Here is a 57,671-nt window from a genome sequence, read left to right on the forward strand (position 1 = left end):
ATCGAGATATAAAACCCGAAAATATTATTAGAAGTAAAACCGGTCAATTATTTCTAATTGATTTTGGCGTTTCCAAAGAAACAAGTGGAACTATTTTAACTAGAGTGGGGACTGTTACAGGTACTCCTGGATACGCACCCCCGGAACAGTTTCGGGGTATGGTTTATCATAGTAGTGATCTCTATAGTTTAGCTGTTACCTGTGTCAGATTATTGACGGGACATTTTCAAGAAGCTGATGGTGCAGATAAATTATTTGATACCAGAAAAATGCAATGGCAATGGCAAAAGTATGTTTCTTTAAGTCAGGAATTAACAACGGTATTAGAAACCATGTTGCAAGATATTCCTACTCGTCGTTATGACTCAGCAGCAGAAGTTTTAGCCGCATTAGCAAATAAAAAAACAATAGTTATTCCTACACCCACAAACCCACCCAAACCACCAGCAAATATTAACGTAAATATCAATCCCCAATCATCATTTACCGAAGATTTAGGAAAAGGTATTAAATTAGAAATGATCGCCATACCGGGAGGAACTTTCTGGATGGGTTCACCGGCAAATGAAGCAGAAAGGGGTGATAATGAAAGTCCCCAACATCAAGTTACAGTTCCCAGCTTTTTTATGGGCAAATACCCCTTGACACAGGCACAATATCAAGCTATTATAGGGGATAATCCGTCTGGCTTCAAAGGCAATAACCGCCCAGTTGAAACTGTCAGTTGGGATGATGCGGTTACATTCTGTCAAAAGTTAAGTCAAAAGACAGGAAAAAACTACAGATTACCCAGTGAAGCAGAATGGGAGTATGCTTGTAGAGCAGGGACAAAAACGCCATTCTCTTTTGGTGACAACATCACCACGGATTTAGTAAACTACAATGGTAATTATCCCTATAAGTCCGCACCTAAAGGTAAATGTCGAGATCAAACTACAGATGTAGGAACTTTTCCCCCTAACGCTTTTGGTTTGTACGATATGCACGGGAATGTGTGGGAGTGGTGTGAAGATGACTGGCATGAAAATTATATAAACGCGCCTACAGACGGCAATGCTTGGAACAGTCGAAGCGGCAGTAATATAAAGTTAATTCGTGGCGGTTCTTGGCACTTCAATGCTTGGCTCTGTCGGGCTGCGGCTCGCGATAGGGGTTCGCGCGGCCTTCGTTACTACTACTGCGGTTTTCGGGTCGTGTCTTCGTTCAGGACTTTGTAGCCCTTTATACTCTTATTCTTTTACTCTCTGCCCTTCTGGTTATTATTGGTCAATCCTGATTCAGATTACCCAAAAACAACACCGCGATAAATTTCCGATATCGGTAAATCAACCCCAACAGACTCCAAAGAAATGGATTTTTCTAAATCATTAAAATCACTCAATAACCAACCTTGAGACTGTTTACTATATTTTTCTATAAAAATTTCATCCTGTTCAACTAATAAATATTCACAAAAACTGCTAATTGAACGATACATCCGAAACTTGCTTTGTCGGTCATAATCTGCGGTTGAAGGTGATAATACTTCTACAATTAAAATGGGATTTAAAACTTCATCATTGCGGTTGTCATTTAGTTGCGGTTGATCTGCAAAAACCATTACATCTGGATATACTCCGCGTTGATATTCAGGAATCCATAACCTCAAATCACTATTAATTGGCTCACATTTACTATCACGCAAAATAAACTTGAGAAATGCAAAAATATTGCCACCTATACGGCTATGGTTGAGTGATCCTCCTGACATGGGAACAATTTCTCCATCACGATATTCACTGCGTTTTTCAGCTTTTTCTTCAATGGCGCGATATTCATCTAAACTATAACGACGCTCAACAGTAGTAATCATTATCTTGTAACCAATTACATTGAAGTCATCATGATTCTAGCAAAACTGGATTATTGTTGAATCATTGACGTTATTATCAATCATAAATTATGATTTTTTAGCACTGACCAAAAATCTGGGATACAAGCCCCGTCCTTTTAGGACGGCTTTATGTTAAAATTTGGTTATAGTCGCCTTATGGCATTGGGAGACTTTAAACGGACATGGAGGGACGATAAGACCACTTGTGGCGTGTTCCAGTGAAGTGTCAAGAATCATCGCACCTTCAGGTCGGTGAGTATGTCAATAAAGATAGTTTGATTATTCATTAAGCTTAGATCCCCGACTTCTCAAAGAAGCCAGGGATATGAAAATCATCAACCACCATCAACAGCGTACTGAATAAGCAGAGATAAACGTTGACGCAATGTCTCCAGACCTAAACGCTGACTAGCAGAAATGAAAACCGCTAGGGGAAACTCTTCCCGCGCTAAAGCCAGGGTTTCACTACTAACCTGATCAATTTTATTAAAAGCCACTAAAGCAGGTCCCGGTGTAATGGGCATTTGCGCGAGTATGTCCCGAACTGAGCGAATATGACTTAACCAAGCAGGATGAGATAAATCTACTAAATGCAGTAAAGCATCCGCCTCTGTTACTTCCTCCAAAGTAGCGCGAAAGGCATCCATTAAAGACGCGGGTAATTCATGAATAAACCCTACAGTATCCGTCATTAAAGTTTCCTGGGGTGCGCCGGTTTCCGCGTGGGGAAGCATTAACCGCCGTGTGGTCGGGTCAAGGGTAGCAAATAATTGGTCAGCCGTATATACTTCCGAATTAGTGAGAGCATTAAGTAAAGTAGATTTACCAGCATTGGTATAACCAACTAAAGCCACAGAGGGAACTTCTCGGTGTTGTCGCCGTTGACGTAATCTACAACGATGTGCCTGTAATTGATTAACTTCCTGTTGTAGTCGAGAAATGCGTTTTTGAATAGCCCGACGTTCCGTTTCTAGCTTAGTTTCACCAGGTCCTCTAGTTCCAATACCACCTCCCAATCTGGACATGGCTTGACCCCTGCCAGCGAGTCGTGGCATCATATACTCTAACTGCGCTAATTCTACCTGTAATTTACCTGCACCAGATTGAGCGCGTTGGGCAAAAATATCTAAAATTAATTCCGTACGGTCAACTACTCTGACCCCAATTTGGGACTCTAAATTGCGGACTTGGGAAGGTGAAAGATCACGGTCAAATACTACCAAATTAGCACCTAGAGTTTGCACCGTGAGAGCAACTTCTTGGACTTTACCTTCACCGATAACTGTTTGGGGATGAATACGCGATCGCTTTTGTTGTAAAGTCTGTAATACATCACCCCCCGCCGTATCTACCAACCGTGCCAATTCTGCTATAATGTCCTCGAATTGTTGCGGGCTAGTATTATCCGTTAATACTCCTACAATTACCACCCGATCATGATCAGTGTCTACTTCCTGAGCTACATATTCCCGACGAAATTCCGCTTCTAGACTTTCCACCAATTCGAGAAAATCCTGGTCAGCCAAAGCATCTAAACTTAGAGGCGGTGATATGTGGGAATATATACTAGCATCAACCATGCTCATGTCAGAGGATTTAGTAGTCACTAACTGTCTATTATTAGCCACAAGATGGGCTAAATAAGCTTCTTTCACGTATCCAGTTGCACCACCACCACGCTTAGTAAATCCGCCCCCAGTAATATTTAAAACTACTAAAGCATCCAATCTTTGTAAAGCCATAGCCGTTAATGCTGACTCATTTGGTGGTTCTGACTTGAGATTAGTAGATAAACAGCGAATTCCGCTCAGACGTTCTGCACCGTAGCGAGGTATTTCCATGGGTGGGATTTGAGTTTGACGCGGAGTACCCACACCAACCCGAATTACTTGTCCACGACGGTTGATATAAGTACAAACAGGCTGATTAATTTCCGTACTAACTGCTGCAAGACGTTGTGCAAACTCAGATGTAGTAATACAATCCCCTGATATCCGCTGATGGTACAGCCGCTGGAGTTGTTTTAGCTGGCTGGACTTTAAACCTTGAATATTACCAAAAATAGTCTCTATAGGCGTTTAAGACCAGTTACCTGGTTCCCCCTGAATCCTGATACTGTCTATTTTACAACAGAAATTGGTCAGTTGACAGGTGACAGTTGACAGTTGACAGTTGACAGGTGACAGTTGACAGTTGACAGTTGACAGTTGACAGTTGACAGTTGTTAGTTGTTAGTGGACAGTTGTTAGTTGTTAGTGGACAGTTGTTAGTTGTTATTGGACAGTAAATAGGTGATAGTAGACAGTAGACAGGTGATAGTAGACAGTTGTTAGTTGTTAGTTGTCATTAGTTAATTTTATTCTTCCTTCTTTCCTTCTTTCCTTCTAACTCCTAACTCGGTGACTCCTTTAATAAATAGCTGGACTATGGGGCGATTATAGATTTATAATTAATGATTGTGAGTTTTTTCAGAAAACAGAAAAGTAATGAACGCCCAAGAGATTATTCGCTCAATTGAAGCGGAACAATTGAAATCTGATTTACCTGATATCTATGTCGGTGACACAGTGAAAGTCGGAGTCAAAATCAAAGAAGGTACTAAATACCGCGTCCAACCCTACGAAGGCGTAGTTATAGCCATGCGGAATGGTGGTATTAACGAAACCATTACAGTTCGCAAAGTTTTCCAAGGTGTGGGTGTAGAACGGGTATTTTTACTCCATTCTCCCCGCATTGAGAGCATTAAAGTATTACGTCGTGGTAAAGTTAGACGTGCTAAACTTTACTATTTACGCGCCCTAGTCGGTAAAGCAACCCGCATTAAACAAAGATTCGACCGCGCCCTCTAATTCCATAGAGGGAATTAACAGACAAAACCCAAGCTGTGAGCGGCATTCGCCGCTAACTTGCCAAAAATAAAAAAATAAGTAACAATTTAGATGACAATTAAAGTCGAATTGTGCTAAACTAAAAAAAGTTGATCACAATGACCGGAAAGAGAAAAGCTTGTGCGCTCTTAGTTCAGTTGGTAGAACGCAGGTCTCCAAAACCTGATGTCGGGGGTTCAAGTCCTCCAGGGCGCGCTCAAAAAGAAAAATATTGCCCGAAGCAATAACGTCACTGCCAAAACAGCAGAAAACGTCAATTATTTCGGGTATAATTTTTTGAAAATATAGCTTTCCTATTGCCAGTCAATTGAGGTCAAAACTGTAAACCTTGAAAAAATGACAAGGTGAAGCTATTCAAGAAACGAGGGTATAACGACTGTGGCCAAAAAAAACGAAGCAGAAATACCAGCAACCGAAAATGGGTTTAGCTTAAACAATTTTTTCCAAGGAACAAAGGAAGAACTTGAAAAAGTAGTTTGGCCCAGTCGGAAACAGTTGGTGAGTGAATCAGTAGCTGTACTATTAATGGTTACACTCTCCGCCTCCTTGATATACTTGGTCGATGGATTGTTCAGTTGGGCAGCAAAACAGGTGTTCTGATGACTTCTGCAACAGACGAACCACGTAATTTAGAATTGCAGTCGGAGGAAGCACTGGGAACAGCGTCTAAAGAGTTACGCTGGTATGCGGTGCAAGTAGCTTCTGGCTGTGAGAAACGAGTCAAGACAAACTTAGAGCAACGTATCCAAACTTTTGATGTAGCTGATAAAATCATCCAAGTGGAAATTCCCCACACACCAACGGTGAAAATCCGTAAAGATGGTAAACGTCAGCCTTCAGAAGAAAAGGTTTTTCCTGGATATGTGTTAGTACGGATGGTAATGAGTGATGATACATGGCAAGTGGTAAGGAATACCACCCACGTCATTAACTTTGTGGGCGCGGAGCAGAAGCGTGGTAGCGGTAGAGGTCGTGGCCACGTGAAGCCAGTTCCCTTAAATCCTGCGGAAGTTGAACGCATATTCAAACAAGCCACGGAACAAGAACCAGTAGTCAAAATTGATATGGCTACAGGTGATAAGATAGTGGTGCTTTCTGGTCCATTTAAGGATTTTGAAGGCGAGGTAATTGAAGTTTCCCCAGAACGGAGTAAACTAAAAGCTCTACTCTCAATCTTTGGACGAGATACACCAGTAGAACTAGAATTTAATCAGGTTAAAAAACAGAGCTAAATACAAATGGCGAAGAAATTAGTAGCGGTCATTAAGTTGGCCCTGAATGCTGGGAAAGCCAACCCAGCACCGCCCGTTGGTCCTGCACTGGGTCAACATGGTGTTAATATCATGATGTTCTGCAAAGAGTACAACGCCAAAACAGCAGACCAAGCGGGAATGGTGATACCAGTAGAAATTTCTGTTTATGAAGACAGAAGTTTTACATTTGTACTCAAAACACCACCCGCATCAGTATTGATTCGGAAAGCGGCGAAAATTGAAAGAGGCTCAGATCAACCCAACAAAAAGAAAGTTGGTAGCATTAGTAGAAATCAATTACGGGAAATTGCTCAAACCAAACTTCCCGACCTCAACGCTAACGATATTGACGCAGCCATGAAAATCGTGGCAGGAACTGCGAAAAACATGGGCGTAACTATCACAGATTAATTAAGTGATTAAGTGATAAATCTTGAGTTTGTGCTTTTGAGTGAATAACTAATAGCCAAATCGAAAATCCCAAATCTAAAATCATATCGGGGGAGAAGCATAACTTCGAGATTACCCCAGGAGAAAAAAATGGCAAAAAAAGTATCACGCCGCTTGCGGGCGTTACTAGAAAAAGTAGAAGATAAGGATTATACACCCTTAGAAGCATTGGCTCTGTTAAAAGAAACAGCAACCGCTAAATTCGCCGAAGCTGCTGAGGCTCATATCCGTTTAGGAATTGATCCTAAGTACACAGACCAACAATTGCGGACAACAGTAGCACTACCTAAAGGTACGGGGCAAATAATCCGGGTAGCAGTGATCGCTAGAGGGGAAAAAGTCACAGAAGCGACTAATGCTGGTGCCGATATAGCTGGTTCAGAAGAACTGATTGAGCAGATTCAGAAGGGCTTCATGGACTTTGATAAGCTGATTGCGACACCAGATGTAATGCCACAGGTAGCAAAGCTTGGTAAATTGCTAGGTCCGCGTGGTTTGATGCCGTCACCCAAAGGTGGTACAGTAACCTTTGATATCGGTAGTGCGATCGCCGAATTTAAAGCTGGTAAATTAGAATATCGGGCTGATCGGACTGGGATTGTTCATGTTATGTTTGGTAAGGCTGGTTTTTCACCTGAAGATTTATTAATCAACCTGAAGGCATTACAAGAGTCCATTGACCGTAACCGTCCTTCAGGTGCTAAAGGTCGTTATTGGCGGTCATTGTATGTGTCCTCGACTATGGGGCCATCAATTGCCATTGATATCAGCGCCTTACGGGAATTAAAACTCACCGAAGCTGCATAATTTGGTAATTGGTAATGGGTAATGGGTAATTGGTGATAGATGAGTATAATCAGCAATGACTAATGACCAATAACTAATCCTAATAACCAAAATTAAATAGATAAAGCCGGAGACAGCAGGTGCTAATAGCTTAATATCCTGCCGAGGTTGTAATTTTAACTACCTAAAGTTTAAACAGTAAAACTGTGACAACGACAGTATTAAAAATACCACTTTGAAACCCTGGCTAAGATAGCTGGGGTTAACTGTTTTCGGCGGGTCAGCAAAAAGGTCATGGCTGATAAGTGACAGGTGACAGGAAATAGAGTAAAAACTAACAACTGACCACTGACAACTGACATTGGAGGTGAGATAAGTATGGGAAGAACGTTAGAAAACAAAAAAGAGATAGTAGCTGATCTCAAGGAAACCTTGAGTAAGTCAACTTTAGCACTTGTAATTGATTACCAGGGGCTAACAGTTGCCGAAATCACCAATTTGCGTCAGCAACTCCGTCCTAGTGGTGCTATATGTAAGGTGACAAAAAACACCTTTATGGGCATTGCCATTAAGGATCAGAAAGAATGGGAGCCAATGTCGGAATTGCTGAAAGGCTCTTCTGCATTTCTGCTAGTTAAAGAAGATTTATCCGCGATTAAAGCTTATCAAGCATTCCAAAAAGCCACCAAGAAAACAGAAATTCGCGGTGGTGTCATGGAAGGTCGTGTCCTGAGTGAAGCTGATGTTAAGGCTCTAGGAGACTTACCATCTAAAGAACAACTCATGGGTCAAATCGCTGGTGCTATCAACGCTGTGGCTACCAAGCTGGCTGTTGGTATCAACGAAGTTCCCAGTTCCTTGGCTCGCGCTTTGCAAGCTATCGCTGAAAAAGAAAATGGTGATAGTTCCGAAAGTGAGTCTTAGTGTGTATTAGCAAATACAGAACGCACTAATTAATCGTGGTGGTGCTTATCCACTAACAAATGACAACTGACAAATCAAAACAAATCAAAAATTATTTAGGAGTTACATCCATGTCTGCTGCAACCGAACAAATTTTAGAACAATTGAAAGCCCTCACCTTATTAGAAGCTTCTGAATTAGTCAAGCAAATCGAAGAAGCCTTTGGTGTGAGCGCTGCTGCTACTGGTGGTATGATGATGATGGCCCCTGGTGCTGCTGCTCCTGCTGAAGAAGTAGTAGAAAAGACCGAGTTTGATGCAATTTTGGATTCTGTACCTGCTGATAAGAAGATTGCTGTCTTGAAGATTGTCCGTGAAATCACAGGTTTAGGTCTGAAAGAAGCTAAAGAATTGGTAGAAGCTGCTCCTAAAGCTGTTAAGGAAGGTGTAGCTAAGGACGCTGCTGAGGATATCAAGAAGCGGATTGAAGAAGCTGGTGGTAAGGTAGTAATTAAGTAGTTGTTATCTGGTAATTGGTAATTGGTAATTGGTAATTAGTAATTGGTAATTGGTAAAAACTAATTATTACCCTTTACCTTTTGCCTTTTGCCTTTTTTTATCCCTTCAAGACTGATAATAAATATTGTGTCAGTGTAAAAGCATCAACTCCTAATTCTGTTCTTGCTTGTGCTGCTAAAATTCCTGCTTGAGAATGCCACCAAGTCGCACTTGCGACTACATCCTCCATGGTAAGTTCTGGGGGAGGAATTTGCGCTAATAGTCCACCTAACAGGCCAGTTAATACATCACCGCTGCCTCCACGGGCTAAGGCCGGGGTGCTTTCGGGATTTATCCAAACACCACCTTGAGGATGAGATATAGCCGTTCTTGCCCCTTTGAGCAGGACTACAGCCCCACTTTCTTGGGCTGCTGTTTGTACTGCTTTGACTCTATTTGTGTAATCAATATGGGGAAATAAACGCTTAAATTCTCCCGTGTGGGGTGTAATTACAGTGCCTGATTTTCGTGATTTTAATAGGGGAATAGTTCCTAATTGTGCGAGAATATTTAAAGCATCAGCATCGAGAATTAGAGGACATTCACATTCAATTATTTCGGGAAGAATAGAAATATTATCTGTAGTTAAACCCGGTCCGCAAGCAATTGTAGTAAATGAATTTAAGTCTATAAGGTGCGTTACGCTATCGCTAACACACCCTACTAATGGTAAATTAGCAATTGCTCCTTTTTCTGTTTCAGGACAACCGATAATTAACGCTTCTGGTAAATGGGAAACTAACGACATTTTTAAAGATTCTGGCACAGCAATTGACAACATTCCCACACCAGAAGCTCGCGCACCCAAACCTGTTAAAATTGCTCCACCTGCGTAACGTCGAGAACCACAAATTAATAATAAATGTCCTTGTTTATATTTGTGGGTAATGAGGGGACGGGGTAAGGGTAGGGTAGATAATGCTGTTGTTTTAGTAATGCGTTTGATTTGGGGGACATTATCTAAAACCGCATGAATATCTGTTAAGGGAATATGAAAATCAATTAATTCAGTTTTACCAACATAAGGTAATGCTTGTTCTTGTAATAAACCCTGTTTCCATAAACCCAAACAAAATGTATAACTTGCCTGAATAGCTGTTCCTAAAACCTCCCCTGTGTCTGTGTGTAAACCGGAAGGTATATCAATACTAATAATAGGCTGATTTCTTTGATTAAAATAATTAATTGCAGCAGCTATAAAGTCGGTAATTTCTCTTTCTAAACCAAAACCAAATAAACCATCAATTAAAAAATCACAATTTGGTAATTCGTTAATTTCTTGATAACAGGGAATTTCCAAACTTTGAATATATTGAAAATGTTGTGAAGTTAATTCTTTCAATTTAGAAAAAGGTTGATAAATCCAAACTTTATAACCGTGAAAATACAATTCACGCGCTACTACTAAAGCATCACCTCCATTATGACCTGGACCGGCTAAAATGCCCACACATTTATCTGGAGAAATAATAGTTTGTAAGCGTTGGAAAATTAATCCCCCTACTTTTTCCATTAAAGCAGCTACAGGCATTCCCGCAGTAAATATTCTGGTTTCAATATCCCGCATTTGCGCTGCGGTAACTACTTGTTCTTTTGTCATTTGTCAATTACCAATTACCAATTACCCATTACCCATTACCCATTACCCATTACCCATTACCAATTACCCATTACCCATTACCAATTACCCATTACCCTATTTTCCATAATAAACTCTAGCATTACCGTAACCTGAATTTTGAAAATAGCTATTCCATATTTTTGCTTCATATTTGTCGCTAAAAGGTCCTATAGCTATATGCGCTCCCCGTGGTTGAGTTCTCATAAATACATTAATATTTGCACTTATTTTCTGTCGAATTTCTGTACCAAAAGAACGTAAATTATTAGGGTGACTAGGAATCACTATATAGTAGTATTTTCTTGCTTCTTGTTGATAGTTATTTGGATTGTTTTGGTTGTTATCATAGGCTGTTTGTTGACCAGAATTATTGGGTTTTATTTCTAGATTTGCAGAATTAACAATTCTAGCACCAAAAACACCATTTAATTCCAATTCTCTCACCCTGATTTCAGCATTAGATTGTTGATGAAAAACACCACATTGAATAACATTACGTCCATTATAATTGCGGATATAAGCATTGCCTTCAACTTGCTGAACTCGTTGCAATACTTGAAAATCGCTGCTATCAACATAAACAAAATATCGTTCAAAATTTTGGTTATACTGGTTCAATTCCCCAGGTTGTACTTGCTGCGTCCCCTGTGCTAAAAATTGACTATTCTTGGGGATTTGAGCCTGAACTGGAGTATAATCGGATATTAACGCCCAATACCCACCCGCAAGTAAAGATAACATGAATAAAGGAGTAAAGTAACTAACTCTTAAGTTAGACATATTTGTTACTAGCTTTTACAGAAATTTTCTATGCAATATTCCATATATGGACTACCTTAACAGGAAAATTTCTCCTATATGCTACAATCGGAAAACCTCGCACTTTGTGAGTAAATAAAAAACCCCTTTCTTACGAAAATAAGCCGCAAGCACTTTGAAAAGTGTGAATTATGAAAAAAGTTGTCGTTGGTCTTTCTGGTGGCGTTGATAGTTCCGTAGCCGCCGCTATGCTACATAATCAGGGCTATGATGTAATTGGTTTAACCCTTTGGCTAATGAAAGGCAAGGGGCAATGTTGCTCTGAAGGAATGATCGACGCGGCTGATATTTGCCAACAATTGGGTATTCCCCATGAAATTGTTGATATTCGGGATGTCTTTCAAAGGTCAATTGTTGATTTTTTGGTGACAGGTTATAGTGCGGGAATTACACCATTACCTTGTTCTCAATGTAACAAAACGGTCAAATTTGGTCCGATGGTGGAATATGCACGGGAAAAATTAAAATGCGATCGCATCGCTACAGGTCATTATGCCAAAATTCGTTACGATGACGCTACTAATCGTTACCAATTGTTACGAGCCGTTGACCGCAATAAAGATCAATCTTATTTTCTCTATGATTTATCCCAAGATTTATTAGGGGCTGTAATTTTTCCCCTAGGTGAATTGAATAAAACCGATACCCGGAGAATTGCTACAGAATACAACTTAAAAACCGCCGATAAACCGGAAAGTCAAGATTTATGCTTGGTAGAAAGTAACGGTTCTATGCGGGCATTTTTAGATAAATATTTAGCTCCCAAATCCGGTGATATTGTTGATACTACTGGCAAAATTTTGGGACAACATGATGGTATTCATCATTATACCATTGGCCAGCGAAAAGGCTTAGGTATTGCTGCGGCCGAACCCTTGTATGTGATTTCCTTAGATGCTGTTAATAACAGGGTAGTTGTAGGCGATCGCACCAAAGGAACTCAGTCAGAATGTACAATAAATAGAGTAAATTGGGTTTCTATTGCTGAACCAGTCACACCTGTACGAGCAGAAGTACAAATTCGTTATCGTTCTCAACCCGTAGCTGTGACAGTAATTCCTTTAGCAGATTCCCGCGTGCGCTTAGTATTTGATGAACCACAGTTTAGCATTACACCCGGACAAGCTGCGGTTTGGTACGACAAAGACAAGGTATTAGGTGGGGGAATTATCGAACAGTTTAGTTAAATCAAAAACCCGTAAGGGCGCAGGTCTTGCACCCTAGATTGTATCCCATACTACTAATAACTTTTCCTAGCTCCTATAATCGCTATATTATTCCAGTAAATCTGGTTCTTGCCGTACAATCATCTCATACAAGGGTTGAAAACTAAACCAACCCATCTCAGCAGAACCCACTTGACTATAAGCTATCTTGGCATACTCTGGTTTAATTGGGCTGGGTGTTCCGGCTGCTTCTGCCAATAATTGCGCTTGACAAGAGCGGTCCATTGTGATAAACCACCAAGCAGCCTCATCAATAGTTTTACCTACTGTCAATAAACCGTGATTTTTGAGAATGACGGCTTTATTTTTTCCCAAAGTTTCAGCAATGCGCTTGCCTTCTTCCAGGTTGAGAACAACTCCCGTATAATCAGTAAATATACTATGATCTTCGTAAAAAGAACAAGCATCTTGAGTTAGCGGGTCAAGCAGACGGCCGAGACTAGACCAGCTTTTACCATAGATAGAATGGGCGTGAGCTGCTGCTACCACCTCAGGACGGGCTGCATGAACTTGAGAATGAATAGCAAAAGCTGCGCGATTTACCGGACGATTACCGTAAATTACATCACCTTGCTGATTAACTAATATGAGGTCACTAACTCGAATTAAACCAAAGTACATTCCAAAGGGATTTACCCAAAAATGTTCAGGTTTTTCCGGGTCACGGGCTGTAATGTGTCCAGCAACACCTTCATCAAATCCAAATCGAGAAAATAGCCGCAATGCAGCCACTAGTCGCTGTTGACGGTGCAATCTTTCCTCGGTAATGGAGGTAAATGTGGGAATTGTGGGACTATTGGGTTTTTGTATGGGTGTTTCGGTCATATAGGAATTGAATTTATAGGTGATTTTATCAAATTACCCAAATCAGAAAATAAAAACCGCAAAATACTATATTTTACGGTTCTAAGTATGGTGCGAGGAGTTAAACTTTCCATCATTATAGAATATCAGCCAGACAAAAACTCTTTCATAACACTTTGAGGAACAAAATTATTTTTAATATTTCCTACTTTTCCTGAATTAATTTCTGTACCTGTTCCCACTCTTCTGAACTTACCTTAAAATTAGTCGAATTGGGAGCGCGAAGCACCAATAAATTTTTAAGTACAGAATCTTCTTGTAACTGATTTTTCAGTAAAGGAGATTCTACAAATTTATTTGTAAATCTAATTATCGCTTGTTGTTTTCCCAAAGCTCTTGTAGAGTCTACCCAATATTTCTTATCTGGTATTTCCGTCAAGAATTGAGCGGGTTCTATCACTTCTGCTGTCGCATAAATTCCCCCTTGACTACCAGATAACCAAATAATAACACCATCACCAGGAGCGATATCGTTAGCATAACGAGTTACCAACCAAGGAATTGCTTCTAACTCCTTGATAGCTTCTAAAACCCGATAATACTTGGGATTTCCTTGAAATAACCAATAGGCCATATACTTTTCTGATAATTACCAGGTCAGATTATACCATTTTTGAGATTTTTGATCTTACTTAGCCATAAAAAATAAAAACCGTGAAAAAATAAATTCACGGCTTGAATAAAAATGTGGTGTGAGGAGACTTAACTCCCTTGATCATACTAGATATTAAAATTAGAAGTTCAATTACCACAAATTTCTTTACAAAGTAATTATTTCCTGACATATATATTTTTAATATTTGTCAATTTATACTATAGCACCACCACAACTAGAACCACAACCCGCAGTACAACCATAGCAATATTCAGCAGTTTGGACTTCATTAAATATATCCAAACTACCAATTTCTAACAATTTACTCACAGTCAAATTTTCACCATTACTAGTTTTAGCAGGTAAATTCATCATTTGATTAAAATCACAATCATAAATATTCCCTAAATAATCAATTGAAAGTTGTTCACGACACATTAAACCATCAATTGTATTTGCATTAAAGTGAGATTCCAAAAAATGCAAATAGCGAGAATAAAGCTGTTTTCTTTCTAAATGAAACTTTGTTCTCCCCACAGGTATATTAGTAATAGTGAAAAGATGATTAAATCGAATATCAAATTTTTCAGACAAAAATGTTTTATAGTCTCCTTCTAACTTTTCCTGTTCAGGAGTGAGAGAAAAATCATCACTACTTGGTAATGGAGAATTATACACCAAATCTAACACTAAATTGGGATTTTGACCATAACCGATTTTATTCAACCATTGTAAAGCCTTAATTGATTGATCAAAAACACCATTTCCCCGCATTTTATCCACATTATCGGCTAAATAACAGGGAAGAGAAGCGACAATTCTGACTTGATTCTCAGCAAAAAAATCTGGTAAATCCTCAAATCCTTCCACAAAATAAATTGTCAAATTTGATCTGACAATGACCTGTTTACCTGCTTTATTTGCAGCTTCTACCAAAGACTTAAAACCATAATTCATTTCTGGAGCGCCACCAGTTAAATCCACCGTTTTAATTTGCGGAAACCTACCAATTAAAGTAATTAACTGTTGACAAACTTCCGGTGTTAATTCCTCAGTTCTTTTCGGACTAGCTTCTACATGGCAATGGTTACAAGCTAAATTACAAAGTTTTCCCAAATTAACTTGTAAAACATTAATTTGCTGCTTTGTTAAAGGTGAATTTATCTGCTGAAAAAAAGGTGTAATCATAGAAGCATCTCTAGCTAAATTAAACCATAATTAGTTGAGAAATAAAAGCAAAGATGATAAATATGAGGATTTTACCCCATTTTCTCTCTAGTTTCTCCTATTTCTCATGCTGTCTCTCGTTCTCTCGTTCCCATGCTCTGCGTGGGAATATAGTTAAGAGGCTCTGCCTCTATTATACCTGGAGGTAGAACCTAGAACCTCAAAGATGACATTCCCAGTCAGAGACTGGGAACGAGGAACGAGGATGCTTTGTGTGGGAACGAGAATTTCCTTTCTTTGCGTCTTTGCTCCTTTGCCTCTTTGCGCGAAACCTCAGCTAGATTAGATATAAGAATTACTCAATTACCGTGAAAACCGATACAATTTTCTATAGCTTATTTCAAGCATTTCCTAGCATCTTTTTTGAATTAATTAACCAGTCTCCCACAGAAGCAGGTACGTATGAATTTACCTCTCGTGAAGTTAAACAACTGGCTTTTCGTTTAGACGGTTTATTTTTACCAACCACCAAAGATGCCAAAAAGCCATTTTACATTGTTGAGGTTCAATTTCAACCCGATGATGATTTATATTATCGTCTCTTTGCAGAGCTTTTTCTCTACCTGCGACAATACAAAACTCCTCATCCTTGGCAAGCTGTCATCATCTATCCTAGTCGTAATATAGAAAGAGAACAGAATGTACAATTTGGGGAAATCTTACTGCTTCAGCGAGTTACACGCATTTATTTAGACGAGTTGGGAGAGAGTTCTTTAGGGGTGGGAGTTGTTAAACTAGTAATAGAAACAGAGGAATCTGCACCAGCATTAGCAAGACGTTTAATTGCCCAAGCAAACCAACAACTAACTGATACCAAAATTAAACGGGATTTAATTAATCTGATTGAGACAATTATCGTCTACAAATTACCCAAAAAAAGCAGAAAGGAGATTGAAGCCATGTTAGGTTTAAGTGAGTTGAAACAAACCAGAGTTTATCAAGAAGCTTTAGAAGAAGGTAAAGCTGAAGGTGAAGCTAAAGGTAAAGCTGAAGGTCAAGCTGAAGCAACCAGAAAGTTTACTTTAAAATTGTTACGAACAGGCATGAATTTACAACAAATTGCTGAATTTACAGAATTATCTCTTGAACAAATTCAGGCTTTACAAAAAGAAATTCAAGAATCATAGTAGTTCTCGCTCTAATAAAATACTATTGAGGACGGGGAAACCCCGCCCTTGCGGGTTTGAGGATAAAAAACTGTACTTCATAACGGAGGAAAATACTGTATAGAATTAACAACATCCTCCACCATCATAATACCATGTAGAATCAGTAATCATGATTTCTTCAGCATTGATAACTGCTAACTTTTGCGCCGTTTTATCACAAACAGCCACAGGAATACCTCTTTGTAAAATATGTCCAGCATTATCATCAAAAAATTCTTCCTTACCCGCATAAATTGCTGTTTTACCAGTAAAAATACAAGCCCCGTCTGGGGGGATTTCCACCTTAAAAGCCACGGAATCAAGACTTTCTAAAAGTATATTTTCCTGTAGTTGATAACTGTGTTTATCTAATAAACGATAAGGACGACGTGCGCGAATTTCCACTTGTCCAAAACCAGCATTAATTATTAGTTGAGTATATTCTGAATATGTAAGAGCGCCGGATAAACACAAAGCACGTAAGTGTTCATTTTGTTGTAAATGATCAGGAATTGGACTGGTAGCAATTGGATCACTCATTTGTAAGCGACCGCCGGGTTTTAATACCCGATATGCTTCCTTTAAAGCGCGAGTTAAATCCGTTGGTTCAAAAATATTGAAAAGGCAATTCTGCGCTACTATATCCACCGAAGCATCAGCCACAGGTAAATTAAAAGCGTCTCCCGGACGAATCTCAACAAAGCTAGTATCAAACCAGGGGTTTTCCGTTGCAGCAATTTCTAAGTTACGCATTGCAGCTTCTCGCATAGCCTCCACAGGTTCAACAGCAATAATCGCACCGGGACGAGGAGAAAAATAAGCAAATTGTAACGCTTCCAAACCACCACCGACACCAACATATAAAACTGTCGGCTGATTATTAAGTTCGTTGTGATGAACCGTAGTTCCACAACCATAGTTCATTTCCTGCATAGCCAGAGGAATTTTCAGCCCTGGTAATTGTAAAGGTGTACTTTGGACACAGCATAGCCCCACTTCCGGTGTTTGAGCAACTTGGCTGTAAAATTGGGCTGCGGTTTCTAAATAGGTCATAGTCTCAAATTAGTATCAATTCATTCTAACAGAACTGTTTCTGGCTTGACCATCGCCGTGCTGCAATATTTTTCCTTCCCAAAAGCCTTGACTTTTAATCTCAGCAAGAGTATTATGTAAAACTAATAGAAGGGGAGTAGCTGCTGACAGTAAATCAAAGTTATCTGTTCAGTATATCTAAATCAACATACTGGTGATGAGCCTGGTTTAGATAGCGAATAAACAAAGTATTTGAAAGCGAGACCTTCACTGACGACACATTGAAAAGTGTGGAGTTCAGTGAGGTTTTATGGCTCTCATTGATACTCCACACGGGTAAAAAATCCTTCAGGAGTTTGAGAGAGTGTTAACAGCCTTTACCGCCGGTTTATTACTAATTACCATTTCTGAACTAGGTGATAAAACCTTTTTTATCGCTGTAATTCTGTCCATGCACCACCCACGGCGCTTGGTGTTCTCTGGTGTGATAGCTGCTTTAGCGGCTATGACTATCTTATCAGTTGCATTTGGACAAGTAGTGTCCTTTTTGCCAAAACAAATCATTCATTATGCCGAAATAGTTTTGTTTATCGCCTTTGGTTTGAAATTAATCTATGATGCCAATAAAATGGCTGTATCTGCGACTGAAGAAGTCGTAGGGGAGGCACAAGAGGCGGTAGAAAAGGCAGATTTAGATAATCCCCAGCAAAAAAGTGTCTGGTCAATTTTACTAAAATCCTTCGTACTAACATTTATAGCAGAATGGGGCGATCGCACACAAATAGCCACCATAGTCCTCGCAGCCAGTAATAACCCCATTGGTGTTACAGCCGGCGCAATATTAGGACACGCAATTTGTGCAGCGATCGCCGTTATCGGTGGTAAATTAATAGCAGGTAGAATTTCCGAAAGGCAAATTACCTTCTTAGGCGGTTTTCTATTTATCATCTTTGGCATAGTCGCCGCTATAGAAGGAAAATAATCCGTAGCAAGAGTAGCTGAGTCAGGCCTCTCCCCTATGGACTAGCCGTAGGAGATGATGTAGAATTAGGCTCAGAAATTGCTGCTACCTTATTGATTTCGTCCTTATACTGAGCCGGAGCTAAGGCTGTAGCTTTATCAAATAAAGGTTTTGCTTCAGCAAGCTTCCCTTGTTGCTTAAACAGCATTGCTTTCGCTAAAACGGGACGAAAATCTTGAGGCGCTTGATTAATTGCTTGATCATACACAGAAATAGCCTGAAGATCCTGCTTCTGAAAAGCGTAGACATTACCTAAAAGGACTTGAATAGCAACTACATCCCCACTACCTGGCTCAATAGCATTAGCCTTCTTTGCAGCAGTTAAACCTGCTTCTAATAAGCTAATAGCTACTTCTGGACGCTTTTCACTTAATTGCAAACTGACCATACCCTGCAAAGCCTTCAAATCTGCCGGTTTTGCACTTAAAATAGTACGATAAGTTTGGGTTGCTCCTTCCTTATCGCCAATTTGTTGTTTAGCTTGAGCCAGTAAAACCCCGTACTCTGACTTTTGGGGATTAAGTTTAGCAAGTTTTTCCAAAGGTTCAATCACAACTTGAATATCAGCCGGTTTAACTTCCCCTTGTCCTTTTTGACTCAACAACTGTAACCGGGCTTGCAAAAGTCCCTTGAGTGCAGTTTGATTTTCTGGCTCTTTCTGTAAAACCAATTCATAGCCCCGGACTTGATCTTCTAATTTTGACTTTTGCTGAAATGAAGATCCTTGATTCTCAGTATTGGCTTGATTCGATGGTAATGATTGGGGTTTGTTAAATGTTGTAATTATGGGCATAACAGAAACCCCCACAAAAGCAACAACAGCGAAAGCCAAGACTACTCGAACCATCCAGCGATTACGCGATTCAGACACAATATTATTCTACTCCTAAATGTTAACAAAATGTAAGTATATAGAACCAAAGTCATGCTACACTATCAGCAGATTTTAAATTTTGGATTTATTCTTGATCTAAATTCCGACAATGACATTAATTACAAATTAATTACAAATTAATTACAAATTGCAAAGTTAAAAATTTCCAAAACTTTGCGGAATACGGTGATTTGTCTGTGAATTTTATAACAAATAAATATCTATCCTGCTAAAGTAAGTGATGACTTTAGGAAGATCCGTCAGAATTATAGCTATGCTATGCTGCCGATAACCTAGCGTGGCCTTAGCCTCAATGGTTGTGAAGAGGCTAAATTACACATTTAGTGTATAAATGTGATATTTTGCGTACTTCTGTTCATATAAAGCATCAAGCGAAAGGCTAGATTAAAAGGAAATATACTTTGATCAGCCACACTTGCTCTTTTCTACCTGTCTTTGTCAAATCCTACCAAGGGATACGTCTTGTGCCGCAAGGAGTTTTTATGAATTCCGACCTGATGCCATCTTCTCAATCCTCAAATTCCACAGCCTCTAAACAAGGCAGAAAAGAGATTTCACCCCCTGTTAATGCTCATACATTAGCAGACCAACCCTCTCAACTGGAAAATTCTGTCATTGACCTGAGTAAATCCGATGCTAACGGGCATTTAGTTAATCGAGAACAACCAATTCCACCTCCGAGCGAACCAACCCAGTACCGAGCTATTGGCCTAGTTCGCGGGTGCTATCATGCCAGTAGTGAACAGTTTACCCAAGGAACACTACTGACTAGCGATGGGGTTGAACTTAATGCCGTCCTATTAGGTCGGATTATGAGTCTAGTCAAAAATCACTTAGACCTAGAAAAAGAACATCTATGGGTAGTTTATCCCCGCACCAGACAAGAAAATGACGCATTACACCTGCAAATTGTTGGCGTTTGGGAACCAGAAAATCTGGCGAAAAATGCACTAGATGAACATAGCCCAGATGCGATTACTCAAAAGTTACACAACTCGACAGTAGTTTGTGATGATCTCAAACCCTCATCAGCTGTTCCTGATGGCGGTTTTTCTGTGCGCGGTGAGGTAGTTTACCAGTCTTTTGATGAAAAGAGTTTGGTTGTGAAAATCAAGCAATCTCCCCGGAAAACTACTGATAAAGCTAAATATTTTAAGTTGAAACTCAAGGGCATATTAACGACCAAAGCCGTCGGTAAGTTCTGGGACTTCAATGTGAAACGGGAATCAGATGCTTTAGTAGTAATTAATGCCGAAGCGATCGCTGATTTACCCAAAAAACGTAGACCGCCATTCAAAGCCGCGCCCCGTGGTGTTGCTAACAGCGGTACTAGAAGACCATTCCCCCCTCGACGCAATGGTGAAGCCCCACGTCCCGTTAGAAAGACAGCAGGTGATCCCACGGTTATTACTAAACCTATACCCAAAACCCCCACTCCTATGCCTATTAAGAGGCCTAAGCCGACCGGGGAATAGGTAATTGGTCAGTTGTCTGTTGTCAAATGATGATTAGTGAGTACAGAAACACGGAATTTCCCTCTTTGTCTTTCTTCTTTCTCACTACTTCTAAAACTCAGTCCAACGATCTTGAGGTAAAAAAGAACGCTCCATTGGTATCGGGGCTACTGGTTCAGTTAGGGTAAATATCCCCTCTTTGATCCATTGTTTCAACTCTTGGGCTACTTTTCGGGAAAGAAATAAGCTCGCTAAAGATGCTACTCGTACCGTTCTCCCTTCAATAGTGATACGTCCAGACTTAAGTTGGGCGTAACTCACTAAACCGAAGGTAGGACGGACACGACGAGGAATGGAAAAATCTACAATTGGTGCTACTAAGTCTCTGTCTTGGACAGCACACCGTTCTATCACTCCCACATTTAAAACTGGTAACGGCACGCCTACACCCATCATCATGGACGGTCCATAGCTTTTAAAGTAACAACCTCGTATCCATCGGGCATCCATCTGTTTGGCATCGCCAATTAACGCTAAAGTGGCTGAAGGCCCAATCGGTGTCCGATTTTCTAACCGCTTTTGCAAAGGGAAATGTTGTGTCCCCTCCCAAGCTACATAACCAATACCCCCAGCTAAAAAAATCTTTGTCCCAATACCAACGATTTGTAAATCGGGGTCATTCAGCAACGGTGACAGCGAACCAGGGTTAGAATAAACTGCATTCCCTAAACGTGGCTGTAACGGTCCTAAATACGTATACAGTGGGCGATCGCCACCATTCACACCAACAATAAAATTTTGATAAAGATTACGCGGATTAAATAAGTAAAACTGATTGATGGTGTCACGGGTGATAGTGGTTTCAAACGTAGCCCTGGGATAACAATCGGTAACTTGTCCAATAGCACGTACTTGGATAGATTTACCCGCAATTAAATCCTCAATCACATGACCCCTCCACGTTCTCGCACTTCTTCCCCATCTATGGTGTCAACTGGACAACTAGCACCTAAGTATAAATCCACAGCCCCAAAACCAGAGTATGCTGGTACTCCATCTAACCAGCAACGCCGAATTTTTATCGGTGGATCAGTATGTCCTAAGTTAATAATTGCACCACTTGACTCCATTGGTTCAAATGTACCAGTGGTAATTACATCTACTTCCTTAGCAGCTTTATTAACACCAACTTCTCCAACTCGTGCTTTCAATTCTTCAGCAGTCCAGACTATCGCCCGTTTTTGGCTGATTTTCTCATTAATATCCGCAATTGTTCGCATTTTTAATTCAGTTGTAGGTTGGGTTTAAAAAAACCCAACATTTCCGTGTTGGGTTACACCTTCGGCACGCTACGTGAACACTCCGTTTTACCCAATCTACAATCTAACAGTATACCCGTGTTGTACCACCTATCACCTCTCATCTACCCTGAATTTAACAGAATCAGCATGGGAAGGTAAACCCTCTGTAGTTGCTAATATGTCAATAGCCAATGCCACTTTTTCTAGTGCAGTTTGTGAGTATTGGATAATACTTGAGTGTTTTAAAAATGTTTCTACCCCTAAAGCCGAAGCATAACGGGCGGCACCAGAAGTAGGTAGGGTATGGTTTGGACCTGCCAAATAGTCTCCCACTGCTTCAGGTGTAGAACTACCCATAAAAATTGCCCCCGCATGGCGAATATGGTTAATTAAAGCCCAAGGATCAGCAACTTCTAATTCTAAATGTTCCGGTGCAAACTCGTTAGAAAGTTCCGCTGCGGCAGACAGGGATTCCACCACCACAATTAAACCATAATGGGCGATCGCTTTTTCCGTATCTAGCCGGCGCGGGTGATCTACCAATTGTCTTTCTACCTCGATTTGCACTTTTTTAGCCACAATAGCATCTGTTGTCAGCAAAATCGCAGCGGCCATAGGATCATGTTCTGCTTGCGCTAACAAGTCCGCAGCTACATACACAGGATTAGCCGTTTCATCAGCAATTATTAGCACTTCGCTAGGACCTGCTAAAGAATCAATACCCACAGTTCCGTAAACTAATTTTTTCGCCAAAGTGACATAAATATTACCCGGTCCTGTAATTACATTTACTTTGGGAATAGTTTCTGTCCCATAAGCCAAAGCCCCAATAGCTTGAGCACCACCAATTCGGTAAATTTCCTGAACTCCCGCTTCTTGAGCCGCTACCAAAACCGCAGGATTAACCATTTTACCTCCTCTCACAGGTGTCACCATTACCACCCGTGGCACACCCGCTACTTTCGCCGGAATGGCATTCATTAACACTGTACTGGGATAACAAGCCCGACCTCCTGGTATATATAAACCTGCACGGTCTACGGGCGTGTAGCGCTTACCTAATACTACCTCATCATCGCCAAATTGTACCCAGCTTTTGGGAACTCGCTGACGGTGAAAAGTCTCTATTTTTTCGCAAGCTAGGCGAATAGAGCGCAGCAAATCCTTAGATACCTGTTGATATGCTGCATCTAATTCTGAGCCTGTTACCTTTAGTTCTTCTGGTTTTAGGGTTTGCTGATCAAATTCCGCTGTATAGTGTAGTACAGCCTTGTCCCCTTGGCGCTTCACCGCTTGCAACACTTCGCGTACTGTTGCTTCTTTGTGAATTACCTGTTCATCCTGGGTGCGTCCACAGATCCTTTGCAGTTCTGCTCTAACGTCAGCTTGCTCAGTAATAATTCGCAGCATGGAGTAATGACAATGCAAAATTTTACAATCTTCTCAAACCAGAACCAGGTTTAGGCTTTTTACTCGCCGCTACAGCATGACATCAATAGCAAGTTATTCAAAAATAGCTAAAAAGCTCATCATGTAAGCTTTTTGACCTTTGATTCTTGACTTTTGAATCCGCCCTGCTTGACTTAGGTTATCAACCTGGATCTGATTCTCTTCTCTAGCTTAACCTGGATTTTTTTTGATACTACTTTATAAAACTCAACCAACTCAGGAAATTTCACCATCTCCCACAATTAATTCCCGCAATTACACCCCTTTTTTTCTCAATTATCCATTTTACCCTATTTCCCCACTTCTCAATTTCAAGCCCTTCTGGTCCAAATAAAAAATTTTTTTCTGGAAATTATAACATTGGCGAAAATGATGCTATATTAATTAAACCTAGTAGTGTGTGTACATAATTAATAGTCTTTTTTGGAATTACTGTGGCGAATACAAAGTCTGCTCTTAAACGCGCCCAAATCGCAGAACGCAACCGACTGCGTAATAAAGCATATAAATCAGCCGTAAAGACGCTGATGAAGAAATACTTTAGTTCTGTAGAAGCTTATGCTGCTAATCCGACAACAGAACTCAAGCAGGAAGTAGAAGTAAAAATGTCCGAAGCTTACAGCAAAATTGATAAAGCTGTGAAGAAGGGCGTGCTTCATCCCAACAATGGGTCCAGGAAAAAGTCAAGACTGGCTCACAAACACAAAACCCTCACGGCTTAGTCAAAAATTCGGTAGGGGCAATCCCCCCGTGGTGGCCCCGGTTTGTAGGACAATTGCCAAAATATAACAGGAAACCCCATTCTCAGGGGTAATTCACGAATTACCCCACGTTCTATTTTGCCAAAGTCCTGGTCGGTTTAGCCCTGACCACTGAACATTGACAACTAACAAGCCATGCAACTCATAGATACCCACGTACACATTAACTTTGACATTTTTCAGCCAGATTTAGCAGCAGTACGCGCCAGGTGGCAAGCAGCAGGAGTAGTCCGATTGATCCACTCCTGTGTTCACCCGCAAGAATTTGCCAGCATTAGCCAAATAGCAGCGCAGTTCCCTGAACTTAGCTTTGCTGTAGGGCTACATCCTCTAGATGCTGATAAATGGGATCACCAAACGGCTACCCTAATCAAGTCTTTGGCCAGTTCTCATTCCCAAGTGGTAGCCATTGGGGAAATGGGGTTAGATTTCTACAAAGCAGATAACTATCACCATCAGCAAGAGGTATTTACATCACAATTGGCCATCGCCTGTGAACTGAATTTACCGGTGATCATCCATTGTCGTGATGCTGCACCAGTCGTGAGGGATATATTGCAAAAATGGCGGGATTTGTATGGGGAAAAGTTACGGGGTGTCATGCACTGCTGGGGAGGGACACCAGAAGAAACTCAATGGTTTTTAGATCTAGGTTTCTATATTAGCTTTAGTGGAACAGTGACATTTAAAAATGCTCTAACTATTCAAGAGAGCGCGGCCATTGTAAGTAGCGATAAATTGCTCATAGAAACAGACTGCCCGTTTTTATCACCCGTACCTAAACGCGGTGAAAAACGCAATGAACCTGCTCATGTTTATTATGTAGCGGCAGCATTAGCCAAACTACGAGGAGAAACAATCGAGGAAATTGCCCAGAAAACCACCGAAAACGCTTGTAAATTATTCGGTCTAGCACTATAGATGACAATCACCCCCCTAAGATGAATATTGATTTAACTCATCATGATACATCTGGAAGATAGAAATGTGCTAGAATTATTCACTCCAAAACATTTAGGTTAAGCCATAATGATAGAGAAAGGATAATAATTCTTAAAGATCCAGTAAATGTGATCGTCTTGACTGTACTCCGCCGAGAATTCCTGGTTTTAAGCCCCTGAATGAATCTCAACAATCATGCTCATTTCACAACCAAATCTAAAATCCCAAGTTGTCCGTCCATCCACTTAAATCTCCACAAACGGATGCTCTCAATCACCATCACTCCGTGGTAACAAGCATAGTGGCTGAAAATTTGGCAAACAACAATTCAGTCACGGTTATGCCGCTATCGGTATATCAAACCTATAGAAAATCCTTAAAAGTAATTGTCTTATCCAGACAATCATAGCAATATTAAATCCATAATGCTATGGCCAGCACCACGCCCCAAAATCCCACCCTCGCCAAAATCATCAATTTTGGGAGCAATTAATCTATCGCTTTGGGCTAAAGTGTGTAAGTCTACTGAGGGATAATTGAAGTAGAAAGTAAAGTCTAGTTTTGTCTAGGTTTTATATAGCAGATCACAGTCAGGAATGCAGTACAAGGCATGAAGTGTGAAGTAGAAAAAATGACCCAGGCAAAAGCCCAACAACAGGCTTTTGCCCGCAATTTATAGACTTCATCATTCCCGATTTACATTTTAGCACAAAGCCTAAGTCCAGGCTACACCACCCAAGCTATTAGCAAGTTTAACCAGGTTGACAAAGGTAAAGGCATGACTAACGACAAATATATGGAATCCGCCTTTCTATTACCCGACTTAATTGAAATCCAGCGTTCTAGTTTTCGCTGGTTTCTAGAAGAAGGACTAATAGAAGAACTGAACTCCTTTAGTCCAATTACAGACTACACTGGCAAACTAGAACTCCACTTTTTAGGAAATAATTACAAACTCAAAGAGCCTAAATACAGCGTCGAAGAATCTAAGCGTAGAGATAGCACTTATGCAGTGCAGATGTATGTTCCTACCCGTCTATTGAACAAAGAAACAGGAGACATCAAAGAACAAGAAGTATTTATTGGCGATTTGCCCTTGATGACAGACAGAGGCACGTTTATTATCAACGGAGCAGAGCGGGTAATAGTCAATCAAATTGTGCGATCGCCTGGAGTTTACTATAAATCAGAAATAGATAAAAACGGACGACGGACTTATTCTGCCAGCTTAATACCTAACCGGGGCGCGTGGCTCAAATTTGAAACAGATCGTAACGACCTAGTTTGGGTACGGATAGACAAAACCCGGAAATTATCAGCCCAGGTACTTCTGAAAGCACTAGGACTATCAGATAATGAAATATTTGATGCCCTGCGCCATCCAGAATACTTCCAAAAAACCATAGAAAAAGAAGGGCAATTTTCCGAAGAAGAAGCTCTAATGGAATTATATCGGAAACTTCGCCCCGGTGAACCGCCCACAGTTTTAGGTGGACAACAACTTTTAGACTCCCGCTTCTTTGATCCTAAACGCTATGATCTGGGGAAGGTTGGTCGTTATAAACTTAATAAAAAACTCCGCCTTTCCGCCCCTGATACCATGCGAGTCCTCACCCCTGGGGACATTTTAGCCGCCATTGACTACCTAATTAACCTAGAATTTGATATTGGTAGTATAGATGATATTGACCACCTGGGAAATCGCCGAGTCAGAAGCGTGGGTGAATTACTGCAAAACCAAGTCAGAGTCGGTTTAAATCGTTTAGAAAGAATTATTCGAGAACGGATGACAGTATCCGATGCTGAAGTTCTCACCCCCGCATCCCTGGTTAACCCCAAACCCTTAGTAGCAGCCATTAAAGAGTTCTTTGGTTCCAGCCAACTAAGTCAGTTCATGGACCAAACCAACCCCCTAGCAGAATTAACCCATAAACGCCGCCTCAGTGCCTTGGGACCTGGGGGTTTAACTAGAGAAAGAGCCGGGTTTGCAGTCAGAGACATCCACCCTAGCCACTACGGACGGATTTGTCCCATTGAAACACCAGAAGGACCAAATGCCGGACTAATTGGTTCGTTGGCTACCCATGCCCGCGTCAATCTCTATGGTTTTTTAGAAACACCCTTTAGACCCGTGGAAAACGGTAAAGTTCTTTTTGACCTTCCTCCTGTCTATATGACAGCAGATGAAGAAGATGATTTGCGGACAGCAACAGGGGATATTCCTCTAGATGAAAATGGTTATATTAAAGGACCTCAAGTACCTGTTCGCTATCGCCAAGACTGGACAACCACAGAACCTGAACAAGTAGATTATGTAGCGGTTTCTCCTGTGCAGATTGTCTCAGTTGCTACTAGCATGATTCCTTTTTTGGAACATGATGATGCTAACCGGGCATTGATGGGTTCTAATATGCAGCGCCAGGCTGTACCGCTGTTGAAGCCAGAACGCCCCTTGGTAGGAACCGGTCTGGAGGCACAAGCAGCGAGAGATTCTGGGATGGTGATAGTTTCCCGTACAGACGGGGAAGTGGTGTATGTAGATGCCACGGAAATTCGTGTCCGGGTCAGTAGTGAATGGTCAGTGATTAGTGGTCAGTCCTCATTGGCAGAAAAACGGGTGACGGATGATGAGGATTTCAGTACAGATAAGGTTCAAGAGATTAGATACAATCTGTCTAAATACCAACGTTCTAACCAAGATACTTGTTTAAACCAAAAGCCCTTGGTGAGAATTGGGGAGAAAGTAGTGGCTGGTCAGGTATTGGCCGATGGTTCTTCTACAGAAGGGGGAGAACTGGCCTTAGGACAAAATATTGTTGTAGCTTATATGCCTTGGGAGGGCTACAACTATGAAGACGCGATTCTCATTTCTGAGCGTTTGGTACAAGAAGATATCTATACTTCTATCCACATTGAGAAGTATGAAATTGAAGCTAGACAAACTAAACTCGGACCAGAGGAAATTACTAGGGAAATTCCTAACGTCGGTGAAGATGCCCTGAGACAATTGGATGAGCAGGGTATTATCCGCATTGGGGCTTGGGTAGATGCTGGTGATATTTTGGTCGGTAAAGTGACTCCTAAAGGAGAATCAGACCAACCACCAGAAGAGAAGCTGCTGCGGGCTATCTTCGGTGAAAAAGCTCGTGATGTCCGTGATAATTCACTGCGTGTACCTAATGGCGAGAAAGGTCGGGTAGTTGACGTGCGGCTGTTTACCCGAGAACAAGGTGATGAATTGCCACCAGGGGCGAACATGGTAGTACGGGTTTATGTCGCTCAAAAGCGCAAAATCCAAGTTGGGGACAAGATGGCTGGAAGACACGGTAATAAAGGTATTATTTCCCGAATTCTGCCAGCGGAAGATATGCCTTTTTTAGCAGATGGTTCCCCTGTAGATATTGTTCTCAATCCCTTGGGTGTACCTAGCCGGATGAACGTGGGTCAGGTGTTTGAGTGCCTTTTAGGTTGGGCTGGGCATAATCTAGGCGTGCGGTTTAAAGTCACTCCTTTCGATGAGATGTATGGAGAAGAGACCTCTCGGCGTTTAGTGCATGGCAAGCTCCAGGAGGCTAGGGAAGAAACAGGTAGAGATTGGGTATATAACCCAGAAAATTGCGGCAAAATCATGGTTTATGATGGTCGCACCGGCGAACCCTTTGACCGTGCCGTTACAGTCGGGGTAGCGTATATGCTTAAACTTGTGCATTTGGTTGATGACAAGATTCACGCTCGCTCTACCGGACCCTATTCTCTGGTTACCCAACAACCTTTAGGTGGTAAAGCCCAGCAAGGTGGACAAAGATTTGGAGAAATGGAAGTTTGGGCTTTGGAAGCCTTTGGGGCTGCTTATACCTTGCAAGAGTTATTGACAGTGAAATCTGATGATATGCAAGGACGTAATGAAGCTCTAAATGCCATCGTCAAAGGTAAAGCTATTCCTCGTCCAGGTACTCCTGAGTCCTTTAAAGTGTTGATGCGGGAGTTGCAGTCTTTGGGTTTAGATATTGCAGTTCATAAAGTGGAAACTCAAGCTGATGGTAGTTCTTTGGATGTAGAGGTGGACTTGATGGCGGATTTGGCACCGCGACGTACACCTTCTAGACCAGTTTATGAGTCGCTTTCCTATGAGTCCTTGGAGGATGATGATTAAGCGGAGTGCGGGGTGCGGGGTGTGGGGTGTGGGGTGTGGGGTGTGGGGTGCGGAGTGCGGGGTGTGGAGTGCGGGGTGCGGGGTGGAAAAGGGTTTTTCAATTTACTCTCGATTTTGAAAACGCGCTCCTTGCAAAATAACGAATCTGGGATCTAAGTAGATAAACAGAAAAAACCGACATAAGTAAAGAAAAGTAAAATTGCCCAAAACCTCTTCCCTGTCCCCGTGGCGTAGCACCTGTCCCCGTGGCGTAGCACCTGTCACCTCTTCCCTGTCCCCGTGGCGTAGCACCTGTCACCTGTCACCTATTCCCTACCTTTTAATCTCAAATCCAATATCTAAAATCAAATCCAATATCTAAAATTATGAGACCTCCTCAATCTAATCAATTTGATTACGTGAAAATTGGTATCGCTTCACCAGAGCGGATTCGCAAGTGGGGTGAACGAACCTTACCCAATGGACAGATAGTTGGTGAAGTGACGAAACCAGAAACTATTAACTACCGGACTCTGAAGCCGGAAATGGATGGTTTGTTTTGTGAACGTATTTTTGGACCTGCTAAGGACTGGGAATGTCATTGTGGTAAGTATAAGCGTGTTCGCCATAGAGGTATAGTCTGCGAGCGCTGTGGTGTAGAAGTTACTGAATCCCGTGTTCGTCGTCACAGGATGGGCTTTATTAAGTTGGCTGCTCCTGTGGCTCATGTTTGGTATCTCAAGGGTATTCCTAGTTATATTGCTATTCTCTTGGATATGCCTTTGCGAGATGTGGAGCAAATTGTTTATTTCAATTCTTACTGTGTGTTGCGTCCGGGTAATGCGGATACTTTGAGTTATAAGCAACTCTTGAGTGAGGATCAATGGCTGGAGATTGAGGATGCTATTTATAGTGAAGATTCTCAATTGGAAGGTGTGGAGGTGGGTATTGGTGCGGAGGCACTATTACGGCTTTTAGCGGATATTAATTTGGAGCAGGAGGCGGAGTCTCTACGGGAGGAAATTACTAACGCGAAGGGACAAAAGCGGGCGAAGTTAATTAAACGTTTGCGGGTAATTGATAATTTTATCGCTACTGGTTCTAAGCCGGAGTGGATGGTTTTAGAGGTGATTCCGGTGATTCCTCCAGATTTACGCCCTATGGTGCAATTAGATGGGGGTAGGTTTGCTACTAGTGATTTGAATGATTTGTACCGTCGGGTGATTAATCGTAATAATCGTTTGTCGAGACTTCAGGAAATATTAGCACCTGAGATTATTGTCCGTAATGAGAAGCGGATGTTACAGGAGGCTGTTGACGCTTTGATTGATAATGGTCGTCGTGGCAGGACTGTGGTGGGTGCTAATAATCGTCCTCTGAAGTCTTTGTCAGATATTATTGAGGGTAAGCAAGGTCGGTTTAGACAAAACCTGTTGGGTAAACGGGTGGACTATTCTGGACGTTCTGTGATTGTGGTTGGACCTAAGTTGAAGATCCACCAATGCGGTTTACCCAGAGAAATGGCCATTGAGTTGTTTCAGCCGTTTGTGATTAATCGCTTGATTCGTTCGGGTATGGTGAATAATATTAAGGCGGCGAAAAAGTTGATTGCTCGCAATGACCCCTGTATTTGGGAGGTGTTGCAGGAGGTGATTGAGGGACATCCGGTGATGTTAAACCGAGCGCCGACGTTGCACCGGTTGGGGATTCAAGCTTTTGAACCGATTTTGGTAGAAGGTAGGGCTATTCAGTTACATCCTTTGGTTTGTCCGGCTTTTAATGCTGATTTTGATGGGGACCAAATGGCGGTTCATGTGCCTCTGTCTTTGGAAAGTCAAGCGGAGGCGCGGTTGTTGATGTTGGCTTGTAATAATATTTTGTCTCCTGCTACGGGTAGGCCTATTGTTACGCCTAGTCAAGATATGGTATTAGGGGCGTATTATTTGACTGCGGAAAATCCCCAGGCTACTAAGGGGGCGGGAAAATATTTTTCTTCTTTGGATGATGTGATTATGGCTTATGAAGCTAAACAGGTGGATCTTCATGCCTATATCTATGTGCGTTTTGATGGGGAGGTTGATTCAGGTGAACCAGATACTGAACCTTTAGAGGTGATAGAAGATAAGGATGATTTGGGTAAGGTGAGGGGCAGGACTTTAAGGTATAAGTTCCGTCGGGTTCGTGAGGATGCTCAAGGGAATTTAATTTCTCAATACGTTTATACGACTCCTGGACGCGCTATTTATAACAAGGCGATTCAGGAAGCGATAGATGCTTGAGGGGTGCGGGGTTTTTTAATTTACTCTCGATTTTGAAAGTCCGCTTTTTGCCAAATCAGGAATTGGTTGGTGGTTGGTGGTTGGTGTTTAAAACTTTGTAAGGGCGAACGGCTGTTCGCCCCTACTAACAACAGATAAAGGATAAATCTATGACGACTAAAGCGGTTTTTCGCAATCTTGTGGTTAATAAGGGTAAACTGAGAGATTTGATTTCTTGGGCGTTTATTCACTATGGAACGGCGCGGACGGCGGTGATGGCGGATAAGCTCAAGGATTTGGGTTTCCGCTATGCGACTAAGGCGGGGGTGTCTATTAGTGTGGATGATTTGATGATTCCTCCTTCTAAGAAAGAGTTGTTGGAGGCGGCGGAAAGGGAAATTCTGGCGACGGAGGAACGTTATCAACGGGGAGAAATTACTGAGGTGGAACGTTTCCAAAAGGTGATTGATACTTGGAATAGTACGTCGGAGTCTTTGAAGGATGAAGTTGTTACTCATTTTAAGAAGACTAATCCGCTTAACTCTGTTTATATGATGGCTTTTTCAGGGGCGCGGGGGAATATTTCTCAGGTGCGGCAATTAGTAGGGATGCGGGGACTAATGGCGGATCCTCAGGGGGAAATTATTGATTTACCTATTAAGACTAATTTCCGTGAGGGGTTGACTGTTACGGAGTATATTATTTCTAGTTATGGGGCGCGGAAGGGTCTGGTAGATACGGCGCTGCGGACGGCGGATTCTGGTTATTTGACTCGTCGGTTGGTGGATGTTTCTCAGGATGTGATTGTCCGGGAAATTGATTGTGGGACTACTAAGGGTTTGGCTGTGCGGGCTATGACGGAGGGTAGTAAGGTTTTAATTAAGTTGGCTTCACGGTTGATGGGTCGGGTGGTGGCTGAGGATGTGGTTGACCCGGTGAGTGGTGAGGTGATTGCGGTGCGGAATACTCCTATTGATGATGATTTGGCGATCGCTATTCAAAAGGCGGGGGTGAAGGAGGTGATTGTCCGCAGTCCTTTGACTTGTGAAGCTGCTCGTTCTGTTTGTCAACATTGTTATGGTTGGAGTCTGGCTCACGCGAAGATGGTGGATCTGGGTGAGGCTGTGGGGATTATTGCGGCTCAGAGTATTGGTGAGCCGGGTACTCAGTTGACGATGCGGACTTTCCACACTGGTGGGGTGTTTACTGGTGAGGTGGCTCAACAGGTGCGTTCTCAGGTGGGGGGGACGGTGAAGATTCCCCGGAAGTTAAAAACTCGTCCTTATCGTACTCGTCATGGTGAAGATGCTTTGTATGTGGAAGCTGATGGAATTTTGATGATTGAGGGGGATAAGAAACTAGGTAATACCCAAAGTCAAGAAATAGCGGTTACTCAAGGTTCTACTCTATATATTCATGATGGTCAGCAGGTGTTGGCGGGTCATTTAGTGGCGGAGGTGGCTCTGGGTGGTAAAACGACGAGAACCAATACGGAGAAGGCTGTTAAGGATGTAGCTACGGATTTGGCTGGTGAGGTGAGATTTGCGGAGGTGGTGGCGGAACAAAAGGTAGACCGTCAAGGTAATACTACTACTACTGCTTCTAGGGGTGGGTTGATTTGGGTTCTGTCTGGGGATGTTTATAATTTGCCGCCGGGGGCGGAGTTGGTGGTGAAAAATGGTGATGCGATTGCTACTAATGGAGTTTTGGCGGAAACTAAGCTGACTACTATTCATGGTGGTGTGGTTCGTTTACCGGAAATAGCACCGGAGAAGGCGACTAGGGAAATTGAGATTATTACGGCTTCTGTGGTTTTGGATCAGGCTGCGGTGACGGTTCAAAGTTCCCAAGGACGTAATAGCTATTTAATTACGACTACTAATAACCAGGAGTTTAATCTGCGGGCTACGCCGGGGACTAAGGTTCAGAATGGTCAGGTGGTGGCGGAATTGATTGATGATCGTTACCGGACTACTACGGGCGGTTTTTTGAAGTTTGCTGGTATTGAGGTGCAGAAGAAGGGTAAGGCGAAGCTAGGTTATGAGGTGGTGCAGGGGGGAACGCTGCTATGGATACCTGAGGAAACCCATGAGGTAAATAAGGATATTTCTCTGCTGTTGGTGGAAGATGGTCAGTTTGTAGAACCTGGTACGGAAGTAGTTAAGGATATTTTTTGTCAGACGGGTGGTGTAATTGAGATTACTCAAAAGAATGATATTCTCCGGGAGGTTGTGATTAAACCGGGTGAGTTGTTGATGGTGGATGATCCAGAAACGGCGATCGCTCATGATAATACTTTCTTACAAGCGGGGGAAGAATTACAGGGTATGATTGCTACAGAATTGCGTTATATCCAATATGTAGAAAGCCCGGAAGGACCGGCGTTGTTGAGCCGTCCGGTGGTGGAGTTTGCTGTACCAACGACTCCAGATGTACCTTCTACTACTTCCATTAGTCAACACACGGGGCGCTCTATTCAATTGAGGGCGGTACAACGGATTCCTTATAAGGATTCGGAGCGGGTGAAGTCTGTGGAGGGTGTGGAGTTGCTGCGGACGCAGATAGTGTTAGAAATTGAACAGGCAACGGAAACGGAACACGGTACTTCTCCTTTGGCGGCGGATATTGAGTTAATTCCTGATGGGGAAGATGAGGAAATACAGCGTTTGCAGTTGGTGATTTTGGAGTCTTTGGTGATGCGTCGAGATATTGCGGCGGATACTACTCAAGGCAGTACCCAAACTAATTTGGAGGTTGAGGATGGTGAGACTATTGCTCCGGGTGCGGTTGTAGCTCGGACTAAGATTTTGTGTAAGGAGGGGGGAGTTGTCCGGGGTGTGCAGCAGAGTGCGGAAACTGTGCGGCGTTGTTTGGTGTTGCGAGAGGAGGATTTAATTACTATCAGTACCAATGAGTTACCTAGGGTGAAGGTTGGAGATTTGGTAGTTGAGGGTGGCGAGATAGTGACCGGGGTAAGGGCTATAGAATCTGGACAAGTTGTAGAAGTGGTCAGTAGCAAGACAACTGAGGATGGACAATTAACAAAGGACGGTTCAGCTTACACTATTACTCTTCGCGTTGGTCGTCCTTACCGAGTTAGTCCAGGAGCGGTATTACAGGTAGAGAATGGGGATTTGGTGCAACGGGGGGATAATTTGGTGTTGTTGGTGTTTGAACGGGCGAAGACTGGGGATATTATCCAGGGTTTACCCCGGATTGAGGAACTTTTGGAAGCTCGTAAACCTAAGGAAGCTTGTATTTTAGCCCGTCGTCCGGGGGAGGTGAAGGTGATTTATGGGGATGGTGATGAGGTAACGTCTATTTCCCGTGAGGCTTATTCTATAAAAATTATGGAAAGTAATGGGACGGTGACGGATTACCCTCTTGGACCTGGACAAAATTTGATTGTTCCTGATGGGGCGCAGGTGGTGGCGGGTCAACCTTTAACGGATGGCCCTTCTAATCCCCATGAGATTTTAGAACTGTTTTTTAGTTTGGGGTCGGAGGACGGTGTTTATACCTGTGCTAGTCTGGCTCTGCAAAAGGTACAAACGTTTTTGGTGAATGAGGTACAGATGGTGTATCAGTCTCAAGGGATTGAGATTGCGGATAAACACATTGAGGTAATTGTGCGCCAGATGACGAATAAGGTGCGGATTGATGACGGTGGGGATACAATCATGTTACCTGGTGAGTTGGTGGAACTACGACAGGTGGAACAGGTGAATGAGGCGATGGCGATTACTGGTGGTGCAAAGGCACAATATACACCGATGTTGTTGGGGATTACTAAGGCATCTCTAAATACTGATAGTTTTATTTCTGCTGCTTCTTTCCAGGAAACTACAAGGGTATTAACGGAGGCGGCTATTGAGGGTAAGTCTGATTGGCTGCGGGGTTTGAAGGAAAATGTGATTATTGGGCGGTTGATTCCTGCGGGTACTGGTTATAACACTTTTGAGGAAGCGGGAGCGATTGACGATTATGTAATGGATATGGGTTTTGGTGGATCTGGGGATGGGATTTTAGATGAGGTTGATGATTCTTTGGATATGGTTTTAGATGACCGTACGGCTAAACTCTATAATTTGGATAGTCAAGGAATGGGAGAAGGGGGCTTTGGTGGTAACTTTTTTGGTAGTGGGGAACGTTTGATTTTAGATGATGATGATGATTTGATTGCTGATGAAATTAATGATTTGGTTATAGAAGATGATGATGCGGATGATGATGATTTTGATGATGATTTTGAGGAAAACGATGAGGAATAAAATCTAGTAAACTGTAGGGTGTGTTAGCGACTCTTAACACACCTTATCAGGTTGTTCGATTTGAAGTAGATAAACTAAATAGATTTTCTATTCTCTCTACTTAAGAACCAAAATTAGCTAAATTATGATTGTGATCAATAACTTTTAAATTCATTTATGACAACGGAAATCAAAATACCAACTTTAGCCAGCCTTGAATATTATGCTTATATTGATGAAGATGGTGAATTAATAACGGACTTTCAAGGAAAAATTGGAGTTTATGCTATTTTTAATGAAGATAAAAAACTGGAATTTATTGGCTATTCCCGTGATATTTATCTGAGTTTAAAGCAGCATTTAGTCCGTCAATCTGAGAACTGTTATTGGGTGAAGGTGCAAACTATAGAACGTCCTAATCGCACAATTTTAGAAAATATTGAAAATGCTTGGATTGCTGAAAATAAGGCTACTTTTATTACTGAAACTTTATGTAAACAAAAATGGACTAGTTCTATAGATGTCAAGGAATTAATGACACCAGAGGAACAGGACAATTACCAGAATATAGCTATTGATGAGGTGGGAAAAGGTAAGGTTTTGAAAAGTGTAGCGCGGCGTGTTGAAGAGGAAATTTTGGCAAATCTAAAAGCACGGGGAGTGAAAACACAAATTCGTTTTAATCCTAAGTTAAAGGAAGTAGGATTGTTGGATTTAAAGTGAGTGGGGTGAAGGGATGTTTTTGATGTCTATAATGCGAGTCTATATAATCTAAAATCTAAAGTCTAAAATTTTATTGGGGACTGAAAACACAAATTCGTTTTAATCTTAAGTTAAAGGATGTTTTTAATGTCTATAATGCGAGTCTATACAGTACTTCCCGGTGTTATGAGGTATATACAGCAAGTAGCTTTGAGTGAGGTACACTTTGTGCGGGCAAGATGCCCGCACCACAAGAGTTTTATGATTCAACTTTGTATTTCATAAGAGCGGGAACTGCTGTATTTAGCGGGCAAGATGCCGGCACCACAAGAGTTTTATTATTAATATCTGTATTTCATAAGAGCGGGAACTGCTGTATCTAGGGGGCAAGATGCCGGCACTACAAGAGTTTTATGATTCAACTTTGTATTTCATAAGAGCGGGAACTGCTGTATCTAGGGGGCAAGATGCCGGCACTACAAGAGTTTTATTATTAATATCTGTATTTCATAAGAGCGGGAACTGCTGTATCTAGGGGGCAAGATGCCGGCACTACAAGAGTTTTATGATTAATATCTGTATTTCATAAGAGCGGGAACTGCTGTATCTAGGGGGCAAGATGCCGGCACTACAAGAGTTTTATGATTAATATCTGTATTTCATAAGAGCGGGAACTGCTGTATCTAGGGGGCAAGATGCCGGCACTACAAGAGTTTTATGATTAATATCTGTATTTCATAAGAGCGGGAACTGCTGTATCTAGGGGGCAAGATGCCGGCACTACAAGAGTAATTACTACTGTTAATAACTAAAGGTTTAAGTTATGTAAATTTGTCAATATTTGGTATAGATTAACTTAAAATAATTTCCAGGTAACTGCTGTATTTTCAGGAAAAAATTAACGTCATGTCTAAAAATTTTAATTCTCCTAACTTTATTGAACCTTTAAATATCTTTAATGTTATCAGTACGGCAATGGGATTGTACCGTTGTCATTTAAAAAAATATTTTCTCATAGCTCTTAAGGCTTGTGTTTGGTTACTAGTTCCTATTTATGGCTGGGTTAAATTTTACGCGCTCTTAGCTTTGATTTCTCGTTTATCTTTTGGTGAATTGGTTAACCAACCTGAAAGCGTTTCATCAGGTGAACGATTTGTTAATTCCCGTTTATGGGATTTTTTTGTGAATATGATTTTCATGGTTGCTATTGGCTTATGTGTTGGAGTTGTATTTAAACTTATTGGTGGTTTACTAATAGGTATATCAGAGATATTAATATCACAAGATGTAACTGTAACTAATAGAATTATTTATCGTTTAATAGCGATTGTATCTGTGATAATTAGCTGTATGGGTATACTGTGGATAGGAATTAGATTTTATTTAGTAGATGTTTGTTTAGCAGTTGAAGATGATGTTAATGGTAGTTCAACGATTAATCGGAGTTGGGAACTAAGTAAGGGAAATGTGGGCAGGATTGTGTTAATTTTTTTAATTGGGTTTTTAATTACTATTCCTATCCAATTTATTATGAAAATCGTTATTAATATTATTACTACTATTATTACTATTATTGGGTTAATTATTATGCCTTTTTTAAGGGAAAATGATCTGATTTTTTCAAAGATTTTTTCTATGATTTCTTTTTTGTTAATACTTGGAATACGTTTTGTGGGTGTTGCTTTTATTCTTCCTTTTCTGCAAACTGTGAAGGCTGTGGTTTATTACGGTGTTAGAAGTCGGGATGAAGGGTTAGGTTTACAATTACGTAATCACGATGTTTAATTATAAATTCTGCTGATAGGGAAGGGTGGTGTTAGTTATGTTGGTAGAGGATTTTGGGGTGTACTTTACTCAAGGCTGAGTTTGCAATATCTTCTCAATCATCTGATTGGCTTGGGAAGAATAACTACCACCAAATAAGTTAAAATGATTTAATATATGATAGAGATTATAAAGCGGTTTTCTGTATTGATAACCTTGATCTAAGGGAAACTCTTTTTGATAACTTTGATAAAAGGCTAATGGAAAACCTCCAAATAGTTCGGTCATGGCTATATCAACTTCTCTATCTGCAAAGTAAGTTGCGGGATCAAAGATAACAGGTTCATTTTCTATGGTAAAGCCTACATTTCCACTCCATAAGTCTCCGTGAACTAGGGACGGTTGAGTTTGATAATCTGCAAGTAGTTGGGGAATAAGTGCTAATAATTTATCTGCGTGGGGAAAGATTCCTCCCTGTTTTTTTGCTAATTGTAGTTGATAGTTTAAACGGTTTTGAAGATAAAATTCTGACCAAGAGGTATGAAAGTTATTGATTTGGGGTGTTGAACCAATGGTATTATCCATGTCCCAACCAAAACTTTTATTGGTGCTAAATTTGTGCATGACTGCTAATTTCCGTCCCATATCTGCCCAAGATTGATGATTACCATGGGTCATTTCTAGCCATTCTAAAACTATATAACTAGAGGTTTTTGTAATTCCCCAACAAAGTGGTTTAGGAACGCGGATGGTTTGAGTATTATAGATTTGTTGTAAGCCCAGTGACTCGGCTATAAACATTGATTTTTGGGAAGGTTGGTTAAGTTTGACAAAGTAGGTGATTTTACTATTGCTAATGGCATAACTTTGGTTGATACAGCCACCACTGATGGGTAAGTGCTGATTACTAACGAATTTTTCTCCGGTGATTTGACTAATGTGGTGATCAATTTCTGGCCAGGTCATGATTTTTTAATTGTTGGTTAATTGACTAAATGGGACTAAATAGGTTTGACAATAACAATACCATAGGCGTTTGGGGATAGGTAGTTTTTGGCTGCTTGGATTAAGTCAGTTGCTTGTTGTGCGTACATAAGTTGGGGATAGTTAAAGGCTGGTTCTAAGTCACCAATTAAAGATTGATAATAACCATATAATCCAGCGCGATCGCTTGGTGTTTCGTTGCTAAATATAAACCGATTGGCTACACGTTGTTGAATACGGGCGATTTCTGATTCTTTGACTAATTCTGTTTGTAATATTTGAAGATGTTGAGCGATCGCTTTTTCTACGGCGGCTAAGTTTTCTACAGGGCATTTAGCGGAAATTGAAAATACTCCTTGCCATAAGTTACTCATATTATTAACAGAGATTGAAGATACTAATTGCTGTTCTTCTCGTAAATTATGGACTAATCTGGAAGTTCTGCCTTGTGCTAAAATTCCGGCAATAATATCAAGTGCATAGGTTTGATTTAATTCTTTTAATCCAGGGACTCGCCAAATCATGACTAGTCTTGCTTGTTGGAGAGTTTTGTCAATAATTTCTTGACGCACAATTTCTGTGAATGCGGGTTCAGGAATTACTGGTGTTTCTGTTGGTTTATTGGTTATTTGTTGATGGTTTTGATTAAATTCTGTGGCGATAATTTCTATTAATTCCTCTACTGGTAGATTACCCACGGCTACGGCTGTCATTGACTGGGGTTGATACCAATGAGTATGAAAATCGCGCATTTGTTGGGGTTTGACTTGAGAAATAACGGCAGCAGGTCCAAGGACTGGACGACGATAGGGTAAGGTATCAAAGGCGGTTTCCATGATATGGCGATAAATGCGTCGTCCGGGGTTATCTTCAGAGCGTCTAATTTCTTCTAAAACCACTAATCGTTCCCGTTCAAAGGCATGATCAGGAATGGTAGGATTACAAACGATATCTATTTGTAGAGGTGCTAATTCGGCGAAGTCTTTAGGTGCGGTTGTGATATAATAGTGGGTATAGTCTTGGCTAGTGGCAGCATTAGTGACAGCGCCGCGCTCTTCAATGCGACGTTCAAACTCACCGCTGATGAGTTTTTGTGTACCTTTAAAGACTATATGTTCTAAAAAGTGAGCCATACCATTAATAGCGTCAGTTTCCATTGCAGAACCTGTTTTTACCCACAAATCAAGATTAACCGCGTCTATTGGCATTTGTTCAGCAATAATAGTCAAGCCATTAGGTAAATGGTGCAAGGTGGGTGCATGAAGACGGGGAAGTTTCGCCAGAGTTGATGTCATTGCTTATAGTGGTTTCAGCTATGTTACTTCTTCTATATTACAACTTTCTTGATGGTGTAAACCTTCTCATCTATAAACTGTTAGTATTTAGTAGAATATTTTTCTGGTAATATAAAGCACTATAATTTGATTGCAAATCATATTAATTATTCATATTTATTCAATGATGATAAATCATCAATACGAGCAAATTTAGCATAACTAGGACTTCGTTTACCAACTTCTTTAATCATTTCTATGGCTTCGGAAATATGTAATGCGTGAGGAGCGTGAGCAAGATAAGGAAGAATATAGAAAAGAGCAAAAGCAGTATATTCCTCATCAAATTTACAAGATTGTATTAGGCATTCTATCGCTTTTTTATAGCTGGCATCTTCATCCCTGGCCTTTTTATCCCTAGTTTCTCTAAGTTGACGCAATATTACTAATAATGCTTTAAGCTTTCTACTTCGATATTGTATTAAATCAGTTCTATTAAGACTTAATATTTCTGCGACAACCTTTCCACGTTTATCTTTTCCGTTAACATGAGCTAATTGAGCTTCTTTATCCCAATAAAATTCAAGATATTGGTATATATCACAATCTTCATCAGTGGGATCAATTAATAATTGACTACCATCACAATCAAGAGGAAATTTATTTCCTTTATTTTCGGCATTATTACAAACTTCACAAGCATAAAGAAGGTTATTCCAATCAAAAGTTAAATCAACATATTGAGATTTAGGTCTAAAATGCTCAATTCTTCCTGCTGAAATTTCAACCTTCCGTTCACAAAAAGCACATTTACCAGAAAACATATCATATAGTGGCTGCTTTACAGTATTTATCTTATGTTTTGCAGTTTTGCCTGGATTATATTTATCTTGGGCATTTTTTACTTTTTTCTTTGCTGCTTGAATTTGTTCTTTGCTTGATGTCGGATCATTCTCTATTTCTTCAAGATTGATAATAGCTTCTTGAAGTTTTTTTAACCATTTATCAGCATTTTGTTTGAGAATATCTGGTGTGCTTGTTCTTTTAACTGGAATCATTACAAATTTTCCTCTAAATACTTATTAATTTTATCCTCTAAACTACCCGGTTCTGGTTTACCTCCAATGGGTCGAAATTCTTTCATAAATTGTCTTAATTTTTCATATTCCTCAATTTCTTCCCCTTGTAAATGATTTCTATTAGCTGTCAGATAATTATAACGATCTATTTTCTCTTGTGTAGCTGGAGAATGAGTAGAAACTAAACCAAAAGCAGGACTTTTTAAAATATAATCAGCATCATAAGCTGCAATATTCTCAACTGGTTCAATTTGGACTTCTCCATTAATCATTTTGACAGTTAAAGTAAGTGTATCATCTCCAGCACCAGCAGCAACAAAAGGACTATGAGTAGCTACAAAAAATTGTAGGTTAGGAAAAACGGTTCTTAGCTTTTTAGCAATCAATCTTTGCCAAACTGGATGTAAATGAATATCTAATTCATCTATTAAGACAATACCTGATCCTTGACGAGGATCGGTTTCTAGATGGGAAAAGGTTTGAAATAAACGCCAAATTAAATCCCCAACTAAAGCGATAATACTGCGAAAACCATCTGATAATTGAGTAATAGGAATTAACTGATTTTCTAAGGAAAAAAGAATAATTCCATCATTTGTAACTTGATCAAATTTAATATTTCCAGGTAAAAGTTCGATAATAGCTTTTTTTCCTAATTCCATCATCTGTTTAGATTTAGCATCATCAGGATTTTTAGCAATACGATAATCTAAAAAAACCATCCATTCTTGAAAAGTTTTCAAACTATCATTTTCTTCAAACTGTGTCCTAAAATTACTTTCACGATCTGCCCTTTGGAGTTCTCTTAAGTTTACCGGATTGCCTTCACTACGAGAAAGACGACGAAAAGGACCATAACCAGCAGCAAACCACCCTTGAGAATCTAAAGTAAAGGCATTTGTTCTTAACCATTCCAGAGTTTCTGAATTTTTGGGATTTAGTGTATTTGCTGGATAATTTTCTCCACCAATTCGGGTATTTTTATTACCTATGATCAAGTAAGAATAATCATAAGAGAATTTGTTTCTACCTTTATTTAGCATCATGCCTTCATCATCATTATTTCTTTGTATTGTCGCTGTTAATTGACCATATTCCGAATTATTCCTTACCCAATTTTGAGGAGATAACATAAGTTTTTTAGCCCCATCTGAACCGGCTAAAAGTAAGGCAATTGCTTGAAGAAATGTACTTTTTCCTACTCCATTTTCACCTAATAATGTGATCCACTTATAGGGATTATTTTTATTGTGAAATGAAATAGTTTGTTCTCGAAATCCTTTGATATCTTTAATTTTAATACTCTTTAGCCACATAATAGTATATCTCTCTGAGAAAATATTAGTTTTAATCAACTCTTTGGGATAATTCAATTTTAACTCATATCGAGTAGTTTAGATCAAAAAATACCATTGTATAAAAACAATAACACAATATTAGGTTAGGCAAAATGCCCAACCTATAAAATAGCAAAATTAGAAACGCAGAAATACCTCTACAGTCTCTACACTAAATTAACTCAATTCAAAAACACCGAACCACTAATTGCTTGTCCAGAAGAAGATAATGGCAAAAATTTCTCCACTAGCAATTCCTGGAAAGTTTTGACATCATTTTGCCAGTTACCAATTACTTGTTGTAAGTCTTGGATTTTTTCGGTGATGGTGTTACCTAATAGGGGATAATTTAAGTTACCAGAAAATAAAATTGCTGGTGTTACCTGTTCCCCAAATTGAACATTTACTTGATTAATAGCTAAATTCAAAACTCCGCGCTTTAAGGGGTAAGTTAACTCCAAGGAAGCATTGACTTTACTCCCCCCAAATTCTTGCCACGAACCAGGAGATAAAAGCTTACCACAGATATATTGATAAGCATCCGTTTCTGATGGAAAACCGACAAATCCTTTGGGGTTAATTCCCACTGCTTGATACTCTATTTGAGATAACTTTTCTATCAATTGACTCGCAATTGCTGCTACTTGAATCTCTGCTTGAGTTTTCGGTCCTATCATCTCTAAGACATTTAGTCGGTTCGGTTGGACAATGATTCCCACACCGTTTTTATAAACCAACTGTACTAAATTGTTATTGTACACTGGTTGATTTGCTAATTCCCAATCAGCAGGAATAATTCCCGTATATTTGAGAAAATCTGGGTTTAAAACTGCGGGATTGAGATTTTTAGCGACGATAGAAACCGCTATTTCTGAGATTTGTAAACTATTGCTCATAAACTCCTGGTTATTGCTGAATTTATTAACAGTATAAACACTGTCAAAACTAGTATAAGTCAAAAATCAAATATTTGTAAGTGTAAACTGTTTGTTTACATTGTCTTAATATATACACGCTAAATATAGATCAATTGCTTTTAAACTAATTTGTTGACAATAAATAAATTTTTTATTGTAAACTAATAATTAGTAATATTAAGAATTATGTCAAATTTATCTCATACAAAAAATCAATCCCGTGTGATTGTCATTGGTGCAGGTATAGGTGGACTTACGGCAGGTGCATTATTATCCAATAAAGGTTATAACGTCCTTGTACTTGACCAAGCAATAGTTCCTGGTGGTTGCGCTTCCACCTTCAAACGTCAAGGATTTATTTTTGATGTTGGTGCGACCCAAGTTGCAGGTTTAGAACCTGGGGGAATTCATCACCGCATTTTCTCGGAATTAAATATAGAATTACCCGCAGCTACACCTTGTGACCCAGCTTGTACGGTATATCTTCCCGGAGAGTCTATACCTATTAATGTGTGGCGTGATGCGGAAAAATGGCAAGAAGAACGCCAAAAACAATTTCCGGGAAGTGAATCTTTTTGGCAATTATTAACAACTTTATTTAATGCTAGTTGGGAATTTCAAGGACGTGATCCTGTGCTACCACCGCGTAATTTATGGGATTTAAAACAATTAATTAAAGCAGTGCGTCCAAGTACATTTATAACTGCACCTTTCACCTTTATGACAGTGGGAGATGCTTTACGATTATGTGGTTTAGGAAATGACAAAAGACTGCGGACATTTTTAGATTTACAACTCAAATTATATTCCCAAGTTAGCGCGGAAGAAACCGCCTTACTTTATGCAGCCACAGCTTTGAATGTATCCCAATTACCCCAAGGATTATTTCATCTCCAAGGCAGTATGCAAGTATTGAGCGATCGCTTGGTAGAATCTTTAGAACGAGATGGTGGTAAATTATTAATGAGACATACCGTCAAAAAAATCAAAGTTGAAAATAACCAAGCTAAATCTGTAATCATTAAAAATCAGAAAACAGGGGAAATTTGGACAGAAGCAGCAGATCATATAATTGCTAACGTTACAGTTGAAAACTTAGTTCAACTATTAGGAGAAAACGCCCCTTGGGGATATAAACAAAGAGTAGAAAAACTACCTCCTGCTTCTGGCGCTTTTGTTGTTTATATAGGTGTAGATAAGAGTGCAATTCCTGCCAATTGTCCACCGCATTTACAATTTTTATATGATATTAATGGACCAATTGGCGAAAATAATTCCCTATTTGTATCTGTAAGTCATGAAGGAGACGGCCGCGCACCATTAGGAAAAGCCACAATTATCGCTTCTTCCTTTGTTGATTTTACTCCCTGGTGGGAAACTGAAAATTACGAAGAGTTAAAACAAAAATTCACCCAAGAAGCAATATCCAAACTTTCCCAATATTTCTATTTAAAACCAGAAACCATCATTTATGTAGAAGCAGCCACACCTCGTACCTTTGCTAATTATACAGGTAGAGAAAAGGGAATTGTAGGCGGTATTGGTCAAAGAATTTCCACCTTTGGACCCTTTGGTTTTGCTAATCGTACTCCTATTAATAATTTGTGGTTAGTTGGTGATTCTACCCACCCTGGAGAAGGAACTGCGGGGGTAAGTTATTCGGCTTTGACGGTAGTTAGACAAATTCAAAATCAAGGGTAAAATTCTTTTTTTTCACGCAGAGTCGCCCAGACGCGGAGGAGAGATTTTACAGAAGAATAGTTAGTGATTCAAAATTAGGACTTTGCTACAGCAGTTCCCGATATTATGAAGTACAGATATTAATAATAAAACTCTTGTGGTGCGGGCATACTATGGCTAACGCCACGCTACGCGAACGACCAATCTCAGTACAAGTCTTGCCCGCACAAGGTGTACCTCACTCAAAGCTACTTGCTGTATGTTTAAGTATGAAATTAAAAAATCAAGAATTTCTCACTCTTAATCTTTCCGTCTTTGCGTTTTTGCGTCAGACTAATTCATACTTAAAATTAGCAAAATTATAAATTAATTACTAATTAATTACTAACTTCTGAAGGCTGAGATTCTTCTGCTGGTGTTGCTTCTGGCGTGGATTCCACTGATGGAGTAAGTGGTGATTTGGGAACCAGCAATTGCCGCCAAGTTCTAATTTGTTCCCTAGCATCAGTATAAGCACTACTACCGCGAGGAATTAACTTCGCTGTATTAATAGCTTTGGCAACATCATCTTCACTTTGAGAACGTGCTATTTGTAATAATTGTTGACTCCATTGGTCAATGGCAATGTTCACATCTAAACGCAAACTGTTACGATTAGATACCCGATTTGCCAACTCCATAGCCTGAACTAAAGCTTCTGGTGTGCCAACATCTGCAACTTGCTTGGCTTTTTGCCAACTTTCCTGAGAGCGAATTTGGTCTTGCCAGGTATCTATAGCCGTTTGGGCTTCATCCGACAAAGCCCGTCCTGATGCAGCGATTTTTTGAGCTTCACTAATCGCAGTTTTAAAATCACCATTATCGGCCAATACCCTAGCCTGATCTAAGTATGGTTGATCTTGAATACGCTCAATTTTTGCAGTCCATAGCCGAATCTTTTTCCTCGCTTCTGGATATAATGCTCGCCCCGAACGAATTTGACTAACTTCAGCGATCGCAGTTTGTAAAGAGCTAACATCTTCACTAATTGCGATTTGTTCAGCCCGTTCTAAATATGGTCTATCTTCAATCGTCTCCACCTGGCCACGCCAACGCCCCATTTCCTGACGGGCTTCCTTCCCACGGGGATTACTACTAGGAATTAATTGTACCTCAGAAATAGCCGCTGTTAAATCACTAACCGTACCTTGACTAGCTAAATTCCGGGCTTTTTCTAAGCGAGAAACATCTTCAAGTTCTAATTGCCAACTAGCAATTAATTGCTGTGCTTCATTATAATTTTCCCTAGAAGCATCTATTTGTTGAGCTTGAGAAATCGCCGTTTCTAACCCAGCCACAGTACCAATAAAAGCGCTTCTTTTCGCCTCACCCAAAAACAGAAAATCATCAACTTCCGCCTGTAATGCCGGAATAGGGGGGATTTTTCGAGCAATTTCCAGTGCTGTATCAGCATCTCGCCCTTTCATCTTCCCTTGTGCTAATTTAAGTATTTTCCGCGCAAATCCAGTGATTAGCTCCTGGGCTTTTTGGTATAAATAACTTTCTGGTTTAATCGTTTTAGCTAGTTTAATCGCTTTGAGTAAATTATCTAAACTCCGGGTTTCTGCTAAATTTTCAGCTTTGTAAAGTTTATCCCCATCTTCCCGCGCCGTGACAATAATATTATTTAATTGCTCATATTTAGTATTTGCCCAGTATTTATTATTTACCCGCAGTAATCTAGCTGTGAGCATAAAAGCCGATTGCCAATGTCTTTGGCGCAGTTCCTGTTCCGCTTCTTGGTAGATTCCTTCGGCTTTTGACCAAATTGACTGCCATTTTTCAATTTGCTCTTCTACTAATTTACTCGCTTTTAAATCCGCTGGAATTTGACGAGCAGTAGCGATCGCCCCCTGCAAATCCCCCGACTGAAAAGTCTCATCAGCTAGTTGTAAAATATCCCGTGACCATTTTTCTAAAAACCGATTGATTTCCCCCCGTAGAGGGTGATTTTCTGGTAACTGTTTCACCAAAGCGATCGCTTGGAGCAAATCATTAACTGTTTGCTTAGAAGCCGCCAACTGAGCGCAGTGTAACCTAACTGACGCACTCGCTAAAGGCCAGAAAATTTGCGGGCAATTAGGAGCAGAAGGCAGTTTAAACAACATAGATATTGCCAAAAACCCCACACTCCCAGGAATCAAAGTTAGCACTACCGCTAAAGGTATCCATCCCTTCATCCAAGGTGGCATTTTCTCAGTTATAACACTGATATAAAAATTAGCTTTAGAAGCATTATTTATAGATAGGCCAGTGCCATCTTGATTTTTTCCATTCTTCACAGACTTAAAATGAGAACCAACAGCAGTAGTATCAGCCGTTTGATTATTTGGTATATAGTTGGGCTGAAGCCCAATAGATTCATCTACTTGGTCCAAAGGCCAATTATCTGGAATATCCCGTTCTGTCATTGCTCACACCACAGTAATTAATTGAATAGCGATATGAAAGTAGGTAGATCAATAAATATAGATAATATTATGCTTAATATCCTCACTTTCCCATCAATAACATTACTATTATTTGGTTTGAGTATGACTAATTACATTAACCAGAAATTAAAGATTCTTTTTGTAAATCTAGAATTAGCTGAGTTAAATCATCACTAGTTGCCTGATAAACATTACCACAAAAGTCACAAATTGCCTCCGCACCATTATCTTTAACAATCATGTCCTCAAGTTCAGCCTCTCCCAATATTTTCAGCGCCCCTAGCACCCGCTCAAAAGAGCAACCACAATGAAAGCGTAGCATTTGACTTTCGGGAAATATGTTCAATCCCATATCTCCTAACAAATCATGCAAGATTTCCGTCAATGTTTTCCCCGCTTGTAGTAGTGGTGTAAAACCGGATAAAGCGGAAACTCTTGATTCTAAAGTCGCTACCAGTTCTTCATCTTTAGCCGCCTTAGGTAACACTTGTAGCAGTATTCCCCCGGCTGCTGTTACCCCCTGTTGTCCCACAAATACACCCAAAACTAACGCCGAAGGAGTTTGTTCCGAATTTAGGAGATAATGGGCTACATCCTCACCTATTTCCCCGGAAACCAGTTCCACTGTACTAGAGTAAGGATAGCCATAACCAACATCTCGGACTACATAAAGATAGCCCCCACCCACAGCAGAACCAACATCCAGTTTACCTTTGTGATTGAGAGGCAATTCCGCAGATGGATTACCGACATAACCCCTAACAGTTCCATCTAAACCTGCATCTGCTAATATACCACCTAAAGGACCATCTCCTTTAACGCGAACATTTACCCTAGAGCCTTGTCGTTTCATGCTTGAAGCCATTAACAAACCAGCCGCCATTGTTCTTCCTAGTGCTGCTGTCGCCACATAGGACAATTTATGGCGAACCCTTGCTTCTTCCGTTAACCGGGTGGTAATCACACCTACTGCTTTAATCCCCCCATTCGCCGCAGTCCCACGAATTAATTGATCTGCCATGAAAAACCTTACAATTCTTTTGGTGACTTTTGTATTTTAGCTTAAACAGTAGAAGCCGTTGATTAACCCATTACCCATTACCCATTACCCATTACCATGCTAGGTACATTTCAACAAAGCCAAATCCGCATCGAAATTCCAGCATCAGCTGATGCCATTCATGATAGTATTCTTCATCCAGTACAATTGAAAAAATGGCTCTTAGGACAAAATTTCCCCCCGGAAATGCCCACAGAATTGCCACCGGGCTTTGAATTTACTACTTGGACAGGACCTGTATCCATTCATCATCGAGTAGATGTGGTAAAACCCAATTGTTTGCGATTACTACTCAGTGGAGCCATTGATGGCTTTCACGAATGGTACTGGGGTGAAGGTTGGGTACAGTCACGCTTAGAAGGTGTATCTATGTTACCTCTCAATTTAGGTCAAAGCCTCAGTTTATTTAGCTTGCGTCAGTTTTTATCAGGGATAAGAAATTAACCGCAGATAAAAAAATATCCCCTATTCCCTACAAGAAAATGGGGATTTTCTGTAAACTTTTTGACTTTTCAAACATCCTCTGAACAGCAAATTACTTGTTAATATTAATTAATCTCCAGTAATTTATAATCTCGGAGCAATTTTGTGTTTTCAGCACTTAATAATTCCCGCAGGCTATCAATCTCATTTAATATCTCGATTTCCCGTCTACATTCTTGTTGTAAAATTGATAAGTAGCGCTCGCGCTGCTTTTCTGTTTTGGCCTCTTTGAGCATACAAATGGCCATGTTAATGTTAGAAACAGGATTGGATAAGTCTATAGAAACTTTTCTTAATAGGCTTTCTCGAACCTGTGCCAGTTCGTTGGAGTTTTGCAACTCAAGCTGATTGGTTTTGATTTCCTTTTGCAGTCTTGCTGACTTCCGAGCTTCTTTTAGATAGGCTTGACCAGGGATTAAACGTTTTTGCAACCTAGCTTTTACTGCTTGTAATATTTCCAAAGGCTCAAAAGGTTTAGTAATGTAATCATCAGCACCTAGACACATACCTTGACGTAAATCACTCCGGTTGGCTCTAGCAGTGAGAAAAATCAGGGGGATATCAGCACACTTGGGTTCTTGTCGCAGTTTTTGTAAAACCTCATAGCCATTGATTCCTGGTATCATAATGTCACAGATGATTAAATCAGGATTTTTATTTTTCGCCAATTGTAGCCCGGTTGTTCCGTCTACAGCGGTAATAACGTTGAAATCTGCCAATTCTAAAATTTCTTGCAGATTTGAGAGAATTTGAGTTTCATCTTCGATTACTAAAATTAAGCTCATGACTCAAAGTTGACCTCTAGGGAATTATCTATGTATATTTCCGACAATTTTTTTGTGATTTTATTCACTTAATGCCGGCCATTATACAGCAAATTGTACATACTCAACTTTTAAATAATGATTTAATAACGAATTTTGCTACTCCGAAAATTTTTTCCCTCATACCACAATACTGTTCAGTTAGAGCCGCCAAAATTAAATTATCTTTACTTTGTATCCTTACCTTAACAGTATTGGTGTATAATAGACTCTGGTATAGTTCCATGGACGCACCCAAATCAGGTATTGACCACATTTACTTAAATAATGAAAAGCTATAGCGCGAATATATTAAAAGAAATACCCCTGAGATTAGTCCTAATTGTTCCCTTTGTCTTGCAAATTGTCGGGGCTGTGGGGTTAGTTGGTTATCTTTCATACTATACTGGGGAAAAGGTAATAGAGAATATGGCTAAACAATTGATCACAGAAATTTCTGACCACATTGATCAAAGTCTAGATGATTATTTGGAACACCTAATACAAACTAGCGAAAATAATGTGGCTCTGATCAAATTAGGTATTATGAATTATCAGGATTTAGCCACAGTAAAAAACTATTTTTGGCGGCAGTTACAAATAATTGATCACATAAATGATGTTGCCATTGCTACAGAGAAAAACAGATTTTTGGCAGTAGCTAAACAAAAAGATGGATCTGGGATGATTATTCTCAGAGATCAGTCAACTAATTATAAATGGAATACCTACTTCACTGACAATCTAGGGAATTACAATCAGTCTAAAAATATCATTAATTCTCAAACCGAACCCTCGGAAGATACTCGATCAAGTCATTGGTATCAAACAGCGAAAAATGCAGCAGGAGAGGGAATTTGGCACTTTATTGTTTCAAGAAATAACCACAATGAACCAACTTTAATTATTGGCTATTTATTAGCATTCTTTGATCAGAATAATACTTTTCAGGGAGTTGTTAGTACCTCTGTTCCTCTATCTCAACTAGAGGATTTCCTGCGAAAATTGAAAATAGGTAAGACAGGTCAAGCTTTTATTTTAGAACGGAGCGGGTTATTAGTTGCTAGTTCCACTGGTGAAGATCCTTTTCTTTTAGGTTTATCAACCTCTTTCAATTTTTCTAAACCAGATAATTTGAGTAAATACAGATTAAATACACTGAACAGTCGTAACGATCTAACTCGGGAAACAACTCAAAACCTATTAGCACATTTCCAGGGAATTGAGCGAATAACAACAAAACAAAACCTGATCTTTGTATCCAAAAATGGGCAACGGCATTTTGTCGAAGTTATACCAGCGTCGGTTGATAGAAATTTAGATTGGCTAACAGTTGTTGTGATTCCTGAAACCGATTTTCTTAAAGAAATTAAGAACAATATTGATTTGACCATTGTATTGTGTGGTCTAACTCTACTGATTAGCACGGGGATGGGTTTTCTCACCACTAGATGTGTAAATAAATCCATTCTACAGTTAAATAGAGCCACTCAAGCTCTAGAACTAGCCAACTGTCAACCATTTTGGAGAGAATCAGATCTTGCTTTAATGGAAGTTAAATGTATTAAAGAATTGGTAAATCTGTCCAATTCCTTCAAGAGAATGGCTATTCAGTTACAATCATCTCTAATAACTTTGGAAGAGCGAGTTGAGCAAAGAACCGCAGAATTATTCATTGCTAAAGAAAAAGCTGAAATAGCAAATCAAGCCAAAAGCGAGTTTCTTGCTAACATGAGTCACGAATTGCGTACACCCCTAAATGGTATTTTAGGCTATGCCCAGATTTTGAGCCGGACACAACTTACTCAGGAGCAACAGCGGGGAATTGCTGTGATTTATCAATGTGGTACTCACTTACTCACCCTGATTAACGATATCCTTGATATTGCCAAAATTGAAGCCCGGAAAATGGAACTTGATCCTGTACCTTGTTATTTACCATCTTTATTACAAGGAGTAGCGGAAATTGCCAGAATTAAAGCAGAGGAAAAAAGCCTAGATTTTATTTACGAATTAGCAGAAAATATGCCATCAGGAGTTATTCTAGATGAAAAGCGGGTTAGACAAATTTTGCTAAATCTCTTGAATAATGCCATCAAGTTTACAAATAGAGGACAAGTTATTTTTAGAGCTATTATTAGTGATAATGATATAAAAACATTGACATCCTCTTCTGTGAAAATCAAGTTTCAGGTTGAAGATACTGGAATTGGCATGAACAGCGAGGAATTAACAAGAATTTTTATGCCTTTTGAACAGACGGGAACATCTAAACAAAAAACAGAAGGAACTGGTTTAGGTTTAGCAATTAGTAAAAGTTTTGTAGAAATGATGGGTAGTCACTTGGAAGTTAAAAGTGAATTGGGAATTGGCACTTTATTTGAATTTGAGATCCAGTGTTCTTTGGCTGATAACTGGGCTAAAGCTAATACTATGACTAATTTAGGCCAAATTGTGGGATATTCTGGCCAGCGTAGACAAATTTTAGTAGTTGATGATCGTTGGGAAAATCGCTCTGTAATCGTTAGTTTACTTGCTCCCTTGGGTTTTATAGTTATAGAAGCTAACAATGGTGAAGAAGCTTTACAAAAGGCTATAGAAAATCCTCCTGATCTGATAATTTCTGACCTAAAAATGCCGATTATGGACGGGTGGGAAATGCTGACTCAAATACGTGAATTAGCCGAGTTGAGAAACACAATCGTGATTATTTCTTCTGCTAGTGTATTTGATGCAGACCGTCAAAAAAGCTTGCTTATCGGTGGACAGGGTTTTTTACCTAAACCAGTGAAAACAGAAGAACTTTATTGGATATTAGCCCAACAACTTCATCTGAACTGGATTTATGCAGAATCCATGACAAATGACACTAAAACATCCATGGAAGTTACTGATACAGAAATGGTTGTGCCACCAGCCTCGGATTTAACCATATTGCTAGAATATGCTATGAAAGGACAAATTCGGGAAATAAATCATGAGCTAAACCGTCTGGAGCAAAGCGGTGAAATTTACCGTCCCTTTATAGATAAAATGACTTTGATGCTGCGAGGATATAAAATTGTTAAGATCCGTGAATTTCTGCAAAATATCAGTAAACAAAAAACATCTTTACCTAAATAGTGTACTCTAGAAAAGAGAGTCTTGGGATTTAATCTCAAAATAACGTAGTATACTGGGGTTAATCGTATTTAAACTCAAGATGAAATACCTAACCCATGAACAAGTTTATAAACAATTCAGCACTATGAAACTCAAAGTTAAAAATCAGTTAACCGTTACGAGAATCGCTATTTTCATTCATAATTTATAAATCATAAGGAAAAGATTTTGAAAACTTTAACTAAGCAGTCCATAATTTTAGTAGTTGATGACAATCCCACCAATTTAGAAATTCTTGATCATGCTTTGAATCAAGAAGGGTACAAAGTGCGAATCGAAGCAGAGGGGTTAAATGTCATGAAACAAGCCCGTTTGAGTATTCCTGATTTAATCCTATTGGATATTATGTTGCCTGATATTAATGGATTTGAGGTTTGTCAGCAATTGAAAGCCGATCCCTTGACCAAGTCTATACCTATAATTTTTATGACTGCTCTGGCTGATACTGTTGATAAAATTAAAGGGTTAAATTTAGGTGCCGTGGACTATATAACTAAGCCATTTCAAAAACAGGAATTACTTGCTCGTGTGCGTGGACATTTGCAGTTACGAGAATTAACTAAAACTTTAGAAATCCAGAATCAACAACTCATAGAACTGAAAAGTGAGCTAGAAAATCGCGTTGCTGAACGGACAGCAGAATTAAGTCAGGCTCTAGAAAAAGAAAAGGAAGTAAATCAATTAAAATCCCGGTTCATTACCATGGCATCCCACGAGTTTCGCACTCCTTTAGCGATTATTTCTTCATCATCGGGTATTTTACAAAATTTTAGCGATCGCCTCAGTGAAAAAAGAAAACAGGAACATCTAGAAACAATCCAAAATACAATCAGGCATATCATCCAAATCCTTGATGATGTCCTCATGATTAACCAAGCTGAAGCTGAAAAAATAGAAGTAAACCTAGAACCATTAGATATCATTAAGTTCTGTCGTCATCTCAAGGAGCAAATAGAAGCTAGTTTTACCTCCCATGGAATTGATTTTTATATAGATTTAGGTGATGAAATTTTCAGCAATTATCAGATTGTTCAGGTAGACAAAAAACTGTTGCGGCAAATTATAACCAACCTCCTGACTAATGCTATTAAGTATTCTCCTAATCACAATTTAGTTAACTTTAGTTTGTCTAAGAAAGATGACCAACTTATCTTTAAAATTAGTGATCATGGTATTGGTATTCCTGAAGCGGACCAAGTTCATTTATTTGAGTATTTTCAGCGCGGATCTAACGTCGGGACACTTCCTGGTACAGGTTTAGGTTTGTCCATAGTCAAAAAATGCGTGGATTTGCACCAGGGGGAAATTACCTTCTATAGTGAATTAGGAAAGGGAACAGTATTTACAGTGATTCTTCCTTTTTTAAAGGGCTGAAAATTTGATCAATTAGCAGTTTTGTTGCTCATACTTTCACTGTTGTGATACTGAAATCGGTAAATTTGAACACATAAATACTATTTACACTGATTGATATGCAAAGCATCCAGGATTCTATTAATCAGATCATCATCTAAAGTTTATATTAGTTTAATCTACAATGGTCAAGAAAAGATAAATTTAGAATCATAACTAGCTCAGGCACAGGATTCTTATAAAATTCTCAACAAAATTCTCAACAAAATTCTCAACAAAATTTATGTCCCCAATTAACAATTATACCCCCACAGACAGCCACAATCAAAAACTCAAAATCATTGGTATGGCCACAATATTATTATCTTTAGCTGCTTGTACTAACGTCCAAAGTCCCAACCAGTTAAAAACAAATGACAAACCATTAAAAGTTGCTATTCCTGAACATGAATTTCCAGGAAAATCACAACTATCAACTAAAATTGAAAATCTAAATTTTACCGTCCCCAGCAAATATCAGGGGAAGACAGTTTATCAAGTCGAACCCAGTAATAAAGAGAAAGTAATTGCGTTAACTATTGATGATGGTCCTTGGCCAAAAACAACCTTAGAAATGCTGGATATCTGCAAACAAAATAATGTCAAAGTTACATTTTTTTGGGTAGGAAATGCTTTACAAGCTAACCCCGAAATTGCTAAACGAGTTGTAGCTGAAGGCCACGCTATCGGTAATCACACTTGGCATCATTGGTATCGAAATATGGATGCAGCTACAGCAAAAAGTGAAATTGAACGCACAAATGACCTAATTTACAAGACAACAGGCGTTAAAACATCTTTTTTCCGCCCTCCAGGAGGCTATTTAAACAACGGATTAGCTGCTTATGCCAAAAATCAAAAAAACTCCGTTGTCCTCTGGTCTGTCACCTCAGCAGACACCGATCCTCGCGCTAAACCTCAAGCCTTTGTGAAAAATGTTCTTAAAGGAGCAAAACCTGGCGCAATTGTGTTAATGCACGATGGTGGAGGAAATCGGGAGAGAACAGTGAAAGCCTTACCAGAAATTATTAGCGGGCTTAAACAGCAAGGATACCGATTTGTCACAGTTCCTGAACTCTTGAAAATGCAGCCATAAATATCCTCTTCTATTATTCTAGATTTGCTTGTATATCTATCTAAATATTTTTTGCAAATGTTAGCTTATCAATAAACACAAAGACTTAACCACAATTTCCCCAGTAAGTTCACTGTCACAGTTGTTGAAGGGTTTAAAACGGTTCTCTCCCCTCAAATATGAAATCTATTTTGCTATATTGAACATTTTTTTAAAGATACTACACTTGTATTACTACTCTGTATATATCTGTAAGGAGAAAAAATCATGCAAACCATTACACGCATTTCAACAACTGATATGGAAGTTACTAGTATTCGTCTAGAACGGGTACTAAAGGATAAACTTAAAGATATGGCTGGTAATCAAGGATATCAGTCTCTAATTCGAGATATCCTGTGGAATTATATCCAGCAAAAATCTGGTGAGTGGAAACCGCGTTTTTCTAAATCTGATATTCGTGCCAGTATTTGTGCTATAGCGGAACAAGAACAACGTTGTGTCCTCACAGGTAAATTAATTGAACCACAACAGTCAATGTTGTTAGGATTAACCAGAAATGGTGATATGCTTCCTCTGAGCTTGGAAAGTTTATCTGGCTAGTTGGAAATTTTAGTTAATTTTACCCATTTATACCCTTGTAATTGGGTAAAATACCACTTTCAACTTGATTTTAAACATTTCACTATGGGTTTTAGTATTAACTCGGATGCAAAATATCAGCTTTATGGGTTATTTATAGGTAAATAGAATAAAAAACAATGGTAACTGATTCTTCTACACTCAGTAACAATATTTCTCCTGAAGAAAACTTAGATACCAATGAAGTAGCTATTCAGGTTGATAAATTATCAGACAGACAGCGCCAAATTAGCGCGATAATCCAAATTCCCCAACCAGTAGAAAAAGTTTGGCAAATTCTCACGGACTATGAATCATTACCTGATTTTATTCCCAATCTAGCCAAAAGCACTCTTCTTGAACATCCCAATGGAGGCATTCGACTGGAACAAATTGGTAGAGCGAGTTTACTTAATTTTAAATTCTGTGCCCGTGTGGTTTTGGATTTAGAGGAATCATTTCCTAAATTAATCCAATTCAATATGGTAGAAGGAGATTTTAAGGGTTTTTCGGGTTTTTGGTGCTTAGAGCCTTGTTTTCTCAGTGAACAACAAGGTACTACTCTTTGCTACACCATCCAAGTTTGGCCTAAACTGACTATGCCAATCTCAATTATTGAACGCCGTCTCAGTCAAGACCTGCAAGCCAACCTCTTAGCAATTCGTCAGCGCTCTCTAGAAACCATACTCTAACTAATTATTTGGTTATAGGAACTACAAAAAAATAAGAAATTAGAAAGAATAAAAGGATAGAAAAAACTTTTCTATCCCTTCCTTAGTACCCCCAAGGGAATTCGAATCCCTGTTACCTCCGTGAAAGGGAGGTGTCCTAGGCCTCTAGACGATGGGGGCTTGTTTCTCATCACTTTAAACAATATAGCGGATTTTTTTGAGGATGTCAATAGGTTGGGAAAAAATTTTTTTGAGCAGTCTGGGAAAGGGTTAGAGGCGCGAGCAGGGGAAATAAACTGCTGACGGTTGGATAAAATCTACTAAAATCTTAGTGAGATAACTTTGGTGGGTACTGTTTTCCTATGGGCGTTGCTGATTTGATGTGTGAAAATGATTTTTGATGATATCCAAACTCTTGTAGAGAAGTTCCATGGAACGTCTCTACACCTAAATTCATGCTTGGTTTGGGCAACGCCGCCTATGAAGGTCTC

The 57,671-nt window shown here is 39.9% G+C and carries 45 protein-coding genes, 2 tRNA genes, 1 pseudogene and 1 other annotated feature; of the genes and pseudogenes, 28 read left to right on the plus strand and 20 right to left on the minus strand.

Annotation, left to right across the window (positions count from 1 at the left end; genetic code table 11):
- Nucleotides 1–1,217 (plus strand): bifunctional serine/threonine-protein kinase/formylglycine-generating enzyme family protein (locus H6F39_RS10455; protein WP_190396663.1); only part of this gene is annotated, 1,217 nt, incomplete at its 5' end.
- A gap of 65 nt (nucleotides 1,218–1,282) precedes the next feature.
- Here the strand turns inward: H6F39_RS10455 and H6F39_RS10460 are convergent.
- Nucleotides 1,283–1,852 carry a Uma2 family endonuclease gene (locus tag H6F39_RS10460; RefSeq protein ID WP_190396664.1) on the minus strand — a complete coding sequence of 190 codons (570 nt, stop codon included), beginning with the start codon at nucleotides 1,850–1,852 and terminating at the stop codon, nucleotides 1,283–1,285.
- Nucleotides 1,853–2,208: 356 nt separating this feature from the next.
- On the minus strand, nucleotides 2,209–3,945 hold the full coding sequence (gene hflX / locus H6F39_RS10465) for a GTPase HflX (RefSeq protein ID WP_190396682.1): 1,737 nt from the start codon (nucleotides 3,943–3,945) through the stop codon (nucleotides 2,209–2,211).
- 414 nt (nucleotides 3,946–4,359) lie between these two features.
- Here hflX and rplS point away from each other — a divergent pair, with 414 nt between their 5' ends.
- The 8 genes from rplS to rplL all read left to right on the plus strand — a co-directional run bounded on the left by rplS (nucleotide 4,360) and on the right by rplL (nucleotide 8,671).
- Nucleotides 4,360–4,722, plus strand: coding sequence for a 50S ribosomal protein L19 (gene rplS, locus H6F39_RS10470; RefSeq protein ID WP_028084803.1), 363 nt, complete (start codon nucleotides 4,360–4,362; stop codon nucleotides 4,720–4,722).
- Nucleotides 4,723–4,883: 161 nt separating this feature from the next.
- Nucleotides 4,884–4,956: transfer RNA gene (locus H6F39_RS10475), tRNA-Trp, on the plus strand.
- 183 nt (nucleotides 4,957–5,139) lie between these two features.
- Nucleotides 5,140–5,361: a preprotein translocase subunit SecE gene (gene secE, locus H6F39_RS10480; RefSeq protein WP_137908049.1), complete on the plus strand. Its 222-nt coding sequence runs from the start codon at nucleotides 5,140–5,142 to the stop codon at nucleotides 5,359–5,361.
- Nucleotides 5,361–5,993 carry a transcription termination/antitermination protein NusG gene (gene nusG / locus H6F39_RS10485; protein WP_028084802.1) on the plus strand — a complete coding sequence of 211 codons (633 nt, stop codon included), beginning with the start codon at nucleotides 5,361–5,363 and terminating at the stop codon, nucleotides 5,991–5,993. Before secE ends, nusG begins: the two co-directional genes overlap by 1 nt.
- A gap of 6 nt (nucleotides 5,994–5,999) precedes the next feature.
- The gene (rplK, locus tag H6F39_RS10490) at nucleotides 6,000–6,425 is read left to right on the plus strand and encodes a 50S ribosomal protein L11 (protein ID WP_137908050.1); all 426 of its coding nucleotides are present in this window, start codon (nucleotides 6,000–6,002) and stop codon (nucleotides 6,423–6,425) included.
- 129 nt (nucleotides 6,426–6,554) lie between these two features.
- Nucleotides 6,555–7,271 (plus strand): 50S ribosomal protein L1, encoded by a 717-nt coding sequence (gene rplA, locus H6F39_RS10495; RefSeq protein ID WP_137908051.1) that lies wholly within the window; start codon nucleotides 6,555–6,557, stop codon nucleotides 7,269–7,271.
- Nucleotides 7,272–7,359: 88 nt separating this feature from the next.
- Nucleotides 7,360–7,527: a sequence feature (ribosomal protein L10 leader region), on the plus strand.
- 101 nt (nucleotides 7,528–7,628) lie between these two features.
- Complete coding sequence (gene rplJ / locus H6F39_RS10500; RefSeq protein WP_190396665.1) at nucleotides 7,629–8,174, plus strand: 50S ribosomal protein L10; 546 nt, start codon at nucleotides 7,629–7,631, stop codon at nucleotides 8,172–8,174.
- A 110-nt stretch (nucleotides 8,175–8,284) separates the two neighbouring features.
- Nucleotides 8,285–8,671 (plus strand): 50S ribosomal protein L7/L12, encoded by a 387-nt coding sequence (gene rplL / locus H6F39_RS10505; RefSeq protein ID WP_137908052.1) that lies wholly within the window; start codon nucleotides 8,285–8,287, stop codon nucleotides 8,669–8,671.
- A 97-nt stretch (nucleotides 8,672–8,768) separates the two neighbouring features.
- Here rplL and H6F39_RS10510 read toward each other — a convergent pair whose 3' ends face one another.
- Nucleotides 8,769–10,310 (minus strand): NAD(P)H-hydrate dehydratase, encoded by a 1,542-nt coding sequence (locus H6F39_RS10510; protein ID WP_190371436.1) that lies wholly within the window; start codon nucleotides 10,308–10,310, stop codon nucleotides 8,769–8,771.
- 96 nt (nucleotides 10,311–10,406) lie between these two features.
- Nucleotides 10,407–11,111, minus strand: a complete 705-nt coding sequence (locus H6F39_RS10515; RefSeq protein WP_190371435.1) for a hypothetical protein — start codon at nucleotides 11,109–11,111, stop codon at nucleotides 10,407–10,409.
- Nucleotides 11,112–11,281: 170 nt separating this feature from the next.
- On the opposite strand from H6F39_RS10515, the gene mnmA reads away from it, so the two are divergent.
- The gene (gene mnmA, locus H6F39_RS10520; RefSeq protein WP_137908055.1) at nucleotides 11,282–12,337 is read left to right on the plus strand and encodes a tRNA 2-thiouridine(34) synthase MnmA; all 1,056 of its coding nucleotides are present in this window, start codon (nucleotides 11,282–11,284) and stop codon (nucleotides 12,335–12,337) included.
- 87 nt (nucleotides 12,338–12,424) lie between these two features.
- On the opposite strand, the gene H6F39_RS10525 is transcribed toward mnmA, so the two are convergent.
- From H6F39_RS10525 to arsS, 3 genes are all read right to left on the minus strand, one after another.
- The gene (locus H6F39_RS10525) at nucleotides 12,425–13,201 is read right to left on the minus strand and encodes a class II aldolase/adducin family protein (protein ID WP_137908056.1); all 777 of its coding nucleotides are present in this window, start codon (nucleotides 13,199–13,201) and stop codon (nucleotides 12,425–12,427) included.
- 184 nt (nucleotides 13,202–13,385) lie between these two features.
- The gene (locus tag H6F39_RS10530) at nucleotides 13,386–13,814 is read right to left on the minus strand and encodes an EVE domain-containing protein (RefSeq protein ID WP_190396666.1); all 429 of its coding nucleotides are present in this window, start codon (nucleotides 13,812–13,814) and stop codon (nucleotides 13,386–13,388) included.
- A 234-nt stretch (nucleotides 13,815–14,048) separates the two neighbouring features.
- A complete protein-coding gene (arsS, locus tag H6F39_RS10535; protein ID WP_190396667.1) occupies nucleotides 14,049–15,023 on the minus strand; it encodes an arsenosugar biosynthesis radical SAM (seleno)protein ArsS in 975 nt (324 codons plus the stop codon).
- Nucleotides 15,024–15,370: 347 nt separating this feature from the next.
- Here arsS and H6F39_RS10540 point away from each other — a divergent pair, with 347 nt between their 5' ends.
- Nucleotides 15,371–16,189: an Rpn family recombination-promoting nuclease/putative transposase gene (locus H6F39_RS10540; RefSeq protein WP_190396668.1), complete on the plus strand. Its 819-nt coding sequence runs from the start codon at nucleotides 15,371–15,373 to the stop codon at nucleotides 16,187–16,189.
- 105 nt (nucleotides 16,190–16,294) lie between these two features.
- On the opposite strand, the gene arsM is transcribed toward H6F39_RS10540, so the two are convergent.
- Nucleotides 16,295–17,263, minus strand: coding sequence for an arsenosugar biosynthesis arsenite methyltransferase ArsM (gene arsM, locus H6F39_RS10545; protein WP_190396669.1), 969 nt, complete (start codon nucleotides 17,261–17,263; stop codon nucleotides 16,295–16,297).
- Between the two features lie 343 nt (nucleotides 17,264–17,606).
- Between arsM and H6F39_RS10550 the strand changes: the two genes are divergently transcribed.
- Nucleotides 17,607–18,224, plus strand: a complete 618-nt coding sequence (locus H6F39_RS10550; RefSeq protein WP_190371430.1) for a TMEM165/GDT1 family protein — start codon at nucleotides 17,607–17,609, stop codon at nucleotides 18,222–18,224.
- Nucleotides 18,225–18,258: 34 nt separating this feature from the next.
- On the opposite strand, the gene H6F39_RS10555 is transcribed toward H6F39_RS10550, so the two are convergent.
- Nucleotides 18,259–19,134, minus strand: coding sequence for a Tfp pilus assembly protein PilF (locus H6F39_RS10555; RefSeq protein ID WP_190396670.1), 876 nt, complete (start codon nucleotides 19,132–19,134; stop codon nucleotides 18,259–18,261).
- Nucleotides 19,135–19,640: 506 nt separating this feature from the next.
- Here H6F39_RS10555 and H6F39_RS10560 point away from each other — a divergent pair.
- Nucleotides 19,641–20,633, plus strand: coding sequence for a hypothetical protein (locus H6F39_RS10560; protein WP_190396671.1), 993 nt, complete (start codon nucleotides 19,641–19,643; stop codon nucleotides 20,631–20,633).
- 90 nt (nucleotides 20,634–20,723) lie between these two features.
- On the opposite strand, the pseudogene H6F39_RS10565 reads toward H6F39_RS10560, so the two are convergent.
- Both H6F39_RS10565 and hisD read right to left on the minus strand, forming a co-directional pair.
- Nucleotides 20,724–21,892 (minus strand): annotated as a pseudogene (locus tag H6F39_RS10565) (homocysteine biosynthesis protein).
- Between the two features lie 132 nt (nucleotides 21,893–22,024).
- On the minus strand, nucleotides 22,025–23,323 hold the full coding sequence (gene hisD, locus H6F39_RS10570; RefSeq protein WP_137908065.1) for a histidinol dehydrogenase: 1,299 nt from the start codon (nucleotides 23,321–23,323) through the stop codon (nucleotides 22,025–22,027).
- A 473-nt stretch (nucleotides 23,324–23,796) separates the two neighbouring features.
- Here hisD and rpsT point away from each other — a divergent pair, with 473 nt between their 5' ends.
- The 7 genes from rpsT (at nucleotide 23,797) to H6F39_RS10605 (ending at nucleotide 38,192) form a co-directional block, all read left to right on the plus strand.
- Entirely contained in the window at nucleotides 23,797–24,084 is a 288-nt protein-coding gene (gene rpsT / locus H6F39_RS10575; RefSeq protein ID WP_028090342.1) for a 30S ribosomal protein S20, read from the plus strand.
- A 174-nt stretch (nucleotides 24,085–24,258) separates the two neighbouring features.
- The gene (locus H6F39_RS10580) at nucleotides 24,259–25,044 is read left to right on the plus strand and encodes a TatD family hydrolase (RefSeq protein ID WP_137908066.1); all 786 of its coding nucleotides are present in this window, start codon (nucleotides 24,259–24,261) and stop codon (nucleotides 25,042–25,044) included.
- A gap of 799 nt (nucleotides 25,045–25,843) precedes the next feature.
- On the plus strand, nucleotides 25,844–29,218 hold the full coding sequence (gene rpoB, locus H6F39_RS10585; RefSeq protein WP_137908067.1) for a DNA-directed RNA polymerase subunit beta: 3,375 nt from the start codon (nucleotides 25,844–25,846) through the stop codon (nucleotides 29,216–29,218).
- A 365-nt stretch (nucleotides 29,219–29,583) separates the two neighbouring features.
- Nucleotides 29,584–31,476 (plus strand): DNA-directed RNA polymerase subunit gamma, encoded by a 1,893-nt coding sequence (locus H6F39_RS10590; protein ID WP_190371427.1) that lies wholly within the window; start codon nucleotides 29,584–29,586, stop codon nucleotides 31,474–31,476.
- A 149-nt stretch (nucleotides 31,477–31,625) separates the two neighbouring features.
- Nucleotides 31,626–35,726, plus strand: coding sequence for a DNA-directed RNA polymerase subunit beta'' (locus tag H6F39_RS10595; RefSeq protein WP_190396672.1), 4,101 nt, complete (start codon nucleotides 31,626–31,628; stop codon nucleotides 35,724–35,726).
- 156 nt (nucleotides 35,727–35,882) lie between these two features.
- Nucleotides 35,883–36,428 carry a GIY-YIG nuclease family protein gene (locus H6F39_RS10600; protein ID WP_190396673.1) on the plus strand — a complete coding sequence of 182 codons (546 nt, stop codon included), beginning with the start codon at nucleotides 35,883–35,885 and terminating at the stop codon, nucleotides 36,426–36,428.
- Nucleotides 36,429–37,313: 885 nt separating this feature from the next.
- Nucleotides 37,314–38,192, plus strand: a complete 879-nt coding sequence (locus tag H6F39_RS10605) for a DUF975 domain-containing protein (RefSeq protein ID WP_190371424.1) — start codon at nucleotides 37,314–37,316, stop codon at nucleotides 38,190–38,192.
- A 69-nt stretch (nucleotides 38,193–38,261) separates the two neighbouring features.
- On the opposite strand, the gene H6F39_RS10610 is transcribed toward H6F39_RS10605, so the two are convergent.
- The 5 genes from H6F39_RS10610 to H6F39_RS10630 all read right to left on the minus strand — a co-directional run bounded on the left by H6F39_RS10610 (nucleotide 38,262) and on the right by H6F39_RS10630 (nucleotide 43,741).
- A complete protein-coding gene (locus H6F39_RS10610; RefSeq protein ID WP_190396674.1) occupies nucleotides 38,262–39,137 on the minus strand; it encodes a fructosamine kinase family protein in 876 nt (291 codons plus the stop codon).
- A gap of 35 nt (nucleotides 39,138–39,172) precedes the next feature.
- The gene (locus tag H6F39_RS10615; protein WP_190396675.1) at nucleotides 39,173–40,450 is read right to left on the minus strand and encodes a pitrilysin family protein; all 1,278 of its coding nucleotides are present in this window, start codon (nucleotides 40,448–40,450) and stop codon (nucleotides 39,173–39,175) included.
- 146 nt (nucleotides 40,451–40,596) lie between these two features.
- Nucleotides 40,597–41,487: a retron system putative HNH endonuclease gene (locus tag H6F39_RS10620; protein WP_190396676.1), complete on the minus strand. Its 891-nt coding sequence runs from the start codon at nucleotides 41,485–41,487 to the stop codon at nucleotides 40,597–40,599.
- Nucleotides 41,487–42,824, minus strand: a complete 1,338-nt coding sequence (locus H6F39_RS10625) for an AAA family ATPase (protein WP_190396677.1) — start codon at nucleotides 42,822–42,824, stop codon at nucleotides 41,487–41,489. Before H6F39_RS10625 ends, H6F39_RS10620 begins: the two co-directional genes overlap by 1 nt.
- Before the next feature lie 203 nt (nucleotides 42,825–43,027).
- Complete coding sequence (locus H6F39_RS10630; protein ID WP_137908076.1) at nucleotides 43,028–43,741, minus strand: hypothetical protein; 714 nt, start codon at nucleotides 43,739–43,741, stop codon at nucleotides 43,028–43,030.
- Nucleotides 43,742–43,948: 207 nt separating this feature from the next.
- Between H6F39_RS10630 and crtD the strand changes: the two genes are divergently transcribed.
- Both crtD and H6F39_RS10640 read left to right on the plus strand, forming a co-directional pair.
- Nucleotides 43,949–45,463 (plus strand): C-3',4' desaturase CrtD, encoded by a 1,515-nt coding sequence (gene crtD, locus H6F39_RS10635; protein WP_137908077.1) that lies wholly within the window; start codon nucleotides 43,949–43,951, stop codon nucleotides 45,461–45,463.
- A 152-nt stretch (nucleotides 45,464–45,615) separates the two neighbouring features.
- Nucleotides 45,616–45,807: a hypothetical protein gene (locus H6F39_RS10640; RefSeq protein WP_190396678.1), complete on the plus strand. Its 192-nt coding sequence runs from the start codon at nucleotides 45,616–45,618 to the stop codon at nucleotides 45,805–45,807.
- Nucleotides 45,808–45,819: 12 nt separating this feature from the next.
- Here the strand turns inward: H6F39_RS10640 and H6F39_RS10645 are convergent, their stop codons facing one another.
- The gene (locus H6F39_RS10645; RefSeq protein ID WP_190396679.1) at nucleotides 45,820–47,892 is read right to left on the minus strand and encodes a chromosome segregation ATPase; all 2,073 of its coding nucleotides are present in this window, start codon (nucleotides 47,890–47,892) and stop codon (nucleotides 45,820–45,822) included.
- A gap of 136 nt (nucleotides 47,893–48,028) precedes the next feature.
- Complete coding sequence (hslO, locus tag H6F39_RS10650) at nucleotides 48,029–48,934, minus strand: Hsp33 family molecular chaperone HslO (protein ID WP_137908079.1); 906 nt, start codon at nucleotides 48,932–48,934, stop codon at nucleotides 48,029–48,031.
- Nucleotides 48,935–49,030: 96 nt separating this feature from the next.
- Here hslO and H6F39_RS10655 point away from each other — a divergent pair, with 96 nt between their 5' ends.
- Entirely contained in the window at nucleotides 49,031–49,417 is a 387-nt protein-coding gene (locus tag H6F39_RS10655; RefSeq protein ID WP_137908080.1) for a hypothetical protein, read from the plus strand.
- A 104-nt stretch (nucleotides 49,418–49,521) separates the two neighbouring features.
- Here the strand turns inward: H6F39_RS10655 and H6F39_RS10660 are convergent, their stop codons facing one another.
- Nucleotides 49,522–50,241: a response regulator transcription factor gene (locus H6F39_RS10660; RefSeq protein ID WP_137908081.1), complete on the minus strand. Its 720-nt coding sequence runs from the start codon at nucleotides 50,239–50,241 to the stop codon at nucleotides 49,522–49,524.
- A 306-nt stretch (nucleotides 50,242–50,547) separates the two neighbouring features.
- Between H6F39_RS10660 and H6F39_RS10665 the strand changes: the two genes are divergently transcribed.
- The 5 genes from H6F39_RS10665 to H6F39_RS10685 all read left to right on the plus strand — a co-directional run bounded on the left by H6F39_RS10665 (nucleotide 50,548) and on the right by H6F39_RS10685 (nucleotide 57,201).
- A complete protein-coding gene (locus H6F39_RS10665; RefSeq protein ID WP_190396680.1) occupies nucleotides 50,548–53,382 on the plus strand; it encodes an ATP-binding protein in 2,835 nt (944 codons plus the stop codon).
- A 207-nt stretch (nucleotides 53,383–53,589) separates the two neighbouring features.
- The gene (locus H6F39_RS10670) at nucleotides 53,590–54,795 is read left to right on the plus strand and encodes a hybrid sensor histidine kinase/response regulator (protein WP_137908083.1); all 1,206 of its coding nucleotides are present in this window, start codon (nucleotides 53,590–53,592) and stop codon (nucleotides 54,793–54,795) included.
- A 262-nt stretch (nucleotides 54,796–55,057) separates the two neighbouring features.
- Complete coding sequence (locus H6F39_RS10675; RefSeq protein ID WP_137908084.1) at nucleotides 55,058–55,909, plus strand: polysaccharide deacetylase family protein; 852 nt, start codon at nucleotides 55,058–55,060, stop codon at nucleotides 55,907–55,909.
- Nucleotides 55,910–56,155: 246 nt separating this feature from the next.
- Entirely contained in the window at nucleotides 56,156–56,491 is a 336-nt protein-coding gene (locus H6F39_RS10680; RefSeq protein WP_190371418.1) for a hypothetical protein, read from the plus strand.
- A gap of 158 nt (nucleotides 56,492–56,649) precedes the next feature.
- Entirely contained in the window at nucleotides 56,650–57,201 is a 552-nt protein-coding gene (locus H6F39_RS10685; protein ID WP_137908086.1) for an SRPBCC family protein, read from the plus strand.
- An 86-nt stretch (nucleotides 57,202–57,287) separates the two neighbouring features.
- Here the strand turns inward: H6F39_RS10685 and H6F39_RS10690 are convergent.
- Nucleotides 57,288–57,360: transfer RNA gene (locus tag H6F39_RS10690), tRNA-Glu, on the minus strand.
- Nucleotides 57,361–57,671: the final 311 nt, after the last annotated feature.

Source organism: Dolichospermum sp. FACHB-1250 (assembly GCF_014696335.1).
Lineage (GTDB): Bacteria > Cyanobacteriota > Cyanobacteriia > Cyanobacteriales > Nostocaceae > Dolichospermum > Dolichospermum planctonicum.

Coding starts and splice junctions, on each gene's coding strand:
- H6F39_RS10460 (WP_190396664.1), bottom strand. CDS start 1,852: ATGATTACTACTGTTGAGCGTCGTTATAGTTTAGATGAATATCGCGCC.
- rplS (WP_028084803.1), top strand. CDS start 4,360: ATGAACGCCCAAGAGATTATTCGCTCAATTGAAGCGGAACAATTGAAA.
- nusG (WP_028084802.1), top strand. CDS start 5,361: ATGACTTCTGCAACAGACGAACCACGTAATTTAGAATTGCAGTCGGAG.
- rplK (WP_137908050.1), top strand. CDS start 6,000: ATGGCGAAGAAATTAGTAGCGGTCATTAAGTTGGCCCTGAATGCTGGG.
- rplA (WP_137908051.1), top strand. CDS start 6,555: ATGGCAAAAAAAGTATCACGCCGCTTGCGGGCGTTACTAGAAAAAGTA.
- rplJ (WP_190396665.1), top strand. CDS start 7,629: ATGGGAAGAACGTTAGAAAACAAAAAAGAGATAGTAGCTGATCTCAAG.
- rplL (WP_137908052.1), top strand. CDS start 8,285: ATGTCTGCTGCAACCGAACAAATTTTAGAACAATTGAAAGCCCTCACC.
- H6F39_RS10510 (WP_190371436.1), bottom strand. CDS start 10,310: ATGACAAAAGAACAAGTAGTTACCGCAGCGCAAATGCGGGATATTGAA.
- H6F39_RS10515 (WP_190371435.1), bottom strand. CDS start 11,111: ATGTCTAACTTAAGAGTTAGTTACTTTACTCCTTTATTCATGTTATCT.
- mnmA (WP_137908055.1), top strand. CDS start 11,282: ATGAAAAAAGTTGTCGTTGGTCTTTCTGGTGGCGTTGATAGTTCCGTA.
- H6F39_RS10525 (WP_137908056.1), bottom strand. CDS start 13,201: ATGACCGAAACACCCATACAAAAACCCAATAGTCCCACAATTCCCACA.
- H6F39_RS10530 (WP_190396666.1), bottom strand. CDS start 13,814: ATGGCCTATTGGTTATTTCAAGGAAATCCCAAGTATTATCGGGTTTTA.
- arsS (WP_190396667.1), bottom strand. CDS start 15,023: ATGATTACACCTTTTTTTCAGCAGATAAATTCACCTTTAACAAAGCAG.
- arsM (WP_190396669.1), bottom strand. CDS start 17,263: ATGACCTATTTAGAAACCGCAGCCCAATTTTACAGCCAAGTTGCTCAA.
- H6F39_RS10560 (WP_190396671.1), top strand. CDS start 19,641: ATGAATTCCGACCTGATGCCATCTTCTCAATCCTCAAATTCCACAGCC.
- hisD (WP_137908065.1), bottom strand. CDS start 23,323: ATGCTGCGAATTATTACTGAGCAAGCTGACGTTAGAGCAGAACTGCAA.
- H6F39_RS10580 (WP_137908066.1), top strand. CDS start 24,259: ATGCAACTCATAGATACCCACGTACACATTAACTTTGACATTTTTCAG.
- rpoB (WP_137908067.1), top strand. CDS start 25,844: ATGACTAACGACAAATATATGGAATCCGCCTTTCTATTACCCGACTTA.
- H6F39_RS10590 (WP_190371427.1), top strand. CDS start 29,584: ATGAGACCTCCTCAATCTAATCAATTTGATTACGTGAAAATTGGTATC.
- H6F39_RS10595 (WP_190396672.1), top strand. CDS start 31,626: ATGACGACTAAAGCGGTTTTTCGCAATCTTGTGGTTAATAAGGGTAAA.
- H6F39_RS10600 (WP_190396673.1), top strand. CDS start 35,883: ATGACAACGGAAATCAAAATACCAACTTTAGCCAGCCTTGAATATTAT.
- H6F39_RS10605 (WP_190371424.1), top strand. CDS start 37,314: ATGTCTAAAAATTTTAATTCTCCTAACTTTATTGAACCTTTAAATATC.
- H6F39_RS10610 (WP_190396674.1), bottom strand. CDS start 39,137: ATGACCTGGCCAGAAATTGATCACCACATTAGTCAAATCACCGGAGAA.
- H6F39_RS10615 (WP_190396675.1), bottom strand. CDS start 40,450: ATGACATCAACTCTGGCGAAACTTCCCCGTCTTCATGCACCCACCTTG.
- H6F39_RS10620 (WP_190396676.1), bottom strand. CDS start 41,487: ATGATTCCAGTTAAAAGAACAAGCACACCAGATATTCTCAAACAAAAT.
- H6F39_RS10625 (WP_190396677.1), bottom strand. CDS start 42,824: ATGTGGCTAAAGAGTATTAAAATTAAAGATATCAAAGGATTTCGAGAA.
- H6F39_RS10630 (WP_137908076.1), bottom strand. CDS start 43,741: ATGAGCAATAGTTTACAAATCTCAGAAATAGCGGTTTCTATCGTCGCT.
- crtD (WP_137908077.1), top strand. CDS start 43,949: ATGTCAAATTTATCTCATACAAAAAATCAATCCCGTGTGATTGTCATT.
- H6F39_RS10640 (WP_190396678.1), top strand. CDS start 45,616: ATGGCTAACGCCACGCTACGCGAACGACCAATCTCAGTACAAGTCTTG.
- H6F39_RS10645 (WP_190396679.1), bottom strand. CDS start 47,892: ATGACAGAACGGGATATTCCAGATAATTGGCCTTTGGACCAAGTAGAT.
- hslO (WP_137908079.1), bottom strand. CDS start 48,934: ATGGCAGATCAATTAATTCGTGGGACTGCGGCGAATGGGGGGATTAAA.
- H6F39_RS10655 (WP_137908080.1), top strand. CDS start 49,031: ATGCTAGGTACATTTCAACAAAGCCAAATCCGCATCGAAATTCCAGCA.
- H6F39_RS10660 (WP_137908081.1), bottom strand. CDS start 50,241: ATGAGCTTAATTTTAGTAATCGAAGATGAAACTCAAATTCTCTCAAAT.
- H6F39_RS10665 (WP_190396680.1), top strand. CDS start 50,548: ATGAAAAGCTATAGCGCGAATATATTAAAAGAAATACCCCTGAGATTA.
- H6F39_RS10675 (WP_137908084.1), top strand. CDS start 55,058: ATGTCCCCAATTAACAATTATACCCCCACAGACAGCCACAATCAAAAA.
- H6F39_RS10680 (WP_190371418.1), top strand. CDS start 56,156: ATGCAAACCATTACACGCATTTCAACAACTGATATGGAAGTTACTAGT.
- H6F39_RS10685 (WP_137908086.1), top strand. CDS start 56,650: ATGGTAACTGATTCTTCTACACTCAGTAACAATATTTCTCCTGAAGAA.